Origin of the sequence: Streptomyces sp. ISL-36, assembly GCF_018614205.1 — a bacterium.
In the GTDB taxonomy this organism is placed as follows: domain Bacteria; phylum Actinomycetota; class Actinomycetes; order Streptomycetales; family Streptomycetaceae; genus Streptomyces.
Window position 1 is genome coordinate 1 of the sequence record NZ_JAGGOS010000008.1, and the last position, 46,974, is coordinate 46,974.

Annotated in this window: 45 protein-coding genes, 1 tRNA gene and 1 pseudogene; 19 read left to right on the plus strand and 28 right to left on the minus strand. The window is 72.3% G+C overall.

Features of this window, described 5'->3' with window-relative positions:
* Both J7E93_RS01300 and J7E93_RS01305 read left to right on the plus strand, forming a co-directional pair.
* Positions 1-1,283 (plus strand): PQQ-binding-like beta-propeller repeat protein (locus J7E93_RS01300; protein WP_215065336.1); only part of this gene is annotated, 1,283 nt, incomplete at its 5' end.
* A gap of 337 nt (positions 1,284-1,620) precedes the next feature.
* On the plus strand, positions 1,621-2,649 hold the full coding sequence (locus J7E93_RS01305) for a hypothetical protein (RefSeq protein ID WP_215065337.1): 1,029 nt from the start codon (positions 1,621-1,623) through the stop codon (positions 2,647-2,649).
* 3 nt (positions 2,650-2,652) lie between these two features.
* Here the strand turns inward: J7E93_RS01305 and J7E93_RS01310 are convergent, their stop codons facing one another.
* The 6 genes from J7E93_RS01310 to rsmI form a co-directional block, all read right to left on the minus strand.
* Positions 2,653-3,576, minus strand: coding sequence for a 4-(cytidine 5'-diphospho)-2-C-methyl-D-erythritol kinase (locus tag J7E93_RS01310; protein ID WP_215065375.1), 924 nt, complete (start codon positions 3,574-3,576; stop codon positions 2,653-2,655).
* Between the two features lie 29 nt (positions 3,577-3,605).
* The gene (gene rsmA, locus J7E93_RS01315) at positions 3,606-4,478 is read right to left on the minus strand and encodes a 16S rRNA (adenine(1518)-N(6)/adenine(1519)-N(6))-dimethyltransferase RsmA (protein ID WP_215065338.1); all 873 of its coding nucleotides are present in this window, start codon (positions 4,476-4,478) and stop codon (positions 3,606-3,608) included.
* The gene (locus J7E93_RS01320; RefSeq protein WP_215065339.1) at positions 4,475-5,815 is read right to left on the minus strand and encodes a resuscitation-promoting factor; all 1,341 of its coding nucleotides are present in this window, start codon (positions 5,813-5,815) and stop codon (positions 4,475-4,477) included. Before J7E93_RS01320 ends, rsmA begins: the two co-directional genes overlap by 4 nt.
* Before the next feature lie 72 nt (positions 5,816-5,887).
* Positions 5,888-6,757 (minus strand): TatD family hydrolase, encoded by an 870-nt coding sequence (locus tag J7E93_RS01325; protein WP_215065340.1) that lies wholly within the window; start codon positions 6,755-6,757, stop codon positions 5,888-5,890.
* A 42-nt stretch (positions 6,758-6,799) separates the two neighbouring features.
* The gene (locus J7E93_RS01330; protein ID WP_215065341.1) at positions 6,800-7,336 is read right to left on the minus strand and encodes a hypothetical protein; all 537 of its coding nucleotides are present in this window, start codon (positions 7,334-7,336) and stop codon (positions 6,800-6,802) included.
* 371 nt (positions 7,337-7,707) lie between these two features.
* A complete protein-coding gene (rsmI, locus tag J7E93_RS01335) occupies positions 7,708-8,574 on the minus strand; it encodes a 16S rRNA (cytidine(1402)-2'-O)-methyltransferase (protein ID WP_215065342.1) in 867 nt (288 codons plus the stop codon).
* 52 nt (positions 8,575-8,626) lie between these two features.
* Here rsmI and J7E93_RS01340 point away from each other — a divergent pair, with 52 nt between their 5' ends.
* From J7E93_RS01340 to J7E93_RS01365, 6 genes are all read left to right on the plus strand, one after another.
* On the plus strand, positions 8,627-10,369 hold the full coding sequence (locus J7E93_RS01340) for a dolichyl-phosphate-mannose--protein mannosyltransferase (protein WP_215065343.1): 1,743 nt from the start codon (positions 8,627-8,629) through the stop codon (positions 10,367-10,369).
* 96 nt (positions 10,370-10,465) lie between these two features.
* On the plus strand, positions 10,466-11,032 hold the full coding sequence (locus J7E93_RS01345) for a DinB family protein (protein WP_215065344.1): 567 nt from the start codon (positions 10,466-10,468) through the stop codon (positions 11,030-11,032).
* A gap of 111 nt (positions 11,033-11,143) precedes the next feature.
* The gene (locus tag J7E93_RS01350; protein ID WP_215065345.1) at positions 11,144-12,784 is read left to right on the plus strand and encodes a penicillin-binding transpeptidase domain-containing protein; all 1,641 of its coding nucleotides are present in this window, start codon (positions 11,144-11,146) and stop codon (positions 12,782-12,784) included.
* Positions 12,785-12,826: 42 nt separating this feature from the next.
* Positions 12,827-13,309, plus strand: coding sequence for a YbaK/EbsC family protein (locus tag J7E93_RS01355; RefSeq protein ID WP_215065346.1), 483 nt, complete (start codon positions 12,827-12,829; stop codon positions 13,307-13,309).
* Positions 13,306-14,157: a DMT family transporter gene (locus J7E93_RS01360; RefSeq protein ID WP_215065347.1), complete on the plus strand. Its 852-nt coding sequence runs from the start codon at positions 13,306-13,308 to the stop codon at positions 14,155-14,157. Before J7E93_RS01355 ends, J7E93_RS01360 begins: the two co-directional genes overlap by 4 nt.
* A 111-nt stretch (positions 14,158-14,268) precedes the next feature.
* The gene (locus tag J7E93_RS01365) at positions 14,269-14,922 is read left to right on the plus strand and encodes a YdcF family protein (protein WP_215065348.1); all 654 of its coding nucleotides are present in this window, start codon (positions 14,269-14,271) and stop codon (positions 14,920-14,922) included.
* 7 nt (positions 14,923-14,929) lie between these two features.
* Here J7E93_RS01365 and J7E93_RS01370 read toward each other — a convergent pair whose 3' ends face one another.
* The 4 genes from J7E93_RS01370 to J7E93_RS01385 all read right to left on the minus strand — a co-directional run bounded on the left by J7E93_RS01370 (position 14,930) and on the right by J7E93_RS01385 (position 18,780).
* Positions 14,930-16,144 (minus strand): serine hydrolase domain-containing protein, encoded by a 1,215-nt coding sequence (locus tag J7E93_RS01370; protein ID WP_215065349.1) that lies wholly within the window; start codon positions 16,142-16,144, stop codon positions 14,930-14,932.
* Positions 16,145-16,206: 62 nt separating this feature from the next.
* A complete protein-coding gene (locus J7E93_RS01375) occupies positions 16,207-16,971 on the minus strand; it encodes an energy-coupling factor ABC transporter ATP-binding protein (RefSeq protein WP_215065350.1) in 765 nt (254 codons plus the stop codon).
* Positions 16,968-17,729 carry a cobalt ECF transporter T component CbiQ gene (gene cbiQ, locus J7E93_RS01380; protein WP_215065351.1) on the minus strand — a complete coding sequence of 254 codons (762 nt, stop codon included), beginning with the start codon at positions 17,727-17,729 and terminating at the stop codon, positions 16,968-16,970. Before cbiQ ends, J7E93_RS01375 begins: the two co-directional genes overlap by 4 nt.
* Position 17,730: 1 nt before the next feature.
* Entirely contained in the window at positions 17,731-18,780 is a 1,050-nt protein-coding gene (locus J7E93_RS01385) for an energy-coupling factor ABC transporter permease (protein WP_215065352.1), read from the minus strand.
* Between the two features lie 125 nt (positions 18,781-18,905).
* Between J7E93_RS01385 and J7E93_RS01390 the strand changes: the two genes are divergently transcribed.
* Positions 18,906-19,265 carry an SsgA family sporulation/cell division regulator gene (locus J7E93_RS01390; protein WP_215065353.1) on the plus strand — a complete coding sequence of 120 codons (360 nt, stop codon included), beginning with the start codon at positions 18,906-18,908 and terminating at the stop codon, positions 19,263-19,265.
* A gap of 95 nt (positions 19,266-19,360) precedes the next feature.
* Here the strand turns inward: J7E93_RS01390 and J7E93_RS01395 are convergent, their stop codons facing one another.
* Together J7E93_RS01395 and J7E93_RS01400 are read right to left on the minus strand one after the other, a co-directional pair.
* Positions 19,361-21,538, minus strand: a complete 2,178-nt coding sequence (locus J7E93_RS01395) for an MMPL family transporter (protein ID WP_215065354.1) — start codon at positions 21,536-21,538, stop codon at positions 19,361-19,363.
* A 134-nt stretch (positions 21,539-21,672) separates the two neighbouring features.
* Positions 21,673-22,245: a TetR/AcrR family transcriptional regulator gene (locus J7E93_RS01400; protein WP_215065355.1), complete on the minus strand. Its 573-nt coding sequence runs from the start codon at positions 22,243-22,245 to the stop codon at positions 21,673-21,675.
* A 238-nt stretch (positions 22,246-22,483) separates the two neighbouring features.
* On the opposite strand from J7E93_RS01400, the gene J7E93_RS01405 reads away from it, so the two are divergent.
* Positions 22,484-25,864, plus strand: coding sequence for a S41 family peptidase (locus J7E93_RS01405; RefSeq protein WP_215065356.1), 3,381 nt, complete (start codon positions 22,484-22,486; stop codon positions 25,862-25,864).
* Positions 25,865-26,042: 178 nt separating this feature from the next.
* Here the strand turns inward: J7E93_RS01405 and J7E93_RS01410 are convergent, their stop codons facing one another.
* The 5 genes from J7E93_RS01410 to J7E93_RS01430 all read right to left on the minus strand — a co-directional run bounded on the left by J7E93_RS01410 (position 26,043) and on the right by J7E93_RS01430 (position 30,286).
* Positions 26,043-26,561: a GNAT family N-acetyltransferase gene (locus J7E93_RS01410; protein WP_215065357.1), complete on the minus strand. Its 519-nt coding sequence runs from the start codon at positions 26,559-26,561 to the stop codon at positions 26,043-26,045.
* Between the two features lie 134 nt (positions 26,562-26,695).
* Positions 26,696-26,884: a hypothetical protein gene (locus J7E93_RS01415; RefSeq protein ID WP_215065358.1), complete on the minus strand. Its 189-nt coding sequence runs from the start codon at positions 26,882-26,884 to the stop codon at positions 26,696-26,698.
* Between the two features lie 95 nt (positions 26,885-26,979).
* Positions 26,980-27,861, minus strand: a complete 882-nt coding sequence (locus J7E93_RS01420) for an SDR family oxidoreductase (RefSeq protein ID WP_215065359.1) — start codon at positions 27,859-27,861, stop codon at positions 26,980-26,982.
* Positions 27,858-28,748, minus strand: a complete 891-nt coding sequence (locus J7E93_RS01425) for an alpha/beta fold hydrolase (RefSeq protein WP_215065360.1) — start codon at positions 28,746-28,748, stop codon at positions 27,858-27,860. The genes J7E93_RS01420 and J7E93_RS01425 overlap by 4 nt, the downstream gene beginning before the upstream one ends.
* Entirely contained in the window at positions 28,745-30,286 is a 1,542-nt protein-coding gene (locus tag J7E93_RS01430) for an NAD(P)/FAD-dependent oxidoreductase (protein WP_215065361.1), read from the minus strand. The genes J7E93_RS01425 and J7E93_RS01430 overlap by 4 nt, the downstream gene beginning before the upstream one ends.
* Before the next feature lie 249 nt (positions 30,287-30,535).
* On the opposite strand from J7E93_RS01430, the gene J7E93_RS01435 reads away from it, so the two are divergent.
* The 6 genes from J7E93_RS01435 to J7E93_RS01460 all read left to right on the plus strand — a co-directional run bounded on the left by J7E93_RS01435 (position 30,536) and on the right by J7E93_RS01460 (position 36,190).
* Entirely contained in the window at positions 30,536-31,156 is a 621-nt protein-coding gene (locus J7E93_RS01435) for a MerR family transcriptional regulator (RefSeq protein ID WP_215065376.1), read from the plus strand.
* Between the two features lie 153 nt (positions 31,157-31,309).
* Positions 31,310-31,927, plus strand: coding sequence for a hypothetical protein (locus J7E93_RS01440; protein WP_215065362.1), 618 nt, complete (start codon positions 31,310-31,312; stop codon positions 31,925-31,927).
* Between the two features lie 2 nt (positions 31,928-31,929).
* Positions 31,930-33,381 carry a peptidoglycan-binding protein gene (locus J7E93_RS01445; protein ID WP_251065877.1) on the plus strand — a complete coding sequence of 484 codons (1,452 nt, stop codon included), beginning with the start codon at positions 31,930-31,932 and terminating at the stop codon, positions 33,379-33,381.
* 47 nt (positions 33,382-33,428) lie between these two features.
* Entirely contained in the window at positions 33,429-34,187 is a 759-nt protein-coding gene (locus J7E93_RS01450) for an ABC transporter ATP-binding protein (protein WP_374105346.1), read from the plus strand.
* Between the two features lie 80 nt (positions 34,188-34,267).
* Positions 34,268-35,449 (plus strand): ABC transporter permease, encoded by a 1,182-nt coding sequence (locus J7E93_RS01455; protein WP_251065887.1) that lies wholly within the window; start codon positions 34,268-34,270, stop codon positions 35,447-35,449.
* 369 nt (positions 35,450-35,818) lie between these two features.
* Positions 35,819-36,190 carry an SH3 domain-containing protein gene (locus J7E93_RS01460; protein WP_215065364.1) on the plus strand — a complete coding sequence of 124 codons (372 nt, stop codon included), beginning with the start codon at positions 35,819-35,821 and terminating at the stop codon, positions 36,188-36,190.
* Positions 36,191-36,361: 171 nt separating this feature from the next.
* Here the strand turns inward: J7E93_RS01460 and J7E93_RS01465 are convergent, their stop codons facing one another.
* From J7E93_RS01465 to J7E93_RS01475, 3 genes are all read right to left on the minus strand, one after another.
* Positions 36,362-38,038, minus strand: a complete 1,677-nt coding sequence (locus J7E93_RS01465; protein ID WP_215065365.1) for a cell wall metabolism sensor histidine kinase WalK — start codon at positions 38,036-38,038, stop codon at positions 36,362-36,364.
* Positions 38,035-38,844, minus strand: a complete 810-nt coding sequence (locus J7E93_RS01470) for a response regulator transcription factor (protein WP_308367523.1) — start codon at positions 38,842-38,844, stop codon at positions 38,035-38,037. The genes J7E93_RS01465 and J7E93_RS01470 overlap by 4 nt, the downstream gene beginning before the upstream one ends.
* 91 nt (positions 38,845-38,935) lie before the next feature.
* Positions 38,936-39,733, minus strand: coding sequence for an exodeoxyribonuclease III (locus J7E93_RS01475; RefSeq protein WP_215065366.1), 798 nt, complete (start codon positions 39,731-39,733; stop codon positions 38,936-38,938).
* Positions 39,734-39,831: 98 nt separating this feature from the next.
* On the opposite strand from J7E93_RS01475, the pseudogene J7E93_RS36645 reads away from it, so the two are divergent.
* Positions 39,832-40,078: pseudogene (locus J7E93_RS36645) on the plus strand (hypothetical protein).
* Here J7E93_RS36645 and J7E93_RS01480 read toward each other — a convergent pair.
* The gene (locus J7E93_RS01480) at positions 40,006-40,320 is read right to left on the minus strand and encodes a 4a-hydroxytetrahydrobiopterin dehydratase (protein ID WP_215065367.1); all 315 of its coding nucleotides are present in this window, start codon (positions 40,318-40,320) and stop codon (positions 40,006-40,008) included. The pseudogene J7E93_RS36645 and the gene J7E93_RS01480 sit on opposite strands and share 73 nt — an antisense overlap.
* Position 40,321: 1 nt before the next feature.
* Complete coding sequence (locus J7E93_RS36650) at positions 40,322-41,113, minus strand: hypothetical protein (protein WP_251065878.1); 792 nt, start codon at positions 41,111-41,113, stop codon at positions 40,322-40,324.
* Positions 41,114-41,274: 161 nt separating this feature from the next.
* On the opposite strand from J7E93_RS36650, the gene J7E93_RS01490 reads away from it, so the two are divergent.
* Together J7E93_RS01490 and J7E93_RS01495 are read left to right on the plus strand one after the other, a co-directional pair.
* Entirely contained in the window at positions 41,275-41,757 is a 483-nt protein-coding gene (locus J7E93_RS01490) for a GNAT family N-acetyltransferase (RefSeq protein WP_215065368.1), read from the plus strand.
* Positions 41,758-41,879: 122 nt separating this feature from the next.
* Positions 41,880-42,818 carry a serine protease gene (locus tag J7E93_RS01495; protein WP_215065369.1) on the plus strand — a complete coding sequence of 313 codons (939 nt, stop codon included), beginning with the start codon at positions 41,880-41,882 and terminating at the stop codon, positions 42,816-42,818.
* A 69-nt stretch (positions 42,819-42,887) separates the two neighbouring features.
* Here J7E93_RS01495 and J7E93_RS01500 read toward each other — a convergent pair.
* From J7E93_RS01500 to glp, 6 genes are all read right to left on the minus strand, one after another.
* Positions 42,888-42,961, minus strand: a tRNA-Ala gene (locus tag J7E93_RS01500).
* A 96-nt stretch (positions 42,962-43,057) separates the two neighbouring features.
* On the minus strand, positions 43,058-44,137 hold the full coding sequence (glpR, locus tag J7E93_RS01505; RefSeq protein ID WP_215065370.1) for a gephyrin-like molybdotransferase receptor GlpR: 1,080 nt from the start codon (positions 44,135-44,137) through the stop codon (positions 43,058-43,060).
* A 142-nt stretch (positions 44,138-44,279) separates the two neighbouring features.
* Entirely contained in the window at positions 44,280-44,903 is a 624-nt protein-coding gene (locus tag J7E93_RS01510) for a GNAT family N-acetyltransferase (protein WP_215065371.1), read from the minus strand.
* Complete coding sequence (locus J7E93_RS01515) at positions 44,900-45,556, minus strand: MogA/MoaB family molybdenum cofactor biosynthesis protein (RefSeq protein WP_215065372.1); 657 nt, start codon at positions 45,554-45,556, stop codon at positions 44,900-44,902. The genes J7E93_RS01510 and J7E93_RS01515 overlap by 4 nt, the downstream gene beginning before the upstream one ends.
* Entirely contained in the window at positions 45,553-46,044 is a 492-nt protein-coding gene (gene moaC, locus J7E93_RS01520) for a cyclic pyranopterin monophosphate synthase MoaC (protein ID WP_215065373.1), read from the minus strand. Before moaC ends, J7E93_RS01515 begins: the two co-directional genes overlap by 4 nt.
* A gap of 57 nt (positions 46,045-46,101) precedes the next feature.
* Positions 46,102-46,974: gephyrin-like molybdotransferase Glp (glp, locus tag J7E93_RS01525; RefSeq protein ID WP_215065374.1), on the minus strand; the 873-nt coding region annotated here is incomplete at its 5' end.

The window sequence follows — 46,974 nt, forward strand, 5'->3', positions numbered from 1 at the left end:
TGGCCCTCGCGGGCGGCGGCACCGGCATCGGGCTGTGGCTGGGCGGCCGGGAGGACGACCCGAAGCCGACGGCCGACGCGAAGCCCAAGGCGCCCGCGCTCACCGACCCGGCGCGCCCGCTCGGCACCGGGGTGAAGGCCGAGCCACTGTGGACGGCACCGGTCTCCGAGCCCGTGGTGCAGATCCTGGGCGACGGCGGGACCGTCGTCGCGTTCAGCGCGAAGAACATCTGGGCCTTCGACGCCGGGGGCCGCAGGAAGTGGGGGCCGGTGGCCCACCTTCCGGACTCGTCGACCGGAGCGATCGGGGGACTCATCGCGGCCGTCGGCGGCGGCATGGCGTACGCCGCGATGCGCAGGGGCGCGGGCGAGCTCGAAAGGGCCCTGCGCGCGATCCGTCTCGACACCGGCGCCGAGGCCTGGACCCTTGCGCTGCCGTTCAAGACCGCGCTGGAGGTGGCGGTGCCCGGGATGCTGGACGGCCAGGTGTTCGTCACCGGGTCGGCGGCCGCGGTCCTCCCCGACGCGAAACAGGGATTCAAGTTCTCCAGCGGCCCGTTCGTCTGGGCCGTGGACCCGGCGAAGCGGAAGGGCTGGCAGGCGATCCTCACGGACCCGGAGATCAAATACCCCCGGGGCAGTCTGTTCGTGCCGTCCTCCGGTACGCGCCTGTTCTGGGCGAGCTCCAACACCGACGGCAGCGGGCAGAAGATCGCGGCGCTCGACGTCCGCACCCGGAAGATGACCTGGGAGCAGCCCTCGCCCGGCGCCGCGACCAGCACCATGGACGTGCTGAGCCAGGGCCGGCACGGCAACTGGCGGGACGGCCCGCACTCCTCGGCCGGCGGTCTGTTCCTCCATGTGTCCGACCGTCTCTACGGCATCGACCCGGCGAACGGGCACGTCGTCTGGACGTCCCCCAAGGCCCCGCTGAAGGGCGTGGTGGCGAGCCCGGACGGCCGGACGGTCTTCGCCGCGGCGTTCGAGGGCCGCGGGGTCCTGGTGTACGCGCTCGACGCCCGCACCGGCACCGTGCGCTGGGCGGGCACCATCACCGACACGACGGGCGGCCTGCCCGTGCTCCAGAGCGCGGACGACACCCTCTACGTCGCCGCCGGCGGCTGGCTGTGGGCCCTGAACGCGACGGACGGCAAGGCCCGTTGGAAGTACGAGCTCACCACCGCGATGACGACCTCCCCCGTGCGCGCGTTCTGGGCGGGCGGCGGGAACGTGTACGCGATGGGCATGAAGGGCCTGGTGGCGATCGGCGCGACCGGGAAGTGACCGCGCCGCCGGACACCCGGGACGGTGGCCCGGCCCGTTCGACCGGGCGCCGGCCCGCGGGGGCCGGCGCCCCGGCGACGGGTGCGCTGATCGCACCGCGGCCAGCGTGGCCGTACGGCCGTCCAGCAGACGCCGAAGCCGACGATCGACAGGCCGAGCACACGCCGAGCACGTCGAACAGCGCGCGGGTCGTGGCGTCATCGCCCCCGTGCCAACTGGCCCCATGTCGTCGGCCACGCGGGCGATCCCCCGGCCGGGGCTGCCACCACGTCGGACTGACGCCCCGTCATCTTCTTCTGGTGCCGCACACCCGGCACCGAGCCCCCGAAGGAGAGCCATGTCCCGACTCCCGCACCTGGCCGCTGCCGCCGCGGCCGCCGTCGCCCTCACCCTGCTCGCGTCCGGCCCGACCTCGGCCGGCGAGCCGACCGTCTCCGATCCGCGGGTCGTCACCCACTTCGACTTCACCGCCGGCCAGACCCCGGAGAGCATCGCCCTCGAACCCGACGGCTCCGCCGATCTGACCTTCTCCTTGGCCCGGCAGGTCGCCCACGTCGACCAGCACGGCGACACGCGCATCCTCGCCACCCTGCCCGCCGTGGCGGACCCGAGCACACCCCTGATCGGGGCGGCCGTGGCCATGGGTATCGCGCGCGCCCACGACGGCACCCTCTACGTCAACTACGCCACCGGGACGAGCGAGACCGGCATCTGGCGCATCAAGCCCGACGGCAGCGCCCCCGAGCAGATCATGGAGCTGCCGGCCGACGGGTTGCCCAACGGCCTCGCCCTCGACGAGGAGTGCGGCATGCTGTACGCCGCCGACTCGGTGCACGGAATCGTGTGGCGCGTCCCCCGGGAAGGCGGCACGCGGACGGCCTGGGCCGCCGGAAGCGCGCTCCAGCCGCTGCCCGCACCCGCCGGATCCGGTTTCGGTGCCAACGGCATCAAGGTCCACAACGGCGCCGTGTGGGTGTCGAACACCGACCGCGACACGCTGCTGCGCATCCCCGTACGCCCCGACACGTCCGCCGGCCCGATCGAGACCCGGGCGACCGGACTGAACGGGATCGACGACTTCGCCTTCACCGGGCACGACGACACGCTCCTCGCCGCCCTGATCACGGACAACGACGTCGCCCTGGTGCGCCCCGACGGCACCCACACGGTCGTCCTCACCGAGGAGGACGGGCTCTCCAACCCGACCGCCGTGGCGGTGGGCGGCAAGGGCCACAAGGCCGACGGGCACAAGGCCGACGAGCACAACGGGTCCGACCGGACCGTGTATGTGACGAGCGCGTCCTACTTCGAGACGGTGAAGGACCCGAACCTCCTCCTGGCGCGCCTCGGCAGGGGCCACGAGTAGGGGTCAGTCCAGGACGGTCGCGCCCTGCGCCGGGGACGTGGCCACGCGCGCCGTGCGGCAGGTGCCGGAGGCGATCAGGGCGGCCGCGACCGCCTCGGCCGCGTCCGCGTCCTTCACCAGGAACGCCGTCGTCGGACCCGAGCCGGAGACCAGGGCGGCCAGGGCGCCGGCCGTCGTCCCCGTCTCCAGGGTCGCCGTCAGGGACGGGCGCAGGGAGACGGCGGCCGGCTGGAGATCGTTGGTCAGCGCACCGGCCAGGGCGGTCGCGTCACCCGAGCGCAGAGCGTCGAGCAGCACCGGGGAGGCGACCGGTTCGGGGACGTCCACACCCTCGTGGAGACGGTCGAACTCGCCGTACACCGCCGGGGTCGACAGTCCGCCGTCGGCGACGGCGAAGACCCAGTGGAACGCGCCGCCCACCGGCAGCTCCGTCAGCCTCTCGCCGCGTCCGACACCGAGCGCCGCCCCGCCGACCAGGCTGAACGGCACGTCGCTGCCGAGTTCGGCGCAGATGTCGAGGAGCTCCGCGCGCGGGGAGTTCAGCCCCCACAGGGCGTCGCAGGCGAGCAGCGCGCCCGCGCCGTCCGCGCTGCCACCGGCCATGCCGCCCGCGACCGGGATGTCCTTCGCGATGTGCAGGTGGACGTCGGGGGAGATGCCGTGGCGTGCGGCGAGCAGCTCGGCCGCCCGCGCGGCCAGGTTCGTGCGGTCCAGCGGCACCTTGTCGGCGTCGGGGCCCTCGCAGGTGACGCGCAGCTCGTCCGCGGGGGCCGCCGTCACCTCGTCGTAGAGCGAGACCGCGAGGAAGACGTTGGCCAGGTCGTGGAAGCCGTCGGCCCGCGCACCGCCGACCGCGAGCTGCACGTTGACCTTCGCGGGCACGCGCACGGTGACGGCCCCGGCGGTCGTCGTGCGGGCCGCGGCCACCGCCTCCGTACCGCTCGCCTCCGCACCGCTCACTTCTTCGCCTCCGCGATCCGCGCGAACTCCTCCACCGTCAGCGCCTCGCCCCGCGCCTGAGGCGAGATTCCCGCCGCGACCAGCGCCTCCTCGGCCGCCGCGGGCGAGCCCGCCCACCCCGCGAGCGCGGCCCGCAGGGTCTTGCGGCGCTGCGCGAACGCCGCGTCGACGACGGCGAAGACCTCCGCCTTGGAGGCGGTGGTCGCCACCGGTTCGCTCCGGCGCACCAGCGAGACCAGACCCGAGTCGACGTTGGGTGCGGGCCAGAAGACATTGCGGCCGATCGAGCCGGCCCGCTTCACCTCGGCGTACCAGTTCGCCTTGACCGACGGCACGCCGTACACCTTGTTGCCGGGCCGGGCCGCGAGCCGGTCGGCGACCTCCGCCTGGACCATGACCAGCGTCCGCTCGATCGTCGGGAAGCGGTCCAGCATGTGCAGCAGGACGGGCACGGCCACGTTGTACGGAAGGTTCGCGACCAGCGCGGTGGGCGGCGGGCCCGGCAGCTCCTGGACGTGCATGGCGTCGGAGTGGACGAGCGCGAAACGGTCCTTCTTCCGCGGCAGGCGGGCCTCGATCGTCGCCGGCAGGGCTCCGGCCAGCACATCGTCGATCTCGACGGCCGTCACCCGGTCCGCGGCCTCGAGCAGCGCCAGGGTCAGCGAGCCGAGCCCGGGGCCCACCTCGACGACGACGTCGTCGGGGCGCACCTCTGCCGTGCGGACGATCCGCCGGACCGTGTTGGCGTCGATGACGAAGTTCTGGCCGCGCTGCTTGGTGGGGCGTACGCCGAGCGCCGCCGCCAGTTCACGGATGTCGGCGGGGCCGAGGAGGGCGTCGGGGCTTTCGGGGCCGGTGGTGGTGCTCACCGGTACAGCCTACGGCCGCAGTGGGGCCACGGACTCGCCCCCCGCTGCACGTAGAGCTTCTTCGCCCGGTACGTCTGCTCCGAGGCGGGCGCGTTCTGGGGGACTCCGCGGCCACCGAGCGAGCGCCAGGTGCCGGGGTCGAACTGGTAGAGCCCGCCGTACGTCCCCGAGGGGTCGACGGCGTTCGGCCGTCCGCCGGACTCGCAGGCCGCCAGCGCTCCCCAGTCGAGCCCGTCGGCTCCCGCCACCGACGAGGGCAGTGGCCTGGTGCCGATCTTCACCTTCCGGGTGACGGGTTCGCGGACGATCTCCTCGCGGATCCGCCGCGGCCTCTGCCGGACCCCGTTGACGGTCCGCAGTGCGTAGGTGACCCGGCGCACGCCCTGCACGCCCTGCTGCTCGACGACCTCGGTACCGGCGAAGAGCTCGGGGTCGCGGGTCCTCTCGACGGCGTACGGGATCGGTTCCTCGCGCACCTCCTTGGTGCCGGTGATCCGCATGACGGTGATCGTCTGGCCGTCGCGGGGGAACGCGTCGGGCGGTACGGAGGTGGTGTCCTGCCCGGAGAGGGTGATCCCGGCCTCCTCGACGGCCTCCTGCACGGTGGCGGCGTTGGTGCGCAGGGTCCGCTCGCGGCCGTCGGCGAGGAGGGTGACGGTCCGTTCGGTCCGGACGTCGAGGAAGAGGCCCCGGCGGGAGATGGGGGCCGAGCGGGAGACGGAGAGGTACGCGCCCTCGGCGCGGACGCCGAACTGGCGCAGGGCGTCGCCGACGGTCCTGGCGGTGGTCCACACCTCGCGGCGCTGCCCGTCGAGGGTGAGAACGACGGGGCGGCCGTAGCGGACGACGACCTGGTCGCCGCTGGCCAGGGCCGCGCCGGGGGTGGGCGCGACGATGTCGTGGGCACCGACGGCCAGGCCCTCGTCGGCGAGGAGTTCGTCGACGTCGTCGGCGAAGGTGTGCAGGGTGCGCGGGACGCCGTCGACGGAGAGCCGGACGGCCTTGTCGTTGGCGACGAAGGCGCTGGTGCCGCCGGCGAGGAAGACGACGACGAGGGCCTGGGGGATGAGCCGCCGCAGGCCGTCGGCGGCGGGAGCGGAGGACTTGCGGCGCCGGGCGGCCCGGCGGGCCTCGGCGCGGGTCGCGGGGACCGCGGGCGTCGAGGGGGCGGCGGGGGCCTCGGGGGCCGAAGGGACCGCGGCAGCCGCGGGTGCCACGAGGCCGGCCGCGCCCTGACCGGGCACGAGGGGCGCCGCCATCGTCGGCTGCTCATGGAGGGGGAGGTTCGGCCGGCGCCCGCCCCGTGCGGCCCGGTGACTGCCCTGCGAGTTGCTCACGAGGCCGGGACCCTAGCGGGCGCGACGGTCACTCTCCACAGCGCCTCGACCACATACCGTAACCGTTATTGATCAGTAATCGAAGGCGGTCGCGGTGTTGACGGCGATCGCAGCGCACAGTTCTTCCTCGCCGATCCCGCGCACCGCGGCCATCGCGCGCACGGTCACCGGGATCAGGTACGGCGCGTTGGGCCGTCCTCGGTAGGGCGCCGGGGTCAGGAACGGGGCGTCTGTCTCGACCAGCACCAGCTCCAGGGGCGCGACCGCGAGGGCGTCGCGCAGCGGCTGCGCGTTCTTGAAGGTCATGTTGCCCGCGAAGGACATGTAGTAGCCCTTGGCGGCGCAGATCCGGGCCATGTCGGCGTCGCCGGAGTAGCAGTGGAACACGGTCCGCTCGGGTGCGCCCTCCTCGTCGAGGACGCGCAGCACGTCGGCGTGGGCCTCGCGGTCGTGGATGACGAGGGCCTTGCCGTGCCGCTTGGCGATCTCGATGTGGGCGCGGAAGGAGCGCTCCTGGGCGGCGATGCCCTCGGGGCCGGTACGGAAAAAGTCGAGCCCGGTCTCACCGACGGCGCGGACGTACGGCAGGGAGGCCAGCCGGTCGATCTCGGCGAGCGCGTCGTCGAGCGCCGCGTCCCCGCCGGCCTCGCGGGCGCCCTGACGGGACCATCCGTCGGGGTCTCCGAGCACGATCCGGGGTGCCTCGTTGGGGTGCAGGGCGACGGCGGCGTGCACGTTCTCGTGCGCGGCGGCCGTCTCGGCGGCCCACTGGGAGCCCTTGATGTCGCAGCCGACCTGGACGACGGTGGTGACGCCGACGGCGGCGGCCTTGGTGAGGGCCTCCTCGACGGTGCCCGACTGCATGTCCAGGTGGGTGTGCGAGTCCGCCACCGGCACCAGAAGGGGCTCGGGCAGCGGCGGCGGGGCGTCCTTGGAACTCATGGCCCCGATCGTACGAGGGGCCATGAGTTCACTCGCGGCGGCCTACGAAGAGGGCGGCTTGCGGTGGAACAGATCCGACAGGCGCCGGCGGTGCGGCTCCTCCACATGGACCGGGCCGGGGGCGTCCCCCTCAGGACCCGCCCCGGAGGCGTGCTTCTTCGGGCCCCCGTCGCGCTTCTTGGGGCCCCCGTCGCGCCGCACGTCCTTGCGCGCCAGCTCCTGCCGTTCCAGGTCCTGACCGATCGGGCCCGCCAGGCCGATCGGGCCGGCCGGGGCGACCGGTCTGCGTGTCCTGGGCTCGTTCGGGTGATGGGCCTGTTCCCACGAGTCGAGAACCGACGAAACCTGGCCCGAGCGCATGATGCGGACGACATGGCCGCCGCAGTTCATGCAGGTCGGGCTGGACAGCGGCGAGGGCACCCGCTCGCCGCCGGCCTTGTAGACGATGAATTCCTGGCCGGTCGCGTCGACGTGGTGCTCGATGTCGTACGCCTGTTCCCAGCCGTACCCGCAACGCATGCAGGCGAAGGCGTACGCCTCATGGGCCACGGGTATTCCGGTGCCGGTGATCTCACTCATGCCAGCTCCTCTCCACCGGTCCAGTGGACGCCTTTTCCGGCCGGAGCGCATCAGCGCCGGTCGAACAATGGAACGCTCTTTGGCCTTCCCTTGCTCTCAGGCCCTCGAAAGGCCTGCCGCGGGGGGTTTCGCTTTGCCTTTCACGATAGCCCTTTACCTTTCCAAGGGCCTGGGCACGGTTTTCCCCTTGGGCCCGACGAGGCTTTCCTCGGGAGCCGGGGCGACTTTTCCCAGGGCCCGGCTCCGGCTCTCTCAGGGCCCGAAGGGGGCTCACTCGGCGCCCGGGGGGCTCACTCGGCGCCTGGGGGGCTCACTCGCCGACCCGAGGGCTTACTCCGCGGCCCCGGGGGCCTTACTCCGCGGCCGGGGGCTTACTCCGCGGCCCTGGGCGCGTTCTTCGCCGCCACGACGGCGTCGAACACCTCGCGCTTGGGAAGGCCCGCCTCGGCCGCGACAGCCGCGATGGCCTCCTTGCGCCGCTCCCCCGCCTCCTCGCGCACCCGCACCCTGCGCACCAGCTCCTCGGCGTCCACATCGCCCGGGACCGGCTCCGGCGCGCCCTCGACGACGACGGTGATCTCGCCCCGTACGCCTTCCGCGGCCCAGGCGGCCAGCTCGCCGAGACCGCCGCGCTTCACTTCCTCGTACGTCTTGGTCAGCTCGCGGCAGACCGCGGCGCGGCGCTCGGCGCCGAAGACCTCGGCCATCGCGGCGAGGGTGTCGTCGAGCCGGTGCGGGGCCTCGAAGTAGACGAGGGTGCGGCGCTCGTCCGCGACCTCGCGGAGCCGTCCGAGCCGCTCCCCGGCCTTGCGGGGCAGGAAACCCTCGAAACAGAAGCGGTCCACCGGCAGCCCGGACAGGGCGAGCGCGGTCAGTACGGCGGAGGGGCCGGGGACGGCGGTGACCTTGATGTCCTGCTCGACGGCAGCGGCGACGAGGCGGTAACCGGGGTCGGAGACGGAGGGCATGCCGGCGTCGGTGACGAGCAGCACCCGCGCGCCGCCCGCGAGCGCCTCGACCAGTTCGGGCGTACGGGCGGACTCGTTGCCCTCGAAGTAGGAGACGACCCGGCCGGTGGTGTGCACGCCCAGCGCCCTGGTCAGGCCGCGCAGCCGCCGGGTGTCCTCGGCGGCGACGATGTCGGCGCCCTCCAGCTCGGCCACGAGCCGCGGCGGGGCGTCCGCGATGTCCCCGATGGGGGTCCCTGCAAGTACCAGCGTTCCAGTCACATGGGTCATCCTCGCAGCCCGGACAGGCGACTCGCACAGGCGCGTTCCCTACGATGGCGCGGTGACCAGTACCGCACCCGAGGCCCTGCAGGGTCAGCGCGCCGTGGAAGAGCCCCCGTCGTGGCAGCAGCGTCTGCGGCGCTTCGGCTACGCACCCCCCGCCAGGAGCGCCGTGGGGCCCGGGCTGCGGGAGCGTCTCGTACCGCCGTACACCCGGCCGTCGGAGCGGATGTGGGCGCTGCTCGGGGTCTCCCCCGGGCTCGCCGACCGGATCTGGCGGCTGGCGGCCTGGGGCGGTCCGCTGCTCGTGGCGCTGCTCGCGGGGCTGCTGCGGTTCTGGAACCTGGACAAGCCGCACGCGGTGATATTCGACGAGACGTACTACGCCAAGGACTCGTGGGCCCTGATCAACCAGGGGTACGAGGGGGCGTGGCCGAAGGACATCGACAAGACGATCCTGACCGATCCGTCGAGCGTGCTGATCCCGACCGAGCCCGGCTACGTCGTGCATCCGCCGATGGGCAAGTGGGTCATCGGTCTGGGTGAGAAGATCTTCGACTTCACGCCGTTCGGCTGGCGCTTCATGGTGGCGCTGCTCGGCACGCTGTCGGTGCTGATGCTCTGCCGGATCGGACGGCGGCTGTTCCGCTCGACGTTCCTGGGGTGTCTGGCGGGGCTGCTGCTCGCGGTGGACGGTCTGCACTTCGTGATGAGCCGCACGGCGCTGCTCGACCAGGTGCTGATGTTCTTCGTCCTGGCGTCCTTCGGGTGCCTGATCGTCGACCGGGACCGGGCGCGGCGGCGGCTCGCGGCCGCGCTGCCCGTCGACGAGGAGGGGGTGCTGCGGCCGGACGCGGCGGTCGCCGAGAACCAGCGGCTGGGGTGGCGGCCGTGGCGGCTGGCGGCCGGGGTGATGCTGGGGCTCGCCTTCGCGACGAAGTGGAACGGCCTGTACATCATGGCCGCGTTCGGTCTGATGACGGTGCTGTGGGACGCGGGCGGCCGGCGGACGGCCGGCGCGTTCCGCCCGTACCTCGCGGTGCTCAGGCGGGACCTCGTCCCGGCGTTCGTCTCGGTGGTCCCGGTCGCGTTGGTCACCTACGTCGCCACGTGGACGGGCTGGATCGCCTCGGACAAGGGGTACTTCCGCAACTGGGCGGCCGAACAGGACCGCATCGGCGGCGGCGGCTTCTGGTCGTGGCTGCCGGACTGGCTGCGGAGCCTGTGGCACTACGAGACCGAGGTCTACGAATTCCACGTCAACCTCACCTCGCACCACACGTACCAGTCGAACCCGTGGAGCTGGATCGTCCTCGGCCGCCCCGTCTCGTACTTCTACGAGAGCCCGGCCCCGGGCGAGAAGGGCTGCCCGGCGAACGCGACGGAGAAGTGCGCGCAGGAGGTCCTGGCCCTCGGCACGCCGCTGCTGTGGTGGGCTGCCTGTTTCGCGATCCTCTACATCCTGTGGCGCTGGTTCTTCCGCAGGGACTGGCGGGCCGGCGCCATCGCGTGCGGTATCGCGGCAGGCTGGGTCCCCTGGTTCCTCTATCAGGAACGCACGATCTTCCTTTTCTACGCGGTGGTTTTCGTGCCGTTCCTGTGTCTCGCGGTGACGATGATGATCGGGGCGATCGTGGGACCGCCGGGTTCATCGGAAAGACGGCGGACGTTCGGGGCGGTGGGTGCCGGAGTTCTGGTTCTGCTGATCGTCTGGAATTTCATCTACTTCTGGCCGATCTATACCGGGCAGGCGATTCCGATGGATTCCTGGCGCAGCCGGATGTGGCTCGACACCTGGGTCTAGCGGAGTGAGGAGCGGGAAGAGGGCGCGGCGGCGTTCACCGTGGCGACGCCTCGACATGGGGAACTCGGTGGCGGACTCGGGTCGCCGGGGACCACCATGCGACGCATGAGTGATCAACCCGCGCGATGGACCCAGGCGACCGTCTACCCCGACATGTGGGCCGATCCTGCCGACGACCTCCGCAACAACGAGGACAGTCCGGACGGCGAGCTCGCGACCCTGCTGGATTTCCTGAAGAACTACCGCATCACCCTGCGGATGAAGTGCGAGGGCCTGGATCCGGAGCAACTGGCCCGGCGGTCGGTTCCGCCGTCGACGATGTCGCTGCTCGGCCTGGTCCGGCACCTCGCCGAGGTGGAGCGCGACTGGCGCAACTGGATCACCGAGGGCGACCCGCTGCCGAAGCTGTACGGCGTGAAGGACGCGGACTTCCACGGAGCTGTCGCCGAACAGGCGGTGGTCGACGCCGCGTACGCCGATCTGGAACGCGAACAGGCCGCGACCGACGCCGCACTGGCCGGGCACCCGAACCTGGGCGCACGGGTCGGGAAGGACAAGGTCGCCATCCGGGAGCTGATGGTGCACAGGATCGACGAGTACGCCCGCCACTGCGGACACGCCGACCTGCTGCGGGAGTGCGTCGACGGAAGAGTGGGCCAGTGACGGGAGAAGCGACCGGCCCCTGCCGAGGGGTCGCGGTCCGGTAACAAGCGTCTTGGCTGTCACACCTGTCACCTAGGCTGCCGTCATCGCCTGGGGAGGGGAGACGCAGTCATGCGTAGTGGGGCCAAGGTCGCGATCGTCGGGGGCGTTTTCGTCGTCGTCGCGAGTGGAGTGGGGTACGGGGGCTACAACCTCTGGAACGGGGTCAACGGAGGCTCGGGCGTGGGCTCCCGGTCGGGGGCCGAGGAGAAGCGGTCCGGGCCCCTCACCGAGGACGAGGTGACCGGTACGGCCAAGGAGTTCCTGGCCGCCTGGGCCGCCGGGGAGTCGGACCGGGCCGCCCAGTTGACCAACAACCCCGTCGAGGCCGGGCCCGCCGTGCTCGACCACCGCGAGGGCGCGATGGTCTCCAAGGCCGTCATCACCCCCGGCACGGCGGTCGGCTCGAAGGTGCCGTTCACGGTCAGCGCCACCGTGACGTACGAGGGGCGGTCCAAGCCCTGGACGTACACCTCGGAGCTGAGCGTGGTGCGCGGGCTGACCACCGGCCGGCCGCTGGTCGACTGGAGCCCGGCCGTCATCCACCCGAAACTGACCAAGGGCGCCACCCTGCGGACCGGCACGGCGAAGACCGCCGGGATCAAGGCCTTCGACCACAAGGGCGTCGAGCTGACGAAGGAGACGTACCCCTCGCTCGGCCCGATCCTGGACCAGCTGCGCCAGAAGTACGGCGAGAGCGCCGGCGGACAGCCCGGCATCGAGACCTGGATCGAGAGCGGCAGCGAGACCGTCCCGAACACCACCCTCGTGACCCTCGCCGAGGGCAGGCCGGGCCGGCTGGAGACGACCATCGACGCCGAGGTGCAGGCGGCGGCCGAGCGGGCGGTGAAGCGGTACGACGGAGCCTCGGTGGTCGCGATCAAGCCGAGCACCGGGGAGATACGGGCCGTCGCCAACAACCGTAAGGACGGCTTCAACGCGGCCCTGGAGGGGCGGCAGGCACCGGGCTCCACGATGAAGATCGTCACCGCCGCGATGATGCTCGATCAGGGGCTCGTCGACGGCCCGTCCAGCAAGGTCGAGTGCCCGTCGACCGTCGATTGGGACGGACGGACGTTCCACAACCTCAAGGACTTCTCCCTCCCTTCCGGCACCACGCTCCGACGGGCCTTCGCCCGCTCGTGCAACACCACCTTCATCAAGCCGGTCAAGCCGCTCGGCGACAAGGCCGGCACGGCGCTCGGTGACACGGCCCGCAAGTACTTCGGCATCGGCCTGGAGTGGAAGACCGGAGTGGTGTCGCAGGACGGGTCCGTTCCGCCGTCGACCAGTATCGAGACCGCCGCCTCGTACATCGGCCAGGGCAAGATCACCATGAACGCCCTCACCATCGCCTCCATCACCGCGACCGCGAAGAACGGTTCCTTCAAGCAGCCGATCATCGTGGCGACGGACCTGGACGACCGGGAGACGGCCAAGGCCGAGCGGCTGCCCGGATCCATCGGGGAGGCGCTGCGCGAGATGATGCGCGCGACCGCCCGCGGCGAAGGCACGGGCGCCGCGGCGATGGCCTCCGTGGGAGGGGACAAGGGCGCCAAGACCGGGTCCGCCGAGGTCGACGAGGCCGCCTCCTCCAACAGTTGGTTCGCCGGATTCGCCGACGACCTCGCGGCCGCCGCCGCCGTCGAGTCCGGCGGGCACGGCGCGGACGCCGCCGGACCGGTCGTGGCGAGCGTGCTCAAGGCCCGGTAACGCGCTCGCGTGGCCCGTACACATACCGCTAGCGTGCGGGCCATGACCGAATCTCTCGCGCATCCCCAGTTCGCAGCGGCCCTGAAGGAGTTGGGCCTGGACGTCGAGATCCGACGCTTCCCGGACGAGACCCGCACCGCCGCCCAGGCCGCCGAGGCCATCGGCTGCGAGGTCTCCGAGATCGTCAAGTCGCTGATCTTCGCGGCGGACGGGGTGCCGGTCCTCGTCCTGATGGACGGCTCCTCGCGGGTCGACGTGGAGCGGGTGCGCGCGGAGCTCGGCGCCGAGGCCGTGACGCGGGCCGACGCGCGGATCGTACGGGAGACCACGGGGTACGCGATCGGGGGCGTCCCGCCCTTCGGGCACCGCACCAGGACCCGGGTCCTGGCCGACCGCGGGCTGCTCGACCACGACGTGGTGTGGGCGGCGGCCGGAAACCCCCACACGGTGTTCGCCCTCGACCCGAAGCAGCTGATCGCCCACGCGGGCGGCGCCCTCGTGGACGTACGCGAGCGGACGAGGTGACGCCGCTGGTCGCGGCGGCGGTGCTGATCGCCGCCGTGACGCACGCGAGTTGGAACGCGATCGCCCACACGATCCGCGACCAGCTCCTCTCCTTCACGCTGATCTCCGGCGGCGGGGCGACGATCGGCACGGCGCTCGCCTTCTTCGTACCGGTGCCGGCGGCCGGGGCGTGGCCGTACCTCATCGCCTCCGCCGTGCTGCACATCGGCTACTACGCCCTGCTCATGCGGTCGTTCACGCTCGGCGACTTCGGCCAGATGTACCCGATCGCGCGCGGTACGGCCCCGCTGGCGGTGACCGTCCTCGCCGCCGTCTTCGTCGACGAGATCCCCGACGGCTGGCAGCTCACCGGCGTCGCGTTCGCCTGCGCGGGCCTGACGGGCCTGGCCCTCTGGGGCATCCGCGGCTCCGGGCGCCGCCCGGACTGGCCGGCCCTGCTGGCGGCCGGCGCGACGGGTCTGGCCATCGCGGGCTACACGGTCGTCGACGGCGTCGGGGTGCGCGCCTCGGGCACCGCGCTCGGCTACATCGCCTGGCTGATGATCCTGGAGGGCCTGGCGATCCCGGCGTACGCCCTCTGGCGCCGACGGACCGCCCTCCTCACCCAGCTCCGCCCCCACGCCACCCGCGGCCTCCTCGGCGCCGCCCTCTCGGTCGCCGCCTACGCCCTGGTCCTCTGGGCCCAGACCAAGGCCCCCCTCGCCCCGATCGCGGCGCTCCGCGAGTCCTCGATCATCGTCGGCGCGGCCATCGGCGCCCTCTTCCTCAAGGAGCGCTTCGGGGGGCCGCGGGTGGTGGCGGCGGGACTGATGGTGGTGGGCATCGGCCTGATGCTGCACACGTCCTGAGCGGTCCGGAAGAAGACCTGCACAACGGCCGTGATCCGCTTGGAGTGCCGGACATCCGTCGCCCCGAGCCCTACGATTTCAAGGTCCCCGACACCGCACCTGAGACAACCGGTGATCTCCGCTCAGGCCTGGGCCGATGCTCAACTGCTGTGGGACTTCCAGCGGATGCATCACACGCCGCGTCCCTGCTCGGTGGGGATCGGGCTCGGGAGCCACGACCTCGGGGTGGCCGACGTGACCGTCGGTCTGTACCGCCGTGGCATGGTGCCGCTCATGGTCTTCACGGGCGCCACCAGTCGCACGACGCGTGACCGGATGCCCCGAGGCGAGGCGGAGCACTACCGGGAGCGGGCGCTGGAGCTGGGGGTGCCCGGCGCGGTCGTGCTCGTGGAGCCCAGGGCCCGCAACACGGGCGAGAACATCCGTTTCTCGCGGGACCTGCTCGCGGAGCGGGGCGTCGGCGTCTCGTCGGTCCTGCTGGTCAGCAAGCCGTACGAGGAGCGCAGGGCCTACGCGACCGCCCGCAAGCTCTGGCCGGAGGTCGAGGTCGTCAGCGCGTCCTCCTCGATGACGCTCGCGGAGTACACGGACTCGATCCGGGACGCCCGCCTCGTCCTCGACATGCTCGTCGGGGCCCACCAGCGCCTGCTGATCTATCCGGCGCGGGGGTTCATGATCGAGCAGGACATTCCCGAGGCGGTCGGCCGGGCCTACGGCCGGCTCAGGGACCAGGGGTTCACGAGCCGACTGATCCGGGAGGGTTGACGGGGTCTCAGGCGGTCCCGTCCAGTGCGGTGCGGACCGACCTGACCAGTGCCTGGGCGCGGGGGTCGGCCGTCACCGTCTTGCGCATGCCGTTCGTGACGTATCCGAAGGCGATCCCCGACTCCGGGTCCGCGAAGCCCAGTGAGCCGCCGCGGCCGGGGTGGCCGAAGGAACCGGGGCTCAGGAGCGGGGACGCGGGGCCGTGGAGCATGTGGCCGAGGCCGAAGCGGGTGCCGACCATCAGGACCCGGTCCGGGCCCGCGGACTCCTCGGTGCGGGCGAGGGTCAGGGTCGCCGGGGCGAAGAGCCGTATGCCGCCGTCGACGGGGCCGAGGGTCGAGGCGTAGAAGCGGGCGAGGGCGCGGGCGGTGGAGACACCGGCGGAACCGGGCAGTTCGGCGGCCCGGTAGACGGGGTCGTTCTCGTCGGGCTTGGGATCGATCGCCCCGAAGGCGCGCCGGGTCAGCGACGCGGGGTCGCGGTAGGCCTCGGTGACCGAGCGCTTCGGGCGCAGCTTCAGGGCGCCGCTGCCGGGCGGTTCGATCTCCTCGACGGGGCCGAGGCGGCCGACCCGGCGGGCCTCCTCCGACGGCAGCCCGATCCACAGGTCGAGGCCGAGGGGGCGGGCGATCTCCTCGGCGACCCAGCGGCCGATGGTGCGGCCGGTGACCCGGTGGACCAGTCCGCTGAGGAGCCAGCTGAAGGTGTGGGCGTGGTAGCCGTGTGCGGTGCCGGGCTCCCAGACGGGCGCCTGGGCGGCGATCGCGTCGAGCGCGGTCTCCAGGTCGACGGCCTCGGCGAGGGTCAGCGGCCGGTCGAGGACCGGTACCCCGGCCCGGTGCGCGAGCAGCTGCCGTACGGTCACCCGATCCTTGCCCGCCGCCTTGAACTCCGGCCAGTACGTGCCGACCGGGGCGTCCAGGTCGAGCTGGCCGCGCTGGTGCAGCAGCAGGGGTACGGCGGCGGCGACGCCCTTGGTGGCCGAGCGGACCACCTGCGCGGTGTCCACCGCCCAGGGGGCCTCCCCGTCGACGTCCTTCGTACCGGCCCACAGGTCCACGACCTTGACGCCGTCGCGGTAGACGGCGACGGCCGCGCCCCGCTCGCCCCGCTGTTCGAAGTTGCGCAGGAACGCGTCCCTGACCGGCTCGAATCCCGCCGCCACCGTGCCCCGGACGTCCACGTCCCACACTCCTTCTCGCTCGCTGCTCCCGACCCCCATGGTGCAACGTGGGTGGTGAGGCACCGATTCCGGGTGGGGTCCGGTGACGGGTCGGGCGCCGGTCAGGCGACGGACTGTGGCACGAAGCCGAACGGCAGCTCCAGGCGGTTGCGCTCCATCAGCTCCGTATCGGCCAGGATCTTCGCGGTCGGACCGTCCCCGGCGATCACCCCGTCGCTGAGGATCACCGAACGGGGGCAGAGCTCCAGTGCGTACGGAAGGTCGTGCGTGACCATCAGGACGGTGACGTCCAGGGAGCGCAGGATGTCGGCGAGTTCGCGGCGCGAGGCGGGGTCGAGGTTGGAGGAGGGCTCGTCCAGGACGAGGATCTCCGGTTCCATGGCGAGCACGGTCGCCACCGCCACACGCCGCCGCTGGCCGAAGGACAGGTGGTGCGGCGGCCGGTCGGCGAACTCCTCCATGCCGACCCGGGTAAGCGCCGTGCGGACGACGGCCTCCAGCTCCGCCCCGCGGACCCCGGACGCGGCCGGCCCGAACGCCACGTCCTCGCGCACGGTCGGCATGAACAGCTGGTCGTCCGGGTCCTGGAAGACGATCCCGACGCGGCGCCGGATCTCGGCCAGGTTCCGCTTCTCGACGGGGAGCCCCGCGACGGCGACCGTGCCGGCGCCGCCGGTGAGGATGCCGTTGAGGTGGAGGACGAGGGTGGTCTTGCCGGCGCCGTTGGGTCCGAGCAGCGCGACCCGCTCGCCGCGCTCGACGGTCAGATCGACGCCGAAGAGGGCCTGGTGGCCGTCGGGGTAGGCGTACGCGAGGCCGCGCACGTCGAGCGAGGCGGTGCCGCGTACGTCGGGCGAGGCGGTCATAGGGTCCATCCCAACAGGCAGATCAGCAGGGCGGTGGCGGGCAGGGAGGCGGCCAGGAGCCACTGGGGCCGGGTGGCGGTCACCTCGTCGATGACCGGCATGGACCCCGTGTAGCCCCGGCTGACCATCGCCAGGTGGACGCGTTCACCGCGCTCGTACGAGCGGATGAAGAGCGCTCCCGCCGACTTGGCGAGGACGCCCCAGTGGCGGACGCCCTTCGCCTCGAAGCCGCGCGAGCGGCGGGCGACGGACATCCGGCGCATCTCGTCGGTGATCAGATCGCCGTACCGGATCATGAAGGAGGCGATCTGGACGAGGAGCGGCGGCAGCTTGAGCCGCTGGAGGCCGAGGAGCAGGGCCCGCAGTTCGGTGGTGGCGGCGAGCAGCACGGAGGCGGCGACGCCGAGGGTGCCCTTGGCGAGGACGTTCCAGGCGCCCCACAGGCCGGGAACGGAGAGCGAGATGCCGAGCACCTCGGTCTGTTCGCCCGGGACGACGAAGGGCATGAGGAACGCGAAGGCGACGAAGGGGACCTCGATCACGAGGCGTCGCAGCACGAAACCGGCGGGGAGGCGGGCCTGCGCGGCCACGACACCGAGGAGGACGGCGTAGAGCGCGAAGGCCCAGACGGCCTCGCGGGGTGTGGAGACCACGACGACCACGAAGCCGAGGACGGCGGCGAGCTTGGTGTGCGGGGGCAGCGCGTGGACCGGCGAGTCCCCCCGTCTGTACAGCTGATGGGCGTGGCCCGCACCCATGTCAGACCTGCGCCCCGGTGCGGGCCTCGGCCGTCGCCGCCCTGCGGCGGCGTACGGCCCAGAAGGCGCCGGTGCCGACGGCGAGCGTCGCGCCCACGCCGATCACTCCGGCGAGGCCGCCCGAGAGGCGGGCGTCGTCGACGTCCTTGACGCCGTAGTCGGCGAGCGGGGAGCCGGCCGCGGCGTGCTCCTCGACGTTCTTGTCGATGCCCTTGTCGGCGGCGACCTTCTCCAGGCCGTCGGGGCTCGCGGAGGCGTAGAAGGAGACGAAGCCGGCGAGGACGAGGGCGGTGACCAGGCCGCCGATCCAGACCTTCTTCGGGGAGCCGCCCGGGGCGGGTGCCACGGCGGAGGCGGGGGCCGCGTCGACCAGTTCGCCGCCGACCCGCAGCTTGAGCGGGGCGGTCAGGCCGCGGGCGCCGTGGACCAGGTCGGGGCGGACGGCGACGACCGCGCCGACGGTCAGCATGGTGATGACGGCCTCGCCGATGCCGATGAGGGTGTGCACGCCGACCATCGCGGTGAGCACCTTGCCGAGCGGTACGTCGGTGGTGCCGCCGATCGCGTAGAAGAGGGTGAAGGCGACGGCCGCGGCGGGCACGGAGACGAGCGCGGCCACGAAGGAGGCGACGGTCACCGAGCGGCGGGTGCGGGGCAGGACGAGGACGAGTCCGCGGAAGAGGGCGTACGCGACGACGACCGTGACGACGCCCATGACGGTGATGTTCACCCCGAGCGCGGTGAGACCGCCGTCGGCGAAGAGGATGCCCTGCATCAGCAGGACGACGGCTATGCAGAGCACGCCCGTGTACGGGCCGACCAGGATGGCGGCGAGCGCGCCGCCGAGCAGGTGTCCGCTGGTCCCGGCGGCGACCGGGAAGTTCAGCATCTGCACGGCGAAGATGAAGGCCGCGACGAGTCCGGCCAGTGGCGCCGTTCGCTCGTCCAGCTCACGGCGGGCTCCGCGCAGGCTGACGGCGACGGCGCCCGCGGCGACGATTCCGGCCGCGGCGGACACGGGGGCGTTGATGAATCCGTCGGGTACATGCACGGCATTGATGATAGGCGCTACCTGCAAAGGGCTTGCAAGAGCGCACAGGTCACAAAGGAACCGACGCATGCGCCGTGAAATATGGGACATTAGGGACTAGTAAGACGAGTGTGAGGAGTCGGCCGATGCCCGCCACGGAAGACCATGCCGTCGAGGATCACGCCAAGGGCAGGATCATCACCGATGCCCCGCTCTCCCGCCCCGTCCCCGTCGCCCTCCGCTACGACCCGGACGCCGCGCCCGCCACGGTGCGCTTCGTCTTCCCCGGCAACATCGAGTGGTCCTTCCCGCGCACCCTCCTCGAAACCGGCATGCGCGCCCCCGCCCGCCGCGGGGACATCGGGATCTGGCCCTGCGGCCGGGTCCAGACGATCGTGGAGTTCCACACGGCCGACGGTGTCGCGGTCGTCCAGTTCGACTCGACCGCCCTGGTCCGCTTCCTCCGGCACACGTACGCCGTCACCGCGTCGAGTTCGACACGATGACGGCGTAGCGCCGCGTCGGCTCCCCGTCCCCACAGGTTCCGGCGCGATCCGGGGCGTGCTCTCCGCTCAAAAGGCCACCCCGGGGATCAGGAGACTCAGACCTTCACGAGCGTGGGCCCCGAGTCCTGCGGAGCGCCCGGGGAGGCGGTGACCTTCGCCAGGCCCTCCCCCTCCACGTCCACGTTCGGCAGCGCCTTGTCCAGCCACTTCGGCAGCCACCACGCCCGGTGACCGAGCAGGGCGAGCACGGCGGGCACGATCGCCATCCGAACGACGAAGGCGTCGAAGAGGACCGCGACGGCGAGGCCGAAGCCGATCATCTTGATCATCTGGTCGTCCATGCCGATGAATCCGGAGAACACCGCGATCATGATCACCGCGGCGGCGGTGACCACCCGGGCGCTGTGCCGGAAACCGCTCACGATCGCCTCGCCGGGCCGCTCCCCGTGGACGTACGCCTCGCGCATCCGGGTGACGAGGAAGACCTCGTAGTCCATCGCGAGACCGAAGACCACGCCCACCATGAAGATCGGCATCATCGACATGATCGGGCCGGTCTGCTCGACGCCGAACAGACTGCCGAGCCAACCCCACTGGAAGACCGCGACGACCGCGCCGAGGGCCGCGACCACCGAGAGCAGGAAGCCGAGGGCCGCCTTCAGCGGGACCAGGATCGAGCGGAAGACCACCATGAGGAGCAGGAAGGCGAGTCCGACGACCAGGGCCAGGTAGGGCAGCAGGGCGTCGTTCATCTTCTGCGAGAAGTCGATGTTCATCGCGGTGGCGCCGGTGACCAGGACGTTGTCGCCGGTCGCGTCACGGATGTCGTGGACCAGCCGCTCGGTCTCGACCGAGGAGGGGCGGTCCTTCGGGATCACCGTGACCATCGCGGTGTCGCCGGCCTTGTTGGGCGTGGGCGGGGTGACCGCCACGACGCCCTTCAGGCCCTTGATCGTGGAGACGGTGGACTCGGCGACGGCCTTGTCGCCGTCGACGACGACCATCAGCGGTCCGTTGAAACCGGGGCCGAAGCCGTCCGACAGCAGGTCGTAGGCGCGGCGCTCGGTGGCGGAGACGGGCTTGGCGCCGTCGTCCGGCAGGCCCATCTCCAGCGAGGCGGCGGGCAGCGCGACCGCGCCCAGACCGAGGACACCGACGAGCAGGACCATGACCGGGCGGCGGATGACGAACCGGGCCCAGCGGGTCCCCATGTTGGGCTTCTCCTTCCGGAGAGCCCCCTCCTGGACGCCCTTGCGCTGCTTGCGGCCCATGACCTTGGACCCCGCGAACCCGAGCAGGGCCGGTATGAGGGTGAGGGCGATCAGGACGGCGATCAGGACCGTACCGGCGGCGGCGAAGCCCATCTTCGTCAGCATCGGGATGTTGACGACGGCGAGGCCGACCAGCGCGATGACGACGGTCAGACCGGCGAAGACGACGGCGGAGCCGGCCGTGCCGACCGCGCGGCCCGCGGCCTCCTCGCGCTCCCGGCCCTCGGCGAGCTCGGCGCGGTAGCGGGAGACGATGAAGAGCGCGTAGTCGATGCCGACGGCGAGGCCGATCATCATCGCGAGCGTGGAGGTGGTGGAGCCGAGGTCCAGGACGTTGGCGAGCGCGGTGATCGTGGAGACACCGATGCCGACGCCGATGATCGCCGTGAGCAGCGGGAGTCCGGCCGCGACCAGTGAGCCGAAGGTGAGGACCAGGACGATGCCGGCGATGACCACGCCGACGATCTCGCCCGCACCGGTCTCCGGCATGGTCTGGAGCGCGTCGCCGCCGATCTCGACGGTGAGTCCCTGTCCCTGGGCGTCGTGCCCGGTCTTCTCCAGTGCCTCGCGGGTCGCGTCGGTCAGCTCCATGCCGGAGACCTTGTAGCTGACGGAGACGTAGGCGGTCGAGCCGTCCCGGGAGACCGCCTGGGCGGTGTACGGGTCGGTGACCGAGGCGACCTGGTCGGAGCCCGACTTCAGCTCGCCGACGACCTTCTCGACCTTGGCCCTGTGGGCCGCGTCGGTCATCTTCTGGCCGTCGGGGGCCTTGAAGACGACGCGGGCGGTGGCCCCGTCGGCGTTGCCGCCGGGGAAGCGCTGCTCAAGGAGGTCGAAGGCCTTCTGGGCCTCGGTGCCGGGGATCGAGAAGGAGCTGGAGGTCGCGGCGGGCGCGGTCGCGGCGCCGACTCCGGCGAGCGCGAGCAGTGCCACCCAGAGCAGGGCGACGAGCCGTCGGCGCCGGAAGGCGGAGCGACCCAACTTGTACAGAAACGTGGCCACGGGGGCGTACTCCCATTGGTGGGTGGGACAGGGCATGGGGAGCCGGCCCGACGGCGTGAGCGGTGCGCAGCGTCAGGGGGTGCGGGTGAGGACGTATCGGTGGTACCGGCCGGGGAGCCGGTGCGGATCGCGGGTCAGACGCCGAGTGAGGGAAGCACGACGGCGTCGACGTAGGCGCTGAGGAAGGCGTGGTCGACCGGCTGATCCTCGATCAGCGGGCGGGCGATGAAGGCCCCGATCAGCATGTGGGGGACGAGCTTCAGGGCCGGGTTGTCGGCGCTGACCTCGCCCCGGTCCACTGCTCTTCGCAACACCTCGTCGAGGCCGGTCATCTCGGGTTCGATGAGCAGCTCGCGCAGCGCCTGGAGCAGTTCCGGGTTGTCGTGGACGGCATGGGCCAGGCCCCGCATCAGCGCGGAGTCCTTCTCCATCTGGCAGTCGTCGGTCCGCTCCATCATCGCCTGGAAGTCGCCGCGCAGGGTGCCGGTGTCGATCTCTCCGAGACTGACGGGCTTGTTGTGGCGCATGGCCCTGGCGACGAGTTCGGGCTTGCTCCCCCACTGGCGGTAGAGGGTGGCCTTGCTGGAGCGGGTGCGGGCGGCGACGGCGTCCATGGTGAGGGCGTCGTAGCCGACCTCGCGCAGGAGGTCGAGCACGGCTTCGTACAGCTCGGACTCACGCTCTGGGGTGAGTCTGCTGCGGGCCATGACCGGTCTCCATCCGAACGAAACGGTTTCGTACAGTACGAAGATACCCCCGCCCGCAGCGAAACGAAACCGTTTCGTACGTGTCGTGGCCCACACGGGCCCCACACGGCCCCACACGGGTCCATACCGGCCTCCACCAGCCCTTACCGGCACGCGCGGGCCCCCGCACCCACAACTCCCCCGAAAGATTCTCGCCCGCCGAGTTGCCGCGCCCCCTCCCCGCGGAAAGCATTGACGAGTGAGTGACGACGTCGCGTATCTCCGCTACCCGCACCTCCACGACGATCTGCTGTGCTTCGCGGCCGAGGACGATCTCTGGGTCGCCCCCCTCGTGCCTGAGGGTCACCGCCCCGGCCGGGCGTGGCGGATCACCGTCGACCGGACGCGGGTGGGTCACCCGCGCTTCTCGGCCGACGGGACCCGCATCGCGTACACGAGCTGGCGAAGTCTCGACCCCGAGATCCATCTCGCGCCGGTCGAGGGCGGGCCGTCGCGCCGCCTCACCTACTGGGGTTCGACGGACACCCGCGTCTGCGGCTGGTCGCCCCCCGACAAGGACGGGAAGTCCGACATCCTCGCCGTCTCCTCGCACGGCCAGCCCTTCTCGTACTTCTCCTGGGCCTACACCGTCCCCACGGACGGCTCCCCCGGCGGACGCATGCCCTGGGGCCCCGTCTCGGACATCGAGGTCGCCGACATCGACGGCGAACGGCGCACCCTGCTGCTCACCGGGAAGCCGCCGCACGAGCCGGCGGCCTGGAAGCGGTACCGGGGCGGCGCCATGGGCCGCCTGTGGCTGCACGGCGAGCAGCTGCTGCCGGACATCGGCGGCCACCTGGACTCGCCGATGTTCGTGTCCGGCCGGATCGCGTTCCTCTCCGACCACGAAGGCATCGGCAATCTCTACTCCTGCCTGCCCGACGGCACCGACCTGCGCCGCCACACCGACCACGACGCCTTCTACGCCCGGCACGCCTCCAGCGACGGCCGCCGGGTGGTCTACCAGTGCGCCGGCGACCTGTGGATCGTCGACGCGCTGACCGAGGACTCCGTCCCGCGCAAGCTGGAGGTACGGCTCGGCGGTCCGCGCGCCGGCCGGCGCCGCTACCAGGTCCCGGCCGCCAACCACGTCGACGCGATCTCGGTCGACGAGACCGGGCGGGCCAGCGCGGTCTCCGTACGCGGCAGCCTGTACTGGCTGACCCACCGCGACGGCCCGGCCCGCACCATCACCGACACCCCCGGCGTACGGGTCCGGCTGCCCGAGATGCTGGGCAGCGGCGGACAGGTCGCCTACGTCACCGACGCCGAGGGCGAGGACGCCATCGAGGTCGCCTACCTGCCGCGCGCCAGCGGCGACCGCGAGCCGCGCCGCCTCGCCTCCGGCGAGCTCGGCCGGGTCGAGGAGCTGGTCTCCGACCCGGAGGGCGAGCGGCTCGCCATCGCCTCCCACGACGGCCGGCTGCTGCTCATCGACACGACCGAGGACGCGACCGACAGCGTGACCGACGCCGCGACCGACGCCGCGACCGACGCCGCGACGGAGGAGGGCGGTGAGGGCACCTCGCAGGCGAAAGGCTCGGGGGGAGGCGAAGTGACGGAGCTGATCCGGTCGATCAACGGGCCGGTGCGCGACCTCGCCTTCTCCCCTGACGGCTCCTGGCTGACCTGGTCGCATCCGGGCATCGGCCGCTCGCTGCGCCAGATCAAGATGGCCCGGATCTCCGGTCCCGGGACGCCGACGATCGTCGACGTCACCAACGGCCGCTTCGAGGACGAGAACCCGGTCTTCACCCGTGACGGCCGCTATCTCGCCTTCCTCTCCTGGCGTGGCTTCGACCCGGTGTACGACGTGCACACCGGCGACCTGTCGTTCCCGCTGGGCTGCCGGCCCTATCTCGTACCGCTGTCGTCGGCGACCCCGTCACCGTTCGCGCTGCTGCCGGACGGGCGGCCGGCGGCGGGCGGTCTGGACCCGGGCGAGAGCGAGGCGGAGAGCGGTGGCGAGGGCACCGTGATCGTGGAGGTGGAGGGGCTGCCCGACCGGGTCACGCCGTTCCCCGTCGCCGCGTCCAAGTACTCGGCGCTGCGCCCGGTCAACGGCGGCGGGCTGGTCTGGCTGCGCTGGCCGATCTCGGGCGCGCTCGGCGAGACCTTCGCCAACCCGGCCGACACCACGGGCCGGCCCACCCTGGAGTACTTCAACATCGCCAAGGCCCGCAAGAGCGAGCTGGTCCAGCACCTGGACTGGTTCGCGGTCAGCGGCGACGGGACACGGCTCGTCGTGGTCGACGAGGGCGATCTGCGGGCGGTGCCGTCCACCGAGTCCGGGGACGGCGACTCGACCGTCTACATGGATCTGCGCCGGATCCTGCACGAGGTGGACCCGGAGGCGGAGTGGCGCCAGGCGTACGACGAGGCGGGCCGGATCATCCGCGCCTACTTCTGGGAGCCGAACATGTGCGGGGTGGACTGGGCGGCCGTCCTGGACCAGTACCGCCCGCTGGTCGAACGGGTCGCCTCCCCGGACGAGTTCGCCGACCTGCTCCGCGAGGTCCTGGGCGAGCTGGGCACCTCGCACGCCTACGTCTCGCCCGCGCGGCGCAACGAGGGCCCGCCGCACTACCAGCGCCCGATGGGCCTGCTGGGCGCCAACCTGGTCCCGCGGGACGGCGGCTGGATGGTCAAGCGCATCCTTCCGGGCGACTCCTCCGACTCCAAGGCGCGTTCACCGCTGGCGGGCACCGGCATCCGCGAGGGCGCGATCCTCACCCATGTGGACGGCCGGCCGGTGGACCCGGTGTGCGGCCCGTACCCGCTGCTCGCCGCCTCCGGCGGTACGACGGTCGAGCTGACCTTCCGGCCGGCGGAGGGCGAGGGCCGCTCGCGCCGGGTCGCGATCGTGCCGCTGATCGACGAACGGCCGCTGCGCTACCAGGACTGGGTGGCCAAACGCCGTGCGGTGGTACGGGAGGTCAGCGGCGGCAAGTGCGGCTATCTGCACATCCCCGACATGGGCGGCTCGGGCTGGGCCCAGTTCAACCGCGACCTGCGGATGGAGGTCTCCCGGCCGGCCCTGATCGTGGACGTGCGCGGCAACGCGGGCGGACACATCAGCGAGCTGGTCGTGGAGAAGCTCACCCGCAAGATCCTCGGCTGGGACCTCACCCGCAACGCGCAGCCGGTCAGTTACGCGTCGAACGCCCCGCGCGGCCCGGTCGTCGCCCTCGCCGACGAGGCCACGTCCTCGGACGGCGACATGATCACCGCCGCGTTCAAGCTCCTCGGTCTCGGGCCGGTGATCGGCCAGCGGACCTGGGGCGGGGTGGTCGGCATGACCGGCCGCCACCGGCTGGGCGACGGCACACAGATCACGGTGCCGATGAACGCGGCCTGGTTCCCGGAGTACGGCTGGTCGGTCGAGAACCACGGCGTGGAACCGGACCTGGCGATCCTGCGCACGCCGCTGGACTGGGCCGAGGGCCGGCACGCCCAGCTCGACGACGCGGTCGAGGTGGCCCTGTCCCTGCTGTCGGAGACCCCGGCGGCCACCCCACCGGGCTACGCCGACGTCCCGGACCGCTCCCGCCCGAAGCTCCCCCCGAGGCCGGGCTCGTAGCAGGCAACCGGCCGCCGGCCCCTACGCGCGGTCCCGGCCCATGGAAGGGCCGGGCCGCAGCACTGCGCGCGGGGTCCGGCTCGTAGGAGGCAACCGCAGTCGGCCCTACCCGCAGGGCCTGGCTCATAACAGGCAACCGGCCTACGCGCGGGGCCCGGCTCATAACAGGCAACCGGCCCTACGCGCGGACCTCGGCCGGCTCGCGCCCGAAGCGGCCCCCGAGGTCCAGCTCGTAGGAGGTTCCGGGCCGGCCGTCGAGCGTCACGCTCCCGACGGCCCCGAATCCGACCCGTCCGAGCACGGCCCTCGACCCGGGATTGTCGAGGGTCGTGGCGGCGCGCAGCGTCCGCAGCCCGTACACCTCCACGGCCAGCCGGCACAGCTCCCGCACCCCGGCCGTGGCCACCCCCCGCCCGGCGGCCTTCTCCGCGACGCGGTACCCGAGCTCGGCGCTCCCGTCGGCCACGTCGACGAGGTTGAACCGCCCCAGGATCTCCCCGCCCTCCCCGACCAGGACGTGAAAGAGGATCGTCCCGGTCCCCTGCTCGTCGAGGAGCGCCTGATGCCGCTCCTCGAACTCCTCGAAGTAGGTGTCCCCCCGGTCGGGCACGGAGGCGGCGAAGTAGCCCCGGTTCGCCCGCTCGAAGGCGTAGACGGCGGGGGCGTGTTCGGGGCGGAGCAGCTGCAGTTCGACCATGGCCCGCACGGTACGCGGCGGACCGCGCACGGGGCACCCGGAATTGAGGAAGCCGCCCGCCCGGCGCGACCACACGAAAGGCGCACCCGGCGTCCCGGGTGCGCCTCTCCTCAGCGGACTTCAGCGGACAGACGTCAGGCGTCGTAGTCCTGGTCGAAGCGGTCGCGCTCCGCCTGCTCGGCCCGGCGCGACTGCTCGTCGGAGCGGCTGCCCTTGGCCTGGGAGGCGCGTTCGGACGCTTCGTCCTTCGCGTTGCCCATCTTCTGCTTCGCCTGCTCGGCGAGGTCCTGCGCCTTGTCCTTGAACTGGTCTGCCTTGCCCATGAAGGTTCACTCCTAGATGGGTGTGAGGGGTACGGGGCGGGTCGCCCCTTGGGCCTCGACCAGCGTGGCACGCCGGGACAATCAGCGCATTTCGATCAGACACGCTCCATACGCGCCTGCTCGTCGGCCGCCCCTCCCGCGCCCACCAGCCCCTTGGAGACACTGGCCAGGCGGGGCTCGAAGCGCTTCATCTCGCGCTGGCCCACCGTGGCGATGAGCCCCGGGAGATAGCCGCGGATCGACTGCATCCCGCGCAGCCACCATTGGGCGTACACGTGCGGCGAGCGGCGCTCGATTCCCGCCACGATCCGGTCGACGGCCGGGCCCAGCGGGTACGTGCGGTTCGAGGGCCAGGGCAGCCGCTGGCGCAGCTCCTTCATCACGTCGTCCTGGTCCGCGCCCCGGACCATGTCGGTGTCGGTCCAGGAGAGGTAGCCGACGCCGACCTTCACCCCCTTGTAGCCGACCTCGGCGCGCAGGCTGTGCGCGAAGGCCTCGACGCCCGACTTGGAGGCGCAGTACGCCGTCATCATCGGCGCCGGGGTGATGGCCGCGAGCGAGGCGATCTGCAGGAAGTAGCCGCGGGACTCCATCAGGACGGGCAGGAACGCGCGGCCGGTCACCGCCCCGCCGATCAGGTTGACCTCGATGACCCGGCGCCAGGCGACCGGGTCGGAGTCCACGAACGGACCGCCCGCCGCCACGCCCGCGTTGGCGACGACGATGTCGACCTTGCCGAAGCGCTCCTTGACCTCGCCCGCCACCCGGGCCATCGCCTCGTGGTCGGTGACGTCCGCGTGCCACCAGTCCGCCTCGGTGTGCAGCCGGGCGGCGACCTGCTTCAGCTCCTCGGGCTCCAGGCCGACCAGCGCGATCCTGGCGCCGCGGGCCGAGAGCTTGCGGGCGAGGAGTTCACCGACGCCCCGGGCCGCCCCGGTGACGACCGCCACCTGTCCTTCCAGACTCACCCTGCTCATGCGTCCTCCTTCACACCCAGGTACGTGACGGCCAGTTCGCGGATCTGTGCGGTGACGGCCTCGGGGGCCTCCACCGGCGTCATGTGTCCCATCCCGGCGAGTTCGACGAGCCCCACGCACTGCGGCAGCGCCGCCGCCAGTGCCCGCGAGTGGACGGGCGGGGTCATCCGGTCCTCCGTGCCGACGAGCACGGCCACCGGCAGGCTCAACTCCCGTACGCCCCCGTCCAGGTCGAGCTCCGCGAGCACGTGCGACCAGGCCACCCGGGCCGACCGCGGGCAGGCGTGGACGATCCGGGCGCAGGTGTCCACCCGCCCGGGCGCCGATCCCGGCCCCATCGTCGCGTACTTGAGGAGCTTCCGGGAGACGGGCGTGACCGGTCCGAGCGGCGCCCTCGCTCCCAGGATCCCCCTGGTCAGCCGGGTCCGCAGAGCGCCGGCCCGCAGCGGTACGACGAGGGACTCGGCCGTCAGCCGACCCGGGCCCGTGGAGCAGAGCAGCGCGGCGGCGGCGTGCTCGCGGAAGCCGGGCCGGCCGGCCGCGGCCATCAGCGTCATGCCGCCCATGGAGTGCCCGGCGAGAACGGCCCGCTCGCCGGGGGCGAGGGTCGCGGCGAGAACGGCTTCGAGGTCGTCGGCGAGCGCCTGTGTCGAGTAGCCGGAGCGGCCGACGAGGGGGGTGCGGCCGTGGCCGCGCTGGTCGTAGGCGATGACCCGGTGGTCGGCGGACAGGTCCCGTATCTGCTCGGCCCAGAAGGCGATCGAGCAGGTCCAGCCGTGGGCCAGGACCACGGCGGGGGCGCCCTGCGGCCCGTACACCTCGACGTGGATCCGCGAGCCGTCGGCCGAGACGGCGGTCAGTTCACTGGGGTTCGCGCCTCGGCTCACTTGACCGTCTCCTTCTTACGGGAGGTGGTGCGCGGGCGGGGCTCCTGAGGGGCCGGCGCGCGCAGCACCTCGTACTCCGCCAGGTCCACCTGCCGTGTCTCGCGCCGGAACTCCGCCGTCGTGCCCGGCCACAGCGTGGTGTTGCGGCCGTTGGCGTCGAGGTACCAGCTGCTGCAGCCGCCCGCCTTCCAGACGGTGCGTTCCATCCGGTCCTGCACCTTCCGGTTCCACGCTCCGACGGCGGACGGCCGGACGGCGAGGGCGGCGCGCCCGCCGGGCCCGTCGTGCGAGAGCACGTTCAACTGGCGCAGGTAGTCGGCCATGTAGTTGAGCTGCGACTCGATCATCAGGATCATGGAGGAGTTCCCGAGGCCCGTGTTGGGGCCGATGATCGTCATCCAGTTGGGGAAGCCCGCGGCGGTGGCGCCGCGCAGCGACTCCATGCCGTCCTTCCAGGACTCGGCGAGGGTGTGCCCTTCGGCGCCGACGACCCGTTCGGCGATCGGCATGTCGGTGACGTGGAATCCCGTACCGAAGATGATCGCGTCGACCTCGGTCTCGGTGCCGTCGGCCGCCACGACCGTGTTGCCGCGGATCTCCTGCAGCCCCGAGGCGACGACGTCGACGTTGGGCCGGGCGAGCGCCGGGTAGTACTCGCTGGAGAGCAGGATGCGCTTGCAGCCGATGCGGTACGACGGGGTCAGCTTGGCGCGCAGCGCCGGGTCCTTGATCGCCCGGCCCATGTTGGCCTTGGCGAGCGACTCGACGAGACCGAGCTCGCCCGGACGCTTGGTGAAGGCGCTGACCTGCAGTTCGCGGATGCCCCACAGGATTCCGCGGCGCAGGGTCCCGGTGAGGGGGAGCCCGCGGTGCAGCCGGCGCTCGACGCCGGTGATGGCGCGGTCCATGCGGGGCATCACCCACGGGGGCGTGCGCTGGAAGAGGGTGAGCTTCCCGACCTTCGGCTGGATCGCGGGGACGATCTGGATGGCGGAGGCCCCGGTGCCGACCATGGCGACGCGCTTGCCGGTGAGGTCGTAGTCGTGGTCCCACCGCGCGGAGTGGAAGACCTTGCCGGGGAAGTCGGCGAGCCCGGGGATCTCGGGGATCTTCGGGTCGGAGAGCGGGCCGGTCGCGGAGACGACCATGTCGGCGCTGAAGGAGCCCTGGCTCGTCTCGATCTCCCAGCGCAGCGCGTCGCCGTCCCAGCGCATCAGCCGCACCTCGTGGTTCAGCCGCAGGTGCGGGCGGAGCCGGAAGGTGTCGGTGACGTGCTCCAGGTACGCGCGGATGTGGCGCTGTCCGGAGAAGGTGCGCGGCCAGTCGGGGTTCGGCGCGAAGGAGAAGGAGTAGAGGTGCGACGGAACGTCGCAGGCGCAGCCGGGGTAGCTGTTGTCCCGCCAGGTGCCGCCGACGGAGTCGGCCCGCTCCAGTACGACGAAGTCGGTGATCCCTTCGCGGCGCAACCGCACCGCGGCGCCCAGGCCACCGAACCCCGATCCGATCACCGCCACTCGTACATGCTCGTGCTTCGCCATGCCGCCTCCCGTGCGCCCGGCCAAGATTCCGCCAGCAATCACTGGCACAGTCGGACTGTAGAGCAGCCGCATACCGAGCGGTAGGGGTCGGACAAGGGAAAGTTACCGGCGGTACAACATAGGCTGGCGGGCGTGGCAGATCGATCGGGCGACGTGACGGACGGCGGGGCGGACGGCGGGGCGGGCGGCGGGGCGGACGGCGGCAGCGGCCGGGCAGGGTCCCGGACCGCGGGCGTACGCGAGTACCGCATGGAAGAGCTCGCCGCGGCGGCCGGCATCACCGTGCGCACCCTCCGCTTCTACCGCGAGCGCGGTCTGATCGCGCCACCTCGCCGCGAAGGCCGGATCGCCTGGTACGACGACCACCACCTGGCCAAGCTCCGTACGATCGCGGCCCTGCTCGAACGCGGCCACACCCTCAACGGCATCGCCGACCTCAACACCGCCTTCGAGAGCGGCAAGGACGTCAGCGAGGTCCTGGGGCTCGGCGAACCGACCGAGGAGGAGCCGGTCCGGCTCACCCCGCAGGAACTGGCCGACTACTTCGCGGGCGAGGTCACCCCCGAGAACCTGATGGCCGCCCTCGACCTCGGCTACCTCGCCACCGACGGCGACGACCTCGTCCACATCAGCCGCCGTCTGCTCGACGTCTCGGCGGCCCTGGTGAAGGAGGGCATCCCGCTGGCCGCCGTCCTGCAGGCGGGCCGGGCGGTCCGCGAACACGCCGACGCGCTGGCGGGGCTCTTCACCGAGCTGCTGCGCGAACACGCCGAGGAGAAGGACATCCAGCGGCTGCGACCGCTCGCCAAGAGCGTGGTGGAGGCGGAGCTGTCGATGGCCCTGGACCGGCGGCTGCGCGAGCACCCGTAGCCGCCGGGGCTACGAACCTCGTCCGCGTCGGGGGTCCGCGCGGACCGCATGATCGGGTGACAGGTTCTTCAAAGGTTCTTCATCATCTCCGCCGTACGGTCGGCTTGCCCGCCGCAGCCGCGGCCGGGCCCGACAGGGAGAGCGGGAGAACCGATGAGGACGAACCGGGTACTGCTGGCCGCGGCGGCCTCGGTCTTGGCCTTCGCACTGACCGGCTGCGGAAGCGAGGACGGCGGCGCGAAGGTGCCGACGGCGGGCGGCGGGAGCGCTTCCTCCGGCACCGGCTCGGGTTCGGGCTCGGGCTCGGGGAAGGCCTCGGGCGGCGGGGGCGAGCAGGACGAGATCGCCGCGTACGTGGCCACGAAGCGCGAGTGGGTCGCGTGCATGCGCGACCACGGGATCGACCTCCCCGACCCCGACTCCCTGGGCCGGGTCGAGACGGGCGACAACCGCTCCCTGAAGCAGAACCCGAAGTTCACGACCGCCTCGGAGAAGTGCAAGGAGTTCAGCGTGGCCGTCCCCGCGGCCGTCGAGAAGGCCATGCGGCCCAAGCTGACCCCCGAGCAGATCAAGATCCAGCGTGAGTACGCCGACTGCATGCAGAAGAACGGCGCCGCCGACTTCCCCGACCCCGACGCCGACGGCTACGAGCCGGTCGACAACGACGGCACCCCGGACTGGGACCAGACGTCGGCGGGCGCCAAGCGGGCCGCCCGTACCTGCGCGCCGATCATCGGTGACCCCGTCGAGCAGGGCCCGGGCAAGGGCTGAGCATGAGCGGGACGTTCGGCATGGAGGAGACAGGGGCCGGGCCAGGGAACTGGCCCGCGGCCGGGACAGGGGCGGACACGGAACCAGGCACGGAACCGGGCACGGAGGCAGGCACGGAGGCGGAGGGGATCGCCGCGCCCGCCGGTCCGGGACGACGCCGTCGGCACACGCTGCTGCTGGCCACCGCCGCCGTCGCCGTCGCGGCGGTCGCCGTGGTCGGCGCGCTGGGCCTGGGCGGCGGCGGGGACGAGACCCCCGGCGCCCCGCCGCGCGCCGACTCCACCGTGCGGGTGACCCGCGGGACGTTGACCGAACGCACCACGGTGGACGGCCAGTTGGGGTACGGCGCGGAGATACCGCTGCCGGTCAAGGCGACCGGCACGGTGACCTGGCTGCCCGAGCCGGGCACGACGCTCGAACGCGGGGACGCGGTGCTGCGGGTGGACGACCGGCCGGTGGTGCTGCTGTACGGAACGCTGCCGATGTACCGGGAGCTCGGGTTGGCCCCGGCCGCACCGCAGAGCCCGTCGGACGGCAGCGGTGGTACCAAGAACCGGCAGCCCCTGAGCGGGTCCTCGGGGACCCCCGAACCCTCCGGGACACCGGCGCCGGGGGGCGCCGGAACCGGAGGTACGGACGCCGGCACCGGAGGAACGAGCGGTGGTACCGGAGGCACGGGCGGTGGTACCGGAGGCACGGGCGGTGGTACCGGAGGCACGGGCGGTGGTACCCAGGCACCGAGGGAGCTGCGAGGCATGGACGTCATGCAGTTCGAGACCAACCTGGCGGCCCTCGGCTACACCGGCTTCACGGTGGACGAGACGTTCACCACCGGCACCGCCGCGGCCGTCAAGCGCTGGCAGAAGTCGCTCGGACTCCCCCGGACCGGCACCGTCGGCGTCGGGGACGTCATCTACTCCTCCGGCAGGGTACGGATCGGCCAGGCGGGGGTCCGGGTCGGCTCGGCGGTCGCCGAGAACGCCCTCACGTACACCGGCACGGCACGCCAGGTGGTCGTGAACGCCTCGGCCCGGGAGGCCTCCTGGGCCGTGCGCGGCGCGCACGTCACCATCGAGCTGCCCGACGGGCGCCGGGTGAAGGGCAAGGTCGCCTCGATCGGCAAGCAGGCGACCGCGCCCGAGGGAGGAAGCGGGGACGGCGGCGGCTCCGGTGGCACGCCCCCGACCGTCCCGGTGACCCTCACCATCGAGGACCAGGCGTCCGTGGGGACTCTGGAGAGTGCGCCGGTGACCGTCGAGTACGTGGGGCGGGAGCGGAAGAACGTCCTGACCGTTCCGGTCGCGGCGCTGGTGGCGCTCGCGGAGGGCGGCCACGGCCTGGAGACCACGGACGGCACCTTCGTCGCCGTGAAGACGGGGCTCTTCGCCGACGGCGACGTGGAGGTGAGCGGTCCAGCGGTCCGCGAGGGCATGAAGGTGAGGATCCCGCAGTGAGCGGCGATGGTTCCGCGGCGACGACGGACCCGATCGCGGACGCGGTCCTGGACGCTGCCGTGGCCCCGGACGCGGACGCGGACGCGGTTCTGGACGCGGTCGTGGAGTTCGACGCGGTCTCCAAGACGTATCCGGGCGGGGTGGCGGCGGTACGGGACGTGAGCCTGCGCATCGAGCGGGGTGAACTGGTCGCGATCGTCGGCCCGTCGGGCTCGGGCAAGTCCAGCATGCTGAACCTGATGGGCAGTCTCGACCGTCCGTCCGCGGGCCGGGTCCTGGTCGACGGTCACGACGTGGCGAGCCTGACCGACCGGGAGGTCTCCGCGCTGCGGGCGACCCGGATCGGTTTCGTCTTCCAGCAGTTCCATCTGGCCGTCGGCGTACCGGTCCTGGACTCCGTCGCCGACGGTCTGCTCTACGCCGGCGTCCCGCTGCGCCGGCGCAGGGCGAAGGCGGCGGCCGCGCTGGCCCGGGTCGGGCTCAGCCACCGCGCCCACCACCTCCCGCACCAGCTCTCCGGCGGCGAACGCCAGCGGGTGGCGGTCGCCCGTGCGGTGGTCGGCGAGCCGTCCGTGCTGCTGGCCGACGAACCGACCGGCAACCTGGACTCGGCCTCGGGGTCGGCCGTCCTCGCCCTGCTGCGCGAACTCCACACGGCCGGCACCACGGTCGTGGTCATCACGCACGACCGCGAGATCGCGGCGGCGCTGCCCCGCCGTATCGAGATGCGCGACGGCCGCGTCGTCGCCGACACGGGAACGAGCGGAGCGCGCACAGGGAGTACGACGATCGGGGCGCCCCGTTGACGGACCGTACGACGAACCTCGCCGGCCGGCCGCGCCGCCGTACCGGCCCCCGCCGCACCAACCCCCGCTCCGCTACGTCGCTGCGGGCAGCGCGGCTGCGCCCCGCCGACATCGTGCGGCTCGGCGGAACCGGGCTGCGGACGCGGCCGTTGCGGGTCTTCCTGTCGGCGCTCGGGATCGCGATCGGCGTCGCCGCCATGATTGCGGTGGTCGGCATCTCCGGTTCCGGACAGGCGGAGGTGGACCGGCGGCTCGACGCCCTCGGCACCAATCTGCTGCGGGTCGCGCCCGGCAACTCCCTGAACGGTGCGAAGGCCGAACTCCCGCTGGAGACCGTCCGCATGATCGACCGCATCCCGCCCGTGCGGCAGGTCGCCGCCACCGGCGTCATCGACGCCCATGTCTACCGCAACGAGCACATCGCCGTCGGCCGCACCGGCTCGCTCACGGTCCTCGCGGCCGGCTCCGACCTGCTCCCGGCCGTCGGGGGCCGCGTCGGCAAGGGCCGTTGGCTGGACGCCGCGACCGAGAAGTACCCGGCGGTCGTGCTCGGCTCCACGGCGGCCCACCGGCTCGACGTGTACGCCCCGGGGACCCGGGTCTGGATCGGTGAGCGCTGGTTCTCCCTGCTCGGCGTCCTCGATCCGGTACCGCTCGCACCGGAGCTCGACAGCGCCGCGCTCATCGGCTGGCCGGCGGCCCGTACGTACCTCCGCTTCGACGGCCATCCCTCGACGGTCTACGTCCGCGCCGAGGACAGCCGGATCGCGGCGGTACGGGCGGTGCTCCCGGCCACCGCGCACCCGGAGAAGCCCGGCGAGGTCCAGGTCTCCCGGCCCTCCGACGCCCTCGCGGCCCGGGAGGCCACCGAGTCGGCCCTGACCGGACTGCTGCTCGGCCTCGGTGGTGTCGCCCTGCTCGTCGGTGGTGTCGGGGTGGGCAACACCATGGTCATCTCGGTCCTGGAACGGCGCCCGGAGATCGGCCTGCGGCGGGCGCTCGGCGCGACCAGGGGCCAGATCCGTACCCAGTTCGTGACGGAGTCCCTGCTCCTGTCGGCGATCGGCGGACTCGGCGGCACGGTCCTGGGGACCCTGATCACGGCCGCGTACGCCCTGTCCCGCGACTGGCCGACGGTCGTGCCGGTCTGGGCGACGGCCGCGGGTGTGGGCGCGACGCTGCTGATCGGCATGATCGCGGGGTTGTATCCGGCGGTCCGGGCGAGCCGTCTGGCGCCCACGGAGGCGCTGGCCGGCACCTGACCAAGACCGGCCCGAGAGAAAAGCGGCCAAGGTGTCCCGAGGCCCCGCCGACACTTCTGGCTGCTTTTCCGCGTGTCGGAATTCCTGCCTCCGACGGAGCGGAGTGGTCCGTTAACCATGACGCCTCTGGTCACCCGCTGAACGAGGCGCCGGAAGCTGCACCGACCACCGCCTGAACGGAATTCTGAACCCGTCACCCGCACCCTCAAGAAACAGTCCCGAAATACTGATCACGGCCACCGCCGGAAAGCAGCCGACCCCTTCTCGAGGGATTGAATTCACGCGGCCGACCCGGCAATTCTGCTGCTGCACTCGAACGAACCCGTCCCGCTCGCCGAGCGGGAGCAGACCAGAGTTCAGGAGAGATCGATGCGTCTTCGGACGAAGCTCGCCGCGCTGGCCGTCGGTGCCGTCGCGGCCACCGGTGGTCTTGTCATGCCCACGACTGCAGCCGTCGCCGCCCCGAGCGGTGCCAGTGCCTGCTGGAGCCCCGGCTGGTCCACCAAGGACGGTTCCATCGGCCACACCAACACGAACGGCGTGAACATCCGCTCCGGCCCCACGACCGACTGCCAGTCCAACGGGCAGGCGCAGACCGGTCACAACCTGCGTCTGGACTGCTGGGTCTCCGGCCAGAACGGCACCTGGACCCACGTCCGGGACAACACCACCGGGGTCTCGGGCTGGATCAAGGACAGCCTGCTGCAGAACAACGGCGCGGCCTACTGGGCTGAGTGCTGACCCCATGTCCGTGACCGTGGTCTCGCCCGTGACCACGCCCGTGACCACGCCCGTGACCACGTCCGCGGCCGGCCCGCGCGGCTGAGCCGCCGTCCCCTCCCGGGCGCGCAGGCCCGGGAGGGGACGGCGCCGTTCGCCACGGCCTCGACCCCACCTCGCCCCGGCCTCGACTCAGAGGTGCCTCTGCGCCGCCGGCAGTACGACCGTGAAGGCCGTCCCCACCCCCACCTCGCTCGCCACCTCGATGGTCCCGTGGTGGTCCGCCACGATCTGACGGGCGATCGAGAGTCCCAGCCCGCTGCCCCCCGTGGCCCGTCCGCGCGCCGCGTCCGCCCGCCAGAAGCGGTCGAAGAGGTGCGGCAGATCGGCCGCCGCGATCCCGCTGCCGGTGTCCCTGACCGTGATCCGCACCGTCTCGTCCCGTTCGGCCAGTTCCAGCCGGACGCTGCCCCCCGGAGCCGTATGCCGCACCGCGTTGCCGACCAGGTTGCTCAGCGCCTGCCGCAGCCGCCCGGGATCGCCGTGGAGCGGTACGGGACCGGTGGCGACGGTGTCGAGCCGGACCCCGGCCGCCGAGGCCAGCGCGCTGTGCGCCGTACGGCAGGCCTCGATCAGCTCGCGCGCGTCGAGTTCGCCGCGGTGGTACGTGAGGACGCCCGCCTCCGCCAGCGCCAGGTCCTGCAGGTCGTCCACGATCCGCTGCTGGAGCAGTACCTCCTCGTGGAGCGAGTCGAGAAGCTCCGCGTCGGCCCGGAGCACCCCGTCGCGCAGCGCCTCCAGATAGCCGCGCAGATTGGCGAGGGGGGTGCGCAGTTCGTGCGCGATGTCACCGACGAGGCGGCGCTGGCGCTCCTCGCTGGCCTGGAGGGAGTCGGCCATGCGGTTGAAGGAGCGGCCGAGTTCGCCGATCTCGTCCTTGCCGGAGGAGGGCACGCGCCGCCCCAGGTCGCCCTCGCCGAGGCCGCGGGAGGCGTCGGTGAGCGCCCGTACCGGCCGCAGCACGGCCCGGCTCAGCAGCAGCGCGCAGGCGAGGACGGCGGCGGCGACCCCGGCGGAGACGGCCACGGTCGGGCCGACGGCGAGGCTCTGTCCCGCGTCGTCCAGCGCGCCGAGGTGGACGGTGAGCGGCTGGGGGGCGACCGCGGCGGTCCGCTCGGCGAACGTCCTGCGCAGACAGGCGATCCGCGCGTCGGCCAGCTCCGAGGCGCAGGCGTTGACGGCTTCGATGTCGGCCGTGAAGGCGGCTTTCGACGGGTTCTCCTCCTTGACGCAGGCGCCTGCTCGGGCCGCGCCTCCCGCCTGCTTCCCCGCCTCCTTCCCGGCGTCCTTCCCGGCGTCCGTGAAGACCGGCACGCCGAAGTCGCCGGGGCTGACGGTCACCTCGTGGCCCGCCCGGGTCAGGCACGCGGCGTAGGTCACACCGGCCACGTAGTCGCCGATGCCACTGGCGGTCACCTTGGCGACGGAGGGGAAGAACTCCCAGTCGGGGAAGGCCGGCTCGGGCCGGGGGTCGACCAGCAGCGGCGGCGCCGTGCCGCCCGGGCGCGGCTCCCGGCCGAGCAGCGCGTCGGAGTCGGCGAGCTGCCCCTGGGGGTCGCTGCTGATGCGGATGCGCTGCCCGGTGTCGCGGGCGAGGGTGCGTACGGTGCCGGCGACGCCGTCCCAGGTGCCGTGCGTCTGTCCGTACCTGAGCAGCTCGTCGGTGATCCGGGCGACGTCCTGGCGGTCGGCGGCGGCCGATTCCTGGACCTGTCGGGTGGCCTGGCGCAGGGTCAGCCAGGCCGTCGCGGCGGTGGCGGCCACGGCGACGAGGAGGATCAGCGCGAAGACCCGTACGCGGAAGCTCACGCCCCCTCCCCGGGCACCCGCCCGTCCGCGGCTCCCCCGCGTCCCGCCCCGCCCCCGGGTCCGAGGTCTCCCCCGGGTCCCGCCCCGCCCCCGGGTCCGAGGTCTCCCCCGGGTCCCGTCCCGTCCGCGAGGCGGTACCCCCGGCCGTACACGGTCTCCAGGTACCGGGGCCGGGCCGGGTCCTCCTCCAGCTTCAGGCGCAGGTTGCGCACGTGGGCGTCCACCGTGCGCTCCAGCACGTCACGGTCGAACCCGAAGACCCGCTCGATGATCCGCGCCCGGGTGAAGACCCGGCCCGGCTCGCGGGCCAGCGCCTCCAGGATGGAGAACTCCTTCGAGGTCAGCGCCACCGGCCGCCCCGCGACCCGGACCTCGAAGCGCGCCGTGTCCAGCTCCACCTCGCCGACCCGCAGCAGCACGGTCTCGGCCGCGCCGCTCTTCCTGGACCGCCGCAGCAGCGCCCGGACCCGGGCGGTCAGCTCCCGAGGGCTGTAGGGCTTGGTGAGGTAGTCGTCGGCGCCGAGGTCGAGGCCGAGGAGCATGTCCTCCTCGGTGGAGCGGGCGGTCAGCAGCAGGATCGGCAGGTCGGAGCCTTCGGCGCGCAGAATGCGGCATACGTCGAGACCGTCGACGAGCGGCAGCATCACATCGAGGACGATGAGATCCGGCCGCGCGGAACGCACCTTTTCCAGCGCGGCCCGGCCATCGGCCACGACCTGCACCGCGTTTCCTTCGCGTTCGAGGTAAATCCGGATCAGCCGGGACTGTTTTTCGTCGTCCTCGGCCACCAGAATGCGCGCGCCCACCAGCACTCCCCACCCAAGGCTGCGTAATTCCAGCACGGTAATACAGAAACAGCGCACAGGAGCGCCGTCCGGCCGGAATCCGCTCCTTGCGTCAGAGCTGGTAGACCGCCGTCACGGGCGCGTGGTCGCTCCACCGCTCCGCGTGCGTGGCGGCCCGCTCGACGTACGCCTTGACGGCCCGCCCCGCGAGACCCGGCGTCGCGACCTGGTAGTCGATGCGCCAGCCGCTGTCGTTGTCGAAGGCGCGCCCGCGGTACGACCACCAGGTGTAGGGCCCTGTCTGTTCCGGGTGGAGGGCGCGCACCACGTCGACGTACTCCGCCTCGTCGAAGACGCGTCCCAGCCAGGCGCGCTCCTCGGGCAGGAAGCCGGCGTTCTTCTGGTTGGCCTTCCAGTTCTTGAGGTCGGCCTCGCGGTGGGCGATGTTCCAGTCGCCGCAGACGACGACCTCGCGGCCGTCGGCGGCGGAGCGCTCCTTGAGCTCCTTGAGATACGGCAGGAATTCGCCCATGAAGCGGACCTTCTCGTCCTGCCGCTCGGTGCCGACCTCGCCGGAGGGCAGGTAGAGGCTGGCGACGGTGACGCCGGGCAGGTCGGCCTCGATGTAGCGGCCGCTGCCGTCGAACTCGCTGGACCCGAACCCGACCCGCACCCGGTCCGGCTCGCGCCGGGTGTAGAGGGAGACGCCCGCGCGCCCCTTGGCCGCGGCCGGGGCGTGTGCGGTGAACCAGCCCTCGGGCGCCCGGACCTCCGCGGGGAGCTGGGACTCCTCGGCGCGGACTTCCTGCAGGCACACGGCGTCGGCGGAGGTGCCGGCGAGCCACTCCACGAAGCCCTTCTTGGCGGCGGCGCGGAGACCATTGACATTGACGGTCGTCACAGTGTACAAAACATGCTCCTCGTCGGCTGGGCGCCACGGGTCACGCCCAGGGATCAGGCTCCCACACTGGGTGGACCTCCACCCCAAAGCCCTTCTCCAAGCGCACCATCAGAACCGTCACTCCAGGGCGCCGCCGGCATCGCCGTCGCCCTGCCTGCGATCGTCGACGCCTCGGGAATCCCCGACACCCTGCCGTGGGTCGCCGCAGCCCTGGCGGTCGCCGGCGGCCTCGCTCGCGTCATGGCCCTGCCCGCCGTCGAGACCCTCTTCGACGCCCGGGGTCAGTCGAGTGGGATGGCCTGGTGCGCGGCCACGATCGCGTCGATCCGCGCCGCCAGGTCGAAGTCAGCCTGAGTCAGCTTGAAGTCGGCGTCGTGGGTCGTGACCGAGAAGGTGATGTGGTCCATGCGCAGGTCGATGTCGGCATGGTGTCCGATCCGCCGCTCGCGGTCCGCGACGTGCACGATCACAGCGACACCTGCGTGGTAACGCAGGTTGAAGGTGCGGCTGATCGTGTCGCCGTCGCGTGTCCATCCGGGCACGCGGTCGAGCTCCGTCTCGATCTGTGACTCGGTCAGTGGCTTCGGCGTACCCATGTCAGCTCCCCTCGGTCACGGGCGCGAGAATCTCGGCGAGATCCCGCCCGACGGGGGCATCCTGCCATGGGCGCATGGCCCGCTTCAGGGTGATCAATTCCCGCTTCATGCGGGCGGACCCAGTTTCTACGGCGATGTCCGCGACCGAGCGCGCAATCTCCCATGCCTGCTCCGGCTCCCGGGCTGCCGCGGCCGCCGTGGCGTGCCGCGCCAGGTAGACGCCGCGATCCCGCCGGGCGGTCTCGGGGACGACGTCGAGGACCTGGGACCACAGTGCGCCGGCCTCAGCACCCAGGCCGAGGCGTCCGTAGCAGGTGGCCCGCTGCACTTCGAGGTAGCCGGGTGTGCGGCGGCACGCGTTGCCCCAAGGAAGGTCATCGTCCACGCGGCCGATGAGCCCGTCAGCGGTGTCGATGAGCTGGTCGACGGCGGCGCGGTCGCCGATGAGACTGGCACCATGCGCCTGCTGCTGAAGGGACATCACCCGGACCTTCGGGGCGAGCCGGTCAGCGTCGTCGAGAGCGGCCTCGCACAGGTCGATGACGGCCCATCCGTCGCCCAAGTCGGTGCGTACCTGGGCCTGGTTCACCAGCGAGTAGCCGATGAGGCCGAGGCCGAGGACCCCCTCATCGTGAAGCGCTGGGACTACGAGCCGGACCGATGGGTGCAGATCCTCCGCCAGCACGGCTTTTCCGAGGCGACCGCAGAGGTAGTGCCGGCTCCCCCCGGCCGCCGAAAGATCGGCACGCTCCTGGTGCGCGCTCTCGGCTAAGCCGCACCGGTTGCCGGACAAGCTGCATAGCCACCTCCCGGGCGGTCCATTCCGCCCGGGAGGTGGCTACTCTCATTGCGGCAGATCACCCGGGAATGTTTTGCACACATTGATCGACGTCACAGTGAGCATCCGGGGAGAATACCGACACCCGGCCATCGCATACATGTACGATGCTTCGCATGTATATCCGCCCCCTTCGGTACGACCGCCCCGACGCCGTCAAACTCAACGACGCCGTCCAGCTGGAGTACGCCGCCCGCTACGACGACGAGGGCGATGTCACACCGCTCGACGCCGGCATGTTCGTACCGCCGCGGGGCCTCTACCTCCTCGCGTACGACTCCGAGGAGCGACCCGTCGCCACGGGCGGCTGGCGCACGCAGGACGAGAACGGCGAGGGCTACTCGGACGGCGACGCCGAGCTGAAGCGCATGTACGTCGTCCCCGAGGCGCGCGGCCTGGGCCTCGCCCGGCGCATCCTCGCCGCGCTGGAGGAGGACGCCCGGGCCGCGGGCCGGATCCGGATGGTCCTGGAGACGGGCACGGCGCAGCCGGAGGCCATCGCGCTGTACACCTCCAGCGGCTACGAGCCGTGCGCGAAGTTCGGCCACTACCGGGAGTACGAGAACAGCCGCTGTTTCGCGAAGTTCCTGAACCGATGACGGAGTTCCTGACGAGGACGCTGACGCGCTCCTGACAAACCCTGGTCTTCTCTGGCACCCTTCTCACGCACGTCGATCCGCACCGTTCTCATCCCCACCTGCCTCGGCAGAAGGAGACATGCGTGAGACGCCATCGCACAGCCGCAGCCGTCCTGTTGGCCGTCGGAGCCCTGCTCACCGGCGCCCTGACCACCACGACGGCGCAGGCGGCGCAGCCCCCCGCTCACACCGTCACGACCACGGACCAGCAACGGGCCGCGGCCTTCTGGACCGCCGACCGCATGCGGTCGGCGACCCCCCTGGACCTCCAGGTCACCCCGGGCGCCGCCCTCCAGCAGGTCCCCCGCTCGTCCCGGACCACCACCGTCGCCCCCACGGCCTTCCCCCAGCCGGGCGGCCCCTGGACGGGCGGCGGCGCCGTCGTGAAGACCTCGGGCCGGGTGTTCTTCACCTTCCAGGGCCGCACGGCCTCCTGCTCCGGCAACGCGGTCACCAGCCAGAACGCGAGCACGGTCATCACGGCCGGCCACTGCGTGAAGTACCAGGGCGCCTGGCACACCGACTGGGTCTTCGTCCCCGGCTACGACAACGGCAGCGCGCCGTACGGCCGGTGGGCGGCGACGAAGACGCTCACCACCCCGCAGTGGGAGGCGAGCGAGGACATCAACTACGACGTGGGCGCGGCGGTCGTCGCCCCGCTGAACGGCCAGAAGCTGACCGCCGTCACCGGCGCCCAGGGCATCCAGTTCAACGGCGGCTACAACAAGCCGATGTACGCCTTCGGCTTCCCGGCCGCCTCTCCGTACGACGGCTCCAAGCTGATCCACTGCGCGGGGAACTCCTCGAAGGACTTCCTCTTCTCCCAGGACCACAGCCTCGCCTGCAACATGACGGGAGGCTCCAGCGGCGGCCCCTGGTTCACCGGCTTCAACGAGGCCACGGGCACGGGCCTGCAGGTCTCGGTGAACAGCTTCGGCTACACCTTCCTCCCCAACCGCATGTTCGGCCCCTACTTCGGCAACGACGCGAAGGCCCTCTACGACCGGGCCCAGGCGTCCTGACCCACCGCTGAACCGCGAAAAGCGAAGATCCCGCCCGATCTTGCGATCGGACGGGATCTTCATCGTCTGTGGACCTGTGGGGATTTGAACCCCAGACCCCCTCGATGCGAACGAGGTGCGCTACCAGACTGCGCCACAGGCCCTTGCGACGTGTGAAACATTAGCATCCCGATCGGCGTACGAGGAAATCCGCTCCCTCGCAGGTCAGCCGAGGCGCCCGGACGGGCCCCGGGCGGCCGTCACTCGTTGGCCGCGCGGGGGCGGTCCTCGTCCGCGTACTGGTCGAAGAGCGGGGTGCGGCCGTGGTCGCGGCTGCGGCCCTTGGGGGCGGTGCGCTGGCGCGGGGCCGGCGGCGGGGTCGGCGCGGGGGTCGGGTCCGCGGCCGTGGAGGAGCGGGCCGAGCTCCAGGTCTCCGGGTCCGTGATGTCGACGCCGCTCGTCGCCCGCGGGGCGACCGGGGCGGTGACGTAGGTGGGCAGCGGCACCGGGACCGGGTCCCAGCTGTCACCGCGGGCCGGGCCGCGGTCCCGCTGCTGGTCCACCCACTCGGCGTGGTCCGTCTGCTCGACGAGCGCCCGGCGGCCGGCCTCCTGCGGGGAGAGCGCGGGAGCGGGTTCGGGCTCGGGGCGGGTCGTCTCCCCGTCCTCCTGAGCGGTGGGCTGCCGCCGCTGCGGCCGGCTCTCGCGCAGCCGGGCCGCCGCCGCCTCGGCGCGGCGGCGGTCCATCACGTAGACGAAGCGCCGCCGCTCCTGGGCCCGCAGATGCACGATGTACGCGCTCAGCAGCACCGCAGGGGCGGCCGGTGCCCAGAGGAAGGCGAGACCGCCGACCGCGGCGACGACCGCGCCGAGGGTGAAGGCGAGGAAGAGGACGACCGTGGTGCGCCGGCGTCGGGCGAGGACCTTGCCGCGGCGGGCGCGCTCGGCCGCCGCCTTCGACGGCCGACGGGCCGCCGCCTGCTTCGCCTGTTTCGCCTGCTTCGGCGCGGGGGCCGGTTCCGAGTCCTGTTCCGGGATCTCGAGACGGGCTTCCGTCCTGGCCGCGGGCGCGGAAAAGGCCCGGACGTCGACCGAGCTCAGATGCTCGGTCTCGGCGTCCGGATCCACGTCGGGGTCCGCGTCGGCCGCCCTCCGGTCCTTCAGCTCCTTGGCGTACCGGCGCTCCATTCCCGCCCGTCCGGACAGCAGCCGGATGGCGGTGCTGAAGCGTTCCGTCGGACGGGCTTCGTTGAGCTCGTCCTGCCTGCGGAGCCACATCGGCACCAAGTAGGCGGCCCAGGCCCCGACGATGACTGCGTAGATGAGGCCGCTGCTGCTCACGTCTCACACCGTAGAGGGGTTCGCGTGAGGCCATCGGCCAATTGGCCCGGTGTGTCGCACGATCTGGCTGATATCACTGAAGTTTTTTGTGATTGTTCAGATCGATTGAGTATCAACTGCCGATCGAATTCGAACACTTATTTCATTGGGCGGGGTGCGGGGGCCGCGACCGGTGCCAGCGGCGCAGCAGCCCCTCGGGCACTTCCTCGGCCGTGAGCGCGAAGACGAGATGATCCCGCCAGGCCCCGTCGATGTGGAGGTAGCGGGGACGCAGCCCTTCCTCCCGGAATCCCAATTTCTCCACGACCCGCCGCGAGGGGCCGTTCTCCGGCCGAATGCAGACTTCCATCCGGTGCAGCCCGACCGTACGGAAGCAGTGGTCGACGGCGAGCGCGACGGCCGTCGGCATCACGCCGCGCCCGGCCACCGCGCTGTCCACCCAGTAGCCGACATGGCCCGAGCACATCGAGCCCCAGGTGATCCCGGCCACGGTCAGCTGGCCGACCAGCTGCCCCTGGTACTCGATCACGAACGGCAGCATCCGGCCGGCGTGCGCCTCCGCCCGCAGATGGCGGACCATCTGCCGGTACGTGGGGCGCTGCGCGACCGGGCCGCCGGGAGCGGGCGGCGGGATGGTCGCCTCCCAGGGGCGCAGCCAGTCACGGTTGCGCCGGTTCACCTCACGCCAGGCCCGCTGGTCACGCAGCTTTATCGGGCGGAGCACGACGTCTCCGTCGGAGAGGACCACGGGCCAGGACGGGATCATGACGGTCTCGGGTGGTCGCCGCCGCGGATCTGGTCGACCCCGTGGCGCAGCAGCGGCTCCAGGACGGCGAGGCCGTCGCGGACCCCGCCCGTGGAACCGGGAAGGTTCACGATCAGCGTCCCGCCCGCGACCCCCGCGAGGCCCCGGGAGAGCGCGGCGGTGGGCACCTTCTGGCGGCCGTACGCGCGGATCGCCTCGGGGATGCCGGGGATCTCGTGGTCGAGGACCCGCCGGGTGACCTCGGGCGTGGCGTCGGTCGGCGAGATGCCGGTGCCGCCGGTGGTGAGGATGACGTCGTACCCGGCCTCGACCCCGGCCCGGAGCGCGGCCTCGACCGGCGCGCCGTCCGGGACGACCTGCGGGCCGTCGACCGCGAAGCCCAACCGGGCCAGGCCCTCGGCGAGCAGCGGGCCGCCCTTGTCCTCGTACACCCCGGCCGCGGCCCGGTTGGAGGCGGTGACGACGAGGGCGCTGTAGGGCGCGGAGAGCGCCCCGCCCGGACCGGACCGCTCCGGCGCGGACGACACGCCGGGCTCCCGCCCGGTGACCGAACCCTCGCCGGAGGGTTCCCGCTCGTGTCCGTGCGGCTCGTGCGCCCCGGCCACCTGCCGGGCGCGCGCCCGTACGTCGAGCCCGGCCTGCGACGCCGTCATGACGCGTCCTCTTCGCGGGTCCAGTCGCCCGACTTGCCGCCCGTCTTCTCCTCCACCCGTACGTCGGAGATGACCGCGCCCTTGTCGACCGCCTTGATCATGTCGACGACCGTCAGCGCGGCCACCGACACGGCCGTCAGGGCCTCCATCTCGACGCCCGTACGGTCCGTGGTCTTCACGGTCGCCAGGATCTCCACGGCGTCGTCCGCGACCGTCAGGTCGAGCGTCACGCCCGAGACGGAGAGAGGGTGGCAGAGCGGGATGAGGTCCGGCGTCTTCTTGGCGCCCATGATCCCGGCGATGCGGGCGGTGGCGAGCGCGTCGCCCTTGGGTACGCCCTCACCCCGCAGCAGCTCGATCACGCGAGGCGATACGAGGACGCGGCCACTGGCGCGTGCGGTCCGCGCCGTGACGTCCTTCGCGGAGACGTCGACCATGCGGGCCGCACCCGCCTCGTCGATGTGGGTGAGTCCTTGCTGCGTGCTCATGGCCGTGACACTCCCGGTCGCTGTGTGGGAAGTCACGGTACCGCCACCAGGCCCTCCTCAGCCGAGGAGGACCACGTCCAGCTCATCGCCGGGCTCCACCGACGTCGCCTCCTCGGGGACGACGAGCAGCGCGTTCGCGTGGGCGAGCGCGGCGATCAGATGGGATCCCGCGCCGCCCACCGGGGTGACCGTGCCGGACTCGGCGTCGTACGTCCCGCGCAGGAACTGGCGGCGGCCGGACGGGGAGGTCAGCGCCTTGTCCGCCGCGAGGACGGCACGGACCCGCGGGCGGTGCAGGTCGTCGAGCCCCATCAGGGCCCGGATCGCGGGCCGGACGAACAGCTCGAAGGAGACGTACGAGGAGACGGGGTTGCCCGGCAGGGCGAGCAGCGGGATGTGCTCGGGTCCGATCGTCCCGAAGCCCTGCGGCTTGCCCGGCTGCATCGCCAGCTTGCGGAAGTCGACCTGCCCGTCGGCGGTCAGCGCCTCCTTGACGACGTCGTACGCGCCCACGCTCACCCCGCCCGTGGTGACCAGCAGGTCGGCGCGGATCAGCTGGTCCTCGATGGTGGCGCGGAGCGTCTCGGCGTCGTCGGTGACGGCGCCGACCCGGTAGGCGATGGCTCCCGCGTCGCGGGCGGCGGCGGCGAGCGCGAAGCTGTTGGAGTCGTAGATCTGGCCCTCGCCCAACTCCTCGCCGGGCTGGACCAGTTCGCTGCCGGTGGAGATCACGACCACGCGCGGGCGGGGCCGCACCCGCACGGTGCCGCGGCCGATCGCGGCGAGCAGCCCGATCTGGGGCGGTCCGAGGACCGTGCCCGCCTCCAGGGCCAGGTCGCCGGCCTGGACGTCGCTGCCCCGCGCCCGGACGTGCGCGCGGGCCTCGGCCGGCCGGTGGACGCGGACCGCGCCGCCCGCGCCCTCCGGGGC

What these genes read in the sequence shown, in the direction of transcription:
- J7E93_RS01350 (WP_215065345.1), top strand. Translation starts at nt 11,144, where the DNA reads ATGCGTAGTGGGGCCAAGGTCGCGATCGTCGGGGGCGTTTTCGTCGTC.
- moaC (WP_215065373.1), bottom strand. Translation starts at nt 46,044, where the DNA reads ATGAGCACGCAGCAAGGACTCACCCACATCGACGAGGCGGGTGCGGCC.
- J7E93_RS01390 (WP_215065353.1), top strand. Translation starts at nt 18,906, where the DNA reads ATGCCCGCCACGGAAGACCATGCCGTCGAGGATCACGCCAAGGGCAGG.
- J7E93_RS01480 (WP_215065367.1), bottom strand. Translation starts at nt 40,320, where the DNA reads ATGGGTACGCCGAAGCCACTGACCGAGTCACAGATCGAGACGGAGCTC.
- J7E93_RS01305 (WP_215065337.1), top strand. Translation starts at nt 1,621, where the DNA reads ATGTCCCGACTCCCGCACCTGGCCGCTGCCGCCGCGGCCGCCGTCGCC.
- J7E93_RS01490 (WP_215065368.1), top strand. Translation starts at nt 41,275, where the DNA reads ATGTATATCCGCCCCCTTCGGTACGACCGCCCCGACGCCGTCAAACTC.
- J7E93_RS01345 (WP_215065344.1), top strand. Translation starts at nt 10,466, where the DNA reads ATGCGACGCATGAGTGATCAACCCGCGCGATGGACCCAGGCGACCGTC.
- J7E93_RS01430 (WP_215065361.1), bottom strand. Translation starts at nt 30,286, where the DNA reads ATGGCGAAGCACGAGCATGTACGAGTGGCGGTGATCGGATCGGGGTTC.
- rsmI (WP_215065342.1), bottom strand. Translation starts at nt 8,574, where the DNA reads ATGACCCATGTGACTGGAACGCTGGTACTTGCAGGGACCCCCATCGGG.
- J7E93_RS01445 (WP_251065877.1), top strand. Translation starts at nt 31,930, where the DNA reads ATGAGCGGGACGTTCGGCATGGAGGAGACAGGGGCCGGGCCAGGGAAC.
- J7E93_RS01325 (WP_215065340.1), bottom strand. Translation starts at nt 6,757, where the DNA reads ATGAGTTCCAAGGACGCCCCGCCGCCGCTGCCCGAGCCCCTTCTGGTG.
- J7E93_RS01515 (WP_215065372.1), bottom strand. Translation starts at nt 45,556, where the DNA reads ATGACGGCGTCGCAGGCCGGGCTCGACGTACGGGCGCGCGCCCGGCAG.
- J7E93_RS01410 (WP_215065357.1), bottom strand. Translation starts at nt 26,561, where the DNA reads ATGGTCGAACTGCAGCTGCTCCGCCCCGAACACGCCCCCGCCGTCTAC.
- cbiQ (WP_215065351.1), bottom strand. Translation starts at nt 17,729, where the DNA reads ATGGGTGCGGGCCACGCCCATCAGCTGTACAGACGGGGGGACTCGCCG.
- J7E93_RS01355 (WP_215065346.1), top strand. Translation starts at nt 12,827, where the DNA reads ATGACCGAATCTCTCGCGCATCCCCAGTTCGCAGCGGCCCTGAAGGAG.
- J7E93_RS01375 (WP_215065350.1), bottom strand. Translation starts at nt 16,971, where the DNA reads ATGACCGCCTCGCCCGACGTACGCGGCACCGCCTCGCTCGACGTGCGC.
- J7E93_RS01330 (WP_215065341.1), bottom strand. Translation starts at nt 7,336, where the DNA reads ATGAGTGAGATCACCGGCACCGGAATACCCGTGGCCCATGAGGCGTAC.
- J7E93_RS01420 (WP_215065359.1), bottom strand. Translation starts at nt 27,861, where the DNA reads ATGAGCAGGGTGAGTCTGGAAGGACAGGTGGCGGTCGTCACCGGGGCG.
- J7E93_RS01435 (WP_215065376.1), top strand. Translation starts at nt 30,536, where the DNA reads ATGGAAGAGCTCGCCGCGGCGGCCGGCATCACCGTGCGCACCCTCCGC.
- J7E93_RS01460 (WP_215065364.1), top strand. Translation starts at nt 35,819, where the DNA reads ATGCGTCTTCGGACGAAGCTCGCCGCGCTGGCCGTCGGTGCCGTCGCG.
- J7E93_RS01370 (WP_215065349.1), bottom strand. Translation starts at nt 16,144, where the DNA reads ATGGGGGTCGGGAGCAGCGAGCGAGAAGGAGTGTGGGACGTGGACGTC.
- J7E93_RS01510 (WP_215065371.1), bottom strand. Translation starts at nt 44,903, where the DNA reads ATGATCCCGTCCTGGCCCGTGGTCCTCTCCGACGGAGACGTCGTGCTC.
- J7E93_RS01400 (WP_215065355.1), bottom strand. Translation starts at nt 22,245, where the DNA reads ATGGCCCGCAGCAGACTCACCCCAGAGCGTGAGTCCGAGCTGTACGAA.
- J7E93_RS01415 (WP_215065358.1), bottom strand. Translation starts at nt 26,884, where the DNA reads ATGGGCAAGGCAGACCAGTTCAAGGACAAGGCGCAGGACCTCGCCGAG.
- J7E93_RS01440 (WP_215065362.1), top strand. Translation starts at nt 31,310, where the DNA reads ATGAGGACGAACCGGGTACTGCTGGCCGCGGCGGCCTCGGTCTTGGCC.